Annotated in this window: 61 protein-coding genes (2 of these 61 only partly in view); 39 read left to right on the top strand and 22 right to left on the bottom strand. The window is 68.0% G+C overall.

All coding sequences use genetic code 11. The features are described 5' to 3' along the window. Window positions 1-311: the start of a DNA replication and repair protein RecF gene (gene recF, locus R2910_04260; GenBank protein ID MEZ4412181.1), read on the bottom strand. The gene continues 772 nt to the left of window position 1, outside the view; only the first 311 of its 1083 coding nucleotides appear in the window; the start codon lies at window positions 309-311; its stop codon lies off the left edge, out of view. A 5-nt stretch (window positions 312-316) separates the two neighbouring features. Beyond that, window positions 317-1099: an enoyl-CoA hydratase-related protein gene (locus R2910_04255; protein ID MEZ4412180.1), complete on the bottom strand. Its 783-nt coding sequence runs from the start codon at window positions 1097-1099 to the stop codon at window positions 317-319. Window positions 1100-1219: 120 nt separating this feature from the next. Here R2910_04255 and R2910_04250 point away from each other — a divergent pair, with 120 nt between their 5' ends. From R2910_04250 to R2910_04240, 3 genes are all read left to right on the top strand, one after another. Beyond that, entirely contained in the window at window positions 1220-2137 is a 918-nt protein-coding gene (locus tag R2910_04250; protein MEZ4412179.1) for a DMT family transporter, read from the top strand. Window positions 2138-2174: 37 nt separating this feature from the next. After that, on the top strand, window positions 2175-3656 hold the full coding sequence (locus R2910_04245; GenBank protein MEZ4412178.1) for a glycerol kinase: 1482 nt from the start codon (window positions 2175-2177) through the stop codon (window positions 3654-3656). Between the two features lie 74 nt (window positions 3657-3730). Then, a complete protein-coding gene (locus R2910_04240) occupies window positions 3731-4171 on the top strand; it encodes a DoxX family protein (GenBank protein ID MEZ4412177.1) in 441 nt (146 codons plus the stop codon). An 80-nt stretch (window positions 4172-4251) separates the two neighbouring features. On the opposite strand, the gene R2910_04235 is transcribed toward R2910_04240, so the two are convergent. Together R2910_04235 and R2910_04230 are read right to left on the bottom strand one after the other, a co-directional pair. After that, window positions 4252-4692: an Hsp20/alpha crystallin family protein gene (locus tag R2910_04235; GenBank protein MEZ4412176.1), complete on the bottom strand. Its 441-nt coding sequence runs from the start codon at window positions 4690-4692 to the stop codon at window positions 4252-4254. A 92-nt stretch (window positions 4693-4784) separates the two neighbouring features. After that, entirely contained in the window at window positions 4785-5696 is a 912-nt protein-coding gene (locus tag R2910_04230; protein ID MEZ4412175.1) for a prenyltransferase, read from the bottom strand. A 75-nt stretch (window positions 5697-5771) separates the two neighbouring features. On the opposite strand from R2910_04230, the gene R2910_04225 reads away from it, so the two are divergent. After that, window positions 5772-6224 (top strand): Hsp20/alpha crystallin family protein, encoded by a 453-nt coding sequence (locus R2910_04225; GenBank protein MEZ4412174.1) that lies wholly within the window; start codon window positions 5772-5774, stop codon window positions 6222-6224. A 98-nt stretch (window positions 6225-6322) separates the two neighbouring features. On the opposite strand, the gene R2910_04220 is transcribed toward R2910_04225, so the two are convergent. Genes R2910_04220 through R2910_04205 form a run of 4 tightly spaced genes read right to left on the bottom strand, consistent with a single transcriptional unit; the run spans window position 6323 to window position 12926 of the window. Then, window positions 6323-7762 carry a cytochrome c3 family protein gene (locus R2910_04220; protein ID MEZ4412173.1) on the bottom strand — a complete coding sequence of 480 codons (1440 nt, stop codon included), beginning with the start codon at window positions 7760-7762 and terminating at the stop codon, window positions 6323-6325. Window position 7763: 1 nt separating this feature from the next. Continuing rightward, entirely contained in the window at window positions 7764-9254 is a 1491-nt protein-coding gene (locus tag R2910_04215) for a hypothetical protein (GenBank protein ID MEZ4412172.1), read from the bottom strand. Continuing rightward, window positions 9251-11248 (bottom strand): cytochrome c3 family protein, encoded by a 1998-nt coding sequence (locus R2910_04210; protein MEZ4412171.1) that lies wholly within the window; start codon window positions 11246-11248, stop codon window positions 9251-9253. Before R2910_04210 ends, R2910_04215 begins: the two co-directional genes overlap by 4 nt. 4 nt (window positions 11249-11252) lie before the next feature. Then, on the bottom strand, window positions 11253-12926 hold the full coding sequence (locus R2910_04205; protein ID MEZ4412170.1) for a cytochrome c3 family protein: 1674 nt from the start codon (window positions 12924-12926) through the stop codon (window positions 11253-11255). A gap of 385 nt (window positions 12927-13311) precedes the next feature. Here R2910_04205 and R2910_04200 point away from each other — a divergent pair, with 385 nt between their 5' ends. The 16 genes from R2910_04200 to R2910_04125 all read left to right on the top strand — a co-directional run bounded on the left by R2910_04200 (window position 13312) and on the right by R2910_04125 (window position 30350). After that, window positions 13312-14448, top strand: a complete 1137-nt coding sequence (locus R2910_04200) for a hydrogenase small subunit (protein MEZ4412169.1) — start codon at window positions 13312-13314, stop codon at window positions 14446-14448. Continuing rightward, entirely contained in the window at window positions 14435-16150 is a 1716-nt protein-coding gene (locus R2910_04195) for a nickel-dependent hydrogenase large subunit (GenBank protein MEZ4412168.1), read from the top strand. The genes R2910_04200 and R2910_04195 overlap by 14 nt, the downstream gene beginning before the upstream one ends. Then, complete coding sequence (cybH, locus tag R2910_04190; GenBank protein MEZ4412167.1) at window positions 16147-16914, top strand: Ni/Fe-hydrogenase, b-type cytochrome subunit; 768 nt, start codon at window positions 16147-16149, stop codon at window positions 16912-16914. Before R2910_04195 ends, cybH begins: the two co-directional genes overlap by 4 nt. Beyond that, window positions 16901-17410, top strand: coding sequence for a HyaD/HybD family hydrogenase maturation endopeptidase (locus R2910_04185; GenBank protein ID MEZ4412166.1), 510 nt, complete (start codon window positions 16901-16903; stop codon window positions 17408-17410). The genes cybH and R2910_04185 overlap by 14 nt, the downstream gene beginning before the upstream one ends. Further along, window positions 17403-17663 (top strand): hydrogenase/urease maturation nickel metallochaperone HypA, encoded by a 261-nt coding sequence (locus R2910_04180; protein ID MEZ4412165.1) that lies wholly within the window; start codon window positions 17403-17405, stop codon window positions 17661-17663. Before R2910_04185 ends, R2910_04180 begins: the two co-directional genes overlap by 8 nt. Next, entirely contained in the window at window positions 17644-18315 is a 672-nt protein-coding gene (gene hypB / locus R2910_04175) for a hydrogenase nickel incorporation protein HypB (protein MEZ4412164.1), read from the top strand. The genes R2910_04180 and hypB overlap by 20 nt, the downstream gene beginning before the upstream one ends. Next, window positions 18267-20597 carry a carbamoyltransferase HypF gene (hypF, locus tag R2910_04170; protein MEZ4412163.1) on the top strand — a complete coding sequence of 777 codons (2331 nt, stop codon included), beginning with the start codon at window positions 18267-18269 and terminating at the stop codon, window positions 20595-20597. Before hypB ends, hypF begins: the two co-directional genes overlap by 49 nt. Before the next feature lie 26 nt (window positions 20598-20623). Continuing rightward, entirely contained in the window at window positions 20624-20878 is a 255-nt protein-coding gene (locus tag R2910_04165) for a HypC/HybG/HupF family hydrogenase formation chaperone (protein ID MEZ4412162.1), read from the top strand. Next, a complete protein-coding gene (hypD, locus tag R2910_04160) occupies window positions 20875-21984 on the top strand; it encodes a hydrogenase formation protein HypD (protein MEZ4412161.1) in 1110 nt (369 codons plus the stop codon). Before R2910_04165 ends, hypD begins: the two co-directional genes overlap by 4 nt. Window position 21985: 1 nt before the next feature. Continuing rightward, complete coding sequence (hypE, locus tag R2910_04155; GenBank protein MEZ4412160.1) at window positions 21986-23044, top strand: hydrogenase expression/formation protein HypE; 1059 nt, start codon at window positions 21986-21988, stop codon at window positions 23042-23044. A gap of 91 nt (window positions 23045-23135) precedes the next feature. After that, window positions 23136-23939, top strand: coding sequence for a zinc ribbon domain-containing protein (locus tag R2910_04150; GenBank protein ID MEZ4412159.1), 804 nt, complete (start codon window positions 23136-23138; stop codon window positions 23937-23939). Window positions 23940-24057: 118 nt separating this feature from the next. Continuing rightward, complete coding sequence (locus R2910_04145) at window positions 24058-24477, top strand: cytochrome c maturation protein CcmE (protein MEZ4412158.1); 420 nt, start codon at window positions 24058-24060, stop codon at window positions 24475-24477. 30 nt (window positions 24478-24507) lie between these two features. Beyond that, entirely contained in the window at window positions 24508-26514 is a 2007-nt protein-coding gene (locus tag R2910_04140) for a heme lyase CcmF/NrfE family subunit (protein MEZ4412157.1), read from the top strand. Between the two features lie 13 nt (window positions 26515-26527). Next, on the top strand, window positions 26528-27133 hold the full coding sequence (locus R2910_04135; protein MEZ4412156.1) for a cytochrome c-type biogenesis protein CcmH: 606 nt from the start codon (window positions 26528-26530) through the stop codon (window positions 27131-27133). Beyond that, window positions 27133-27645, top strand: coding sequence for a zinc ribbon domain-containing protein (locus R2910_04130; GenBank protein ID MEZ4412155.1), 513 nt, complete (start codon window positions 27133-27135; stop codon window positions 27643-27645). The genes R2910_04135 and R2910_04130 overlap by 1 nt, the downstream gene beginning before the upstream one ends. 161 nt (window positions 27646-27806) lie before the next feature. After that, complete coding sequence (locus R2910_04125; GenBank protein MEZ4412154.1) at window positions 27807-30350, top strand: zinc-dependent metalloprotease; 2544 nt, start codon at window positions 27807-27809, stop codon at window positions 30348-30350. 1 nt (window position 30351) lies between these two features. On the opposite strand, the gene R2910_04120 is transcribed toward R2910_04125, so the two are convergent. The 7 genes from R2910_04120 to R2910_04090 form a co-directional block, all read right to left on the bottom strand. Further along, window positions 30352-30978, bottom strand: coding sequence for a hypothetical protein (locus tag R2910_04120; GenBank protein ID MEZ4412153.1), 627 nt, complete (start codon window positions 30976-30978; stop codon window positions 30352-30354). Between the two features lie 49 nt (window positions 30979-31027). After that, entirely contained in the window at window positions 31028-32317 is a 1290-nt protein-coding gene (locus tag R2910_04115; GenBank protein MEZ4412152.1) for a hypothetical protein, read from the bottom strand. Between the two features lie 84 nt (window positions 32318-32401). Beyond that, on the bottom strand, window positions 32402-34120 hold the full coding sequence (locus R2910_04110; protein MEZ4412151.1) for a hypothetical protein: 1719 nt from the start codon (window positions 34118-34120) through the stop codon (window positions 32402-32404). Beyond that, on the bottom strand, window positions 34113-34871 hold the full coding sequence (locus R2910_04105; protein ID MEZ4412150.1) for an ABC transporter ATP-binding protein: 759 nt from the start codon (window positions 34869-34871) through the stop codon (window positions 34113-34115). The genes R2910_04110 and R2910_04105 overlap by 8 nt, the downstream gene beginning before the upstream one ends. Then, window positions 34868-36340 (bottom strand): transglutaminase-like domain-containing protein, encoded by a 1473-nt coding sequence (locus R2910_04100; protein MEZ4412149.1) that lies wholly within the window; start codon window positions 36338-36340, stop codon window positions 34868-34870. Before R2910_04100 ends, R2910_04105 begins: the two co-directional genes overlap by 4 nt. 26 nt (window positions 36341-36366) lie before the next feature. Next, window positions 36367-36870, bottom strand: a complete 504-nt coding sequence (locus R2910_04095; GenBank protein ID MEZ4412148.1) for a macro domain-containing protein — start codon at window positions 36868-36870, stop codon at window positions 36367-36369. Further along, a complete protein-coding gene (locus tag R2910_04090; GenBank protein ID MEZ4412147.1) occupies window positions 36867-37667 on the bottom strand; it encodes a tetratricopeptide repeat protein in 801 nt (266 codons plus the stop codon). The genes R2910_04095 and R2910_04090 overlap by 4 nt, the downstream gene beginning before the upstream one ends. A 137-nt stretch (window positions 37668-37804) precedes the next feature. Here R2910_04090 and uvrA point away from each other — a divergent pair, with 137 nt between their 5' ends. The 19 genes from uvrA (at window position 37805) to R2910_03995 (ending at window position 49618) form a co-directional block, all read left to right on the top strand. Continuing rightward, window positions 37805-40681, top strand: coding sequence for an excinuclease ABC subunit UvrA (gene uvrA / locus R2910_04085; GenBank protein MEZ4412146.1), 2877 nt, complete (start codon window positions 37805-37807; stop codon window positions 40679-40681). A 70-nt stretch (window positions 40682-40751) separates the two neighbouring features. Continuing rightward, the gene (locus tag R2910_04080; protein MEZ4412145.1) at window positions 40752-40967 is read left to right on the top strand and encodes a hypothetical protein; all 216 of its coding nucleotides are present in this window, start codon (window positions 40752-40754) and stop codon (window positions 40965-40967) included. 3 nt (window positions 40968-40970) lie between these two features. After that, a complete protein-coding gene (gene sdaAB, locus R2910_04075) occupies window positions 40971-41639 on the top strand; it encodes an L-serine ammonia-lyase, iron-sulfur-dependent subunit beta (GenBank protein ID MEZ4412144.1) in 669 nt (222 codons plus the stop codon). Then, a complete protein-coding gene (gene sdaAA, locus R2910_04070; protein MEZ4412143.1) occupies window positions 41639-42523 on the top strand; it encodes an L-serine ammonia-lyase, iron-sulfur-dependent, subunit alpha in 885 nt (294 codons plus the stop codon). Before sdaAB ends, sdaAA begins: the two co-directional genes overlap by 1 nt. A gap of 81 nt (window positions 42524-42604) precedes the next feature. After that, window positions 42605-42856 (top strand): hypothetical protein, encoded by a 252-nt coding sequence (locus R2910_04065; protein ID MEZ4412142.1) that lies wholly within the window; start codon window positions 42605-42607, stop codon window positions 42854-42856. 11 nt (window positions 42857-42867) lie between these two features. Beyond that, window positions 42868-43128, top strand: coding sequence for a hypothetical protein (locus R2910_04060; protein MEZ4412141.1), 261 nt, complete (start codon window positions 42868-42870; stop codon window positions 43126-43128). Further along, on the top strand, window positions 43125-43502 hold the full coding sequence (locus R2910_04055; protein ID MEZ4412140.1) for a hypothetical protein: 378 nt from the start codon (window positions 43125-43127) through the stop codon (window positions 43500-43502). The genes R2910_04060 and R2910_04055 overlap by 4 nt, the downstream gene beginning before the upstream one ends. Further along, entirely contained in the window at window positions 43499-43861 is a 363-nt protein-coding gene (locus tag R2910_04050; GenBank protein MEZ4412139.1) for a hypothetical protein, read from the top strand. Before R2910_04055 ends, R2910_04050 begins: the two co-directional genes overlap by 4 nt. Before the next feature lie 12 nt (window positions 43862-43873). Continuing rightward, the gene (locus R2910_04045; protein ID MEZ4412138.1) at window positions 43874-44161 is read left to right on the top strand and encodes a hypothetical protein; all 288 of its coding nucleotides are present in this window, start codon (window positions 43874-43876) and stop codon (window positions 44159-44161) included. A gap of 2 nt (window positions 44162-44163) precedes the next feature. Then, complete coding sequence (locus R2910_04040) at window positions 44164-44451, top strand: hypothetical protein (GenBank protein ID MEZ4412137.1); 288 nt, start codon at window positions 44164-44166, stop codon at window positions 44449-44451. Continuing rightward, a complete protein-coding gene (locus R2910_04035; GenBank protein ID MEZ4412136.1) occupies window positions 44448-44819 on the top strand; it encodes a hypothetical protein in 372 nt (123 codons plus the stop codon). The genes R2910_04040 and R2910_04035 overlap by 4 nt, the downstream gene beginning before the upstream one ends. After that, entirely contained in the window at window positions 44816-45181 is a 366-nt protein-coding gene (locus R2910_04030; GenBank protein ID MEZ4412135.1) for a hypothetical protein, read from the top strand. The genes R2910_04035 and R2910_04030 overlap by 4 nt, the downstream gene beginning before the upstream one ends. After that, on the top strand, window positions 45178-45534 hold the full coding sequence (locus R2910_04025) for a hypothetical protein (protein MEZ4412134.1): 357 nt from the start codon (window positions 45178-45180) through the stop codon (window positions 45532-45534). Before R2910_04030 ends, R2910_04025 begins: the two co-directional genes overlap by 4 nt. Window positions 45535-45885: 351 nt before the next feature. After that, window positions 45886-46233 (top strand): hypothetical protein, encoded by a 348-nt coding sequence (locus R2910_04020; protein MEZ4412133.1) that lies wholly within the window; start codon window positions 45886-45888, stop codon window positions 46231-46233. Window positions 46234-46285: 52 nt separating this feature from the next. Beyond that, window positions 46286-46681 (top strand): YbjN domain-containing protein, encoded by a 396-nt coding sequence (locus tag R2910_04015; GenBank protein ID MEZ4412132.1) that lies wholly within the window; start codon window positions 46286-46288, stop codon window positions 46679-46681. Between the two features lie 6 nt (window positions 46682-46687). Beyond that, window positions 46688-47461 (top strand): PspA/IM30 family protein, encoded by a 774-nt coding sequence (locus R2910_04010; GenBank protein MEZ4412131.1) that lies wholly within the window; start codon window positions 46688-46690, stop codon window positions 47459-47461. Window positions 47462-47572: 111 nt separating this feature from the next. Beyond that, window positions 47573-48634 carry a DUF1611 domain-containing protein gene (locus R2910_04005; GenBank protein MEZ4412130.1) on the top strand — a complete coding sequence of 354 codons (1062 nt, stop codon included), beginning with the start codon at window positions 47573-47575 and terminating at the stop codon, window positions 48632-48634. A 13-nt stretch (window positions 48635-48647) separates the two neighbouring features. After that, a complete protein-coding gene (locus R2910_04000; GenBank protein MEZ4412129.1) occupies window positions 48648-49130 on the top strand; it encodes a hypothetical protein in 483 nt (160 codons plus the stop codon). A gap of 8 nt (window positions 49131-49138) precedes the next feature. Next, on the top strand, window positions 49139-49618 hold the full coding sequence (locus tag R2910_03995) for a hypothetical protein (protein ID MEZ4412128.1): 480 nt from the start codon (window positions 49139-49141) through the stop codon (window positions 49616-49618). Here R2910_03995 and ccoS read toward each other — a convergent pair. The 7 genes in view from ccoS to R2910_03960 are tightly spaced (at most 16 nt apart) and all read right to left on the bottom strand, a layout consistent with a single transcriptional unit that may run on beyond the window. Then, a complete protein-coding gene (ccoS, locus tag R2910_03990; protein MEZ4412127.1) occupies window positions 49590-49772 on the bottom strand; it encodes a cbb3-type cytochrome oxidase assembly protein CcoS in 183 nt (60 codons plus the stop codon). The two genes, R2910_03995 and ccoS, sit on opposite strands and share 29 nt — an antisense overlap. After that, window positions 49769-52189: a heavy metal translocating P-type ATPase gene (locus tag R2910_03985; protein MEZ4412126.1), complete on the bottom strand. Its 2421-nt coding sequence runs from the start codon at window positions 52187-52189 to the stop codon at window positions 49769-49771. The genes ccoS and R2910_03985 overlap by 4 nt, the downstream gene beginning before the upstream one ends. Further along, complete coding sequence (locus R2910_03980) at window positions 52176-52880, bottom strand: sulfite exporter TauE/SafE family protein (GenBank protein ID MEZ4412125.1); 705 nt, start codon at window positions 52878-52880, stop codon at window positions 52176-52178. Before R2910_03980 ends, R2910_03985 begins: the two co-directional genes overlap by 14 nt. Further along, window positions 52877-53362, bottom strand: coding sequence for a FixH family protein (locus tag R2910_03975; protein ID MEZ4412124.1), 486 nt, complete (start codon window positions 53360-53362; stop codon window positions 52877-52879). The genes R2910_03980 and R2910_03975 overlap by 4 nt, the downstream gene beginning before the upstream one ends. Beyond that, complete coding sequence (gene ccoG, locus R2910_03970) at window positions 53359-54810, bottom strand: cytochrome c oxidase accessory protein CcoG (GenBank protein ID MEZ4412123.1); 1452 nt, start codon at window positions 54808-54810, stop codon at window positions 53359-53361. The genes R2910_03975 and ccoG overlap by 4 nt, the downstream gene beginning before the upstream one ends. Before the next feature lie 16 nt (window positions 54811-54826). Next, complete coding sequence (locus R2910_03965) at window positions 54827-55411, bottom strand: cbb3-type cytochrome c oxidase N-terminal domain-containing protein (protein MEZ4412122.1); 585 nt, start codon at window positions 55409-55411, stop codon at window positions 54827-54829. Beyond that, window positions 55408-55419, bottom strand: partial view of a cbb3-type cytochrome c oxidase subunit 3 gene (locus R2910_03960; GenBank protein MEZ4412121.1) — the final stretch only. Its footprint extends 192 nt past the window's final position; the window shows 12 of its 204 coding nt (coding positions 193-204); the start codon falls outside the window, past its right edge; it ends in the stop codon at window positions 55408-55410. The genes R2910_03965 and R2910_03960 overlap by 4 nt, the downstream gene beginning before the upstream one ends.

Here is a 55419-nt window from a genome sequence, read left to right as displayed (position 1 = left end):
GCCACCGGCGCGCCATCCAGCAGGATGCGCTTCCTCCGGTTGCCGACGGTGTAGGTCACCTCGGTCGAGCGACTGCGCTCCCCGTCATGGAATGCGGCCTCGATCCGAAACCCCGGACCGCCAAATCCGGAAACTTCCGCGTCCGTTGCCCCGCGCAGGGCCCGGAAGAGCACCGGGTATCCGATCGCCTCCAGGAAGTTCGTCTTTCCCTGGGCGTTGGGGCCAAGGAGCACCACCCCCTCCGGTGGGAGGGGGTGGTCAAGATCGCGGAGGTTCCGAAACCCCCGCAGGATGATGCGGTCGAGATGCACGTCGCTCAGCTGCCGCGGAACGACGCCGCACGCTTCTCAAGGAAGGCGCTCATGCCCTCGCGCATGTCGTCGGTCGAGGAAAGCAGTCCGAAATGGTTGGCTTCCAGCAGGAGCGCCTCGTCGAGGCTCATTTCCAGGCCGGCGTCCACCGCCTCGATGCAGAGACGGACCGCGAGTGGCCCATTGGCCAGGATGCCTCGCAGCAGTTGCTCCGATTCGGCCATCAGCTTGTCGGCGGGGACGACGCGGTTCACGAGACCCATCTGCAGCGCCTCCTCGGCGCCAACCATCCGCGCGGTCAGCAGGAGATCCAGGGCGCGTCCCTTGCCCACCAGCCGCGGGAGCCGCACCGTCCCGCCGTAGCCCGGACCGATCCCGAGCTTCACCTCCGGCTGCCCGAACTTGGCGTTCTCACTGGCCACTCGGAGGTGGCAGGCCATCGCCAGCTCACACCCGCCGCCCAGCGCGAAGCCGTTGACCGCGGCCACCACCGGCTTGCCGCACCGTTCCAGCCGGCGGAACACCGCCTGGCCGCGCATCGCGCGCGCCTTGCCGGTGATCTGGTTCTGCGTCGACAGCTCGCCGATGTCGGCGCCGGCTACGAACGCCTTGGGCCCGGCACCGGTCAGGATGACACCCCGGACGGCGTCGTCTCCCTCGATCTGTGCCACCGCCCGGTCCAGCTCGGCGATCACGGCGTCGTTGAGGGCATTCAGCTTGTCGGGGCGATTGACGGTCAGGAAGGCGATCCCGTCGCGCACGTCGAGGAGGAGCGTTTCGTAGGGCATGAGTGGGGTCGGGTTGGGGGCGGTGGCCAACGGTACGGAACGAGAGCATTTTAATGCCATGACGCCCCGCGTGCCTGTCCGAACGGAGTTCCGAAGGTCCGACCGTGACCCGGCCTGCGCGTGAGTGACGCCCGCCAGGCAGCCCGCGCCGAAGTGGCGATGCTGCTCGTGGTCCTCATCTGGGGCGCCAACTTCTCCTTCATGAAGATGGCGCTCGGTGAGATGTCGGGGATGAGCTTTGCCGGGCTGCGCTTTTCCCTGGCCGCGGTGATCCTGCTCGCCGTGCTCTACTGGCGGGAGGGGTCGATCGCGTTGCCCCGAGAGGCGTGGTGGACCCTTGTCTGGATGGGGCTGCTCAGCAACACTCTGTACCAGGTGTTCTTCATGTACGGGCTGACCCACACCTCGGTGGCAAACGCCTCGCTGATCATCGCCACCACGCCACTGATCGTGGCGCTCCTCGGCGCCGTCACCGGCATCGAAGCGCTCCGGCGCCCGGTCATGGCCGGCGGTGTACTGGGGTTTGCGGGCGTGGCGTTGATCCTGGCGGGCAAGGGGGTGGAGCTCGGTGTTGGTCGCCTTGGCGGGGATCTCGCGATTTTCGGGGCGACGCTCTGCTGGGCCTTCTTCACACTCGGCGTCAGGGCAATGCGCATCCGGATCTCGACGCTCCGCCTGACTGCCTGGACGATGGCGACCGGCGCCCCTGGGCTGCTCCTGCTGGGCGGCCCGGGCCTCCTCGATCTCGACTGGCGAGGCTTGAGCCTCCGCGCCTGGACCGGCGTCTGGTACGCGACCCTTCTGGCCATCGTGGTGGCTTACCTGCTGTGGAACAATGCGGTCCGGGTGGTCGGCAGCGGCCGGACTGCCATCTTCAATTCGATGATCCCGCTGATTGCGATGCTGGTGGCCTGGCCGCTCCTGGGCGAGCACCCCCGGCCCATCCAGATCGGCGGCGCTGCCTTGATCGTCAGTGGAGTCCTCCTTTCTCGCCGGGCTGGCCCGGCGCCTCGGATTGCACCAGCCCCGACGCGCTGACCCACGTCCCTGTTTCCCCGCTTCCCCGCCATCTCCCATGCCCTCTATCCTCGCCATCGACGCCGGCACCACGGGAACCACGGCCCTTGTCATCCACCAGGATGGTTCTGTCCTCGGCCGCGGGTACCGCGAGCTGCCACAGCACTTCCCGCAACCAGGGTGGGTCGAGCACGAGCCTCGCGACCTCTGGGAGGGCGCCCTGGAGGCCGGACGGGAGGCCATCGCGCAGTCACGCGAACGGCCCATCGGTCTCGGCATCACCAACCAGCGGGAGACGATCCTGCTGTGGGACCGCAAGACGCTTGAGCCGATCGGGCGGGCCATCGTCTGGCAGGACCGCCGCACCGCACCACGCTGCGCCGAGCTGCGCGCCCTCGGGCTCGCGGAGATGCTGCGGGAGCGAACCGGCCTGGTGCCCGATCCCTATTTCTCCGCCACCAAGCTGGAGTCGATGCTCAAGGATGGTGATGTCCGGCGCCGTGCAGAGCGGGGGGAGCTGGCCGCGGGGACGGTGGACAGCTGGCTCGTGGCGCGGCTCACCGGCGGGGCGAAGCACGTCACCGACCACACCAACGCCTCGCGCACCATGCTCTATGGCCTCGAATCGCGGGGCTGGGATCCCGAACTCCTCGCACTGTTCACGGTGCCGCCGGCGCTGTTGCCCACCATCGTCCCCTCGGGAGGCATCTCCGGGGAGTCCCTCCCTCAGCACTTCGGCTATGCCATGCCGATCGCCGGCATCGCGGGCGACCAGCAGTCGGCCCTTTTCGGCCAAGGGTGCGTCACGGCAGGCACCGCCAAGAACACCTATGGCACCGGAACGTTTCTCCTGATGCACGCCGGGGGAGAGCGTCCCCACTCGTCCCACGGCCTGCTGACCACCGCCGCCTGCGGTCCCCGCGGGGAGCCGGCCTACGCCCTGGAGGGGAGCGTCTTCATTGCCGGCGCCGCCGTCCAGTGGCTGCGGGACGGCCTCGGCCTGGTGGCCCGAGCGGACGAATCGGAGGCGCTCGCCCGGAGCGTGGCGGACACTGGGGGCGTCCACTTCGTCCCCGCGTTCGTGGGACTCGGCTCGCCGCACTGGGAGCCGGAGGCGCGGGGAACGGTCACCGGACTCTCGCGGGGGACGACCCGGGCGCACCTGGTCCGGGCGGCCCTCGAGGCGATGGCGTTCAGCAGTGCTGAACTAGTGGAACTGATGCGGAGCGACACCCATCTCGCGCCGGGCCCCCTCCGGGTGGACGGCGGGGCCAGCGCCAACGGCTGGCTGATGCAGTTCCTGGCCGACGTGCTTGGCGCCCCTGTCGAGCGGCCGGACATGATAGAGACGACGGCGCTCGGCGCGGCGGGGCTCGCGGGGATTGCGCTCGGGGTGTGGCGAGACACCGCGCAATTCCTTGAGGGGAGAGAGTTTACGGTGTTTTCGCCGACATCATCCGATGCGGAGCGGATGTCGAGGCGGGCGGGGTGGGAGCGGGCGGTGCATGCGGCCCTTGCATGGGCAAGGTATGAGGTGTAACATTAGATGTTATCACACTAATGTGAAGGTGGCACCGGTGCCGCTTTCGACCTCGACCGAGACTGGAGGAACCGATGCAGAACGCTCGCGCTTCCTGGGCGCCCGTACCACTTCGCCTGATGCTCGCCATTGGCTTCCTCTTTCACGGGCTCCCGAAGCTCACCGCGGCCGGGCATGCGGGATTCGCCGGGATGCTTGCCGGTATTGGCGTGCCGCTGCCTGGCCTCGCCGCCTGGGGAGTGGGTGTCGTCGAGGTCGTCGGCGCGCTCGCGATTCTGCTTGGGATGTACGTGACCCTCGCGTCCGGGCTGCTGATCGTGAACATGGCCGTCGCCGCGCTCACGGTGCACCTCGCGAACGGCTTCAACTTCATCAACATCACGGGGATGGGTGAGCAGGGCCCGGTCTTTGGGATGCCCGGCGTCGAGGTGAACCTCCTCTATATCGCCGCCCTCCTTTCCCTCCTGCTTTCCGGACCGGGCGCGCTGCGCGTCGGTCGTCGGCGCGAGTCCTGACCCTCGCCGGCGGGCGCTGAAATCAGAACGGCCCCGGGCACTGTGCCCGGGGCCGTTCGTCCATCGAGGCGCCGACCATCCTACTTGATGGTGATCTTGCTCCGCACTTCCGGTGCGGCCTTCGGCAGCGTCACATGCAGCATGCCGTCGGTGTAGTGCGCCTCGATCTTCCCCTCCACCACAGCCGCGGGCAGGCGGATGGTCCGGACAAACTTGCCGGTCTCCCGCTCCCTGTACAGGAAGTTCTCGCCGGGAACTTCCTTGGCGGCCTCGCGATGGCCGGTGATGGTCAGGACTTCACCGGTCAGTTTCACGTCCAGGTTTTCCTTTGGCATCCCTGGGACTTCGAGCCGGACCACGAACGCCTTGTCGTTCTCGGCGAGGTCCAGTGTCGGTACCCAGTTGTTCTCGAATCCCCTGGTCGTGAGTTCGGGGAAGAGCGGCCCCGTGAGGAAGGGATCGAACAGCCGATCGATCTTCTCCACGTTGCCGAGGATCGGGTTGAGCTTGGCGATTTTCATACTGCCCCCTGGTGGATGGTACGACCACAAGATAGGAACAAGGGGGTGAAGTGATGGTGAACGGCCGGCGAAACTTTCTTATCCTGTCGTGATCACGTGCCGAGCAGCATCCCGATCGAGGCGCCGAGGGAATAGAGCAGGAACGCCTGCAGCGTCATGACCTGCGCCGGCACGATGGCCGCGGTGTCCTCCGGGGTTGCCAGCAGCGCCCGCGCGGCGGGGATGTAGCGCAGCGCGCCGATGCCGCCGAGCCAGACCGTCGCCGGGAGGCCCGCCGTGGGCAGGAGGGCCGTTGCGACGGCGGCACCCACCCCGAGCCAGACGAACCCCCAGGCGGCGGCTCGCCGGCCCAGACGGACCACGAGGGTCCGCTTGCCGGACAGCGCGTCGGCGGAGTAGTCGGGGAACTCGTTGATCCAGAGGAAGGCGGCGATGAGGATGCCAAGGGGCAGGGACAGCAGGACGATCCCGGTCGGCATGGTCCCGCGCTGGACCAGATAGGTACCGGCGCAGACCAGCGGGCCGTAGCTGATGGCCACCGCCAGTTCGCCGAGGCCGCGGTAGCTGAGTCGAAATGGGGGCGCGTGATAGAAGAACGCCAGCGCCACACCGGCCAACCCGAACCAGAGGACGCGGACGTCCCTCCAGCCGACAATGGTCAATCCCACGATCGCGGCGAGGAGATACCCCCCGATGGCGATGCCCCAGGTCTGTCCTCGCGTGAGCAACGCATCCACGAGCACGCGCTTGCCGCCTGAGAACGGGCTTCGGTCCTCCTCCCGCACCTTCAGGTCGGTGCCGGAGTCCCAGTCGAAGACCTCACCAGACGCGTTCTTTGCCACCTCGACGGCAAAAACGCCGAGCACCGTCATCAGGAGCCAGCCCGCCTCGATCGGCCCGGCAGCGGCCGCGGAGGACGCCCCGAGCAGTATTCCGGCGGCCGAGGCGAGCGAGATTTTCGGGTCGGCGAGCCGCCAGAACCCCTGCGCGAATTTCGTGGCCATCGTTTCAACCCCGCTTCACGCCGGCTTCAGCGCCTGGGTGGTATGGTGGTGGCACGGTCTCTATCAGGAGGAAGCATGAGAATCATGAAGGCCGCGCCCGTCATGGCCAAGGTGCGCAACGATATCGACCAGGTGTTCGATCGGCTCTTTCACAACACCTTCTCCCCTGAGGCCCTGCTGCGGACCCCGGCTGCGGACACGGTGGCCTGGCTGCCTCCCTTCGATCTGCTCGAGACCGAGGCGGCGTACGTCGTCCGGTTGGACATTCCCGGCGTCCATCGGGAAAATCTCGACATCACGCTGGCCGGCACACTCCTGACGCTGAGCGGTCGTCGCGAACTTCCCGTGGCGGAGCCGGCCGAGCGCTGCCTGCACGCCGAGCGGGAATGGGGCGAATTTCACCGGATGGTCCGGCTGCCAGCTGCCGTCGTAACCGAGCAAATCACCGCCACCTATCAGGACGGGGTGCTGCTGGTTCACCTGCCGAAGGTGCCATCGGCCGTGACCAACAAGATACTGATCCAGTAGCTCCCGGCACCGCGGAGCCGACCCGCGCAGACGGACCAACGGCCCAGGGCAGCCATGCCTTGGGCCGTTCTCTTGCTTCCCCGCTCGTCCGCTTCCGCCTACTTCGCGCTGGGTACCCTGAGTCCGTGGCAGACCGTGCACATCTGCGGGTTCTTCGAGCGGAGCTTCTCGCCGTCGAACCCGGGCCCGTGCGGATTGAATCCCCGTCCATAGAGCGCCGAGTGGCAGGTCAGGCAGTCCTTCTCGACATGGCACGAGGTGCAGGTCTCGAGGCTCTGGCGGGCCGCCTGGCCGTGGTTCAGGAGGAAGCCGGGGAAGACGTCGTGGTACCCCGCCTGCAGCGGGCCCTTCGGGCTGCCGAGCCCGGATTGCACGTGACAAGTCTGGCAGAAGGCGCCGGGGTTGTGGCAGTCGCTGCAGTTCGTCTCCCGCGAATAGGCCGCCGCCGGATGACGCTCGAGGAAGGTCTGCGGGTGGTATTGCGGCGTGCGTTCCGGCGTCCCGCGGTGACAGTCGAGGCACTGGGGACGCGCGTGACACCCCTCGCACGACTGCGGGTTGGAGCTGGCCGGGGTCGCGTGGATCGTGCTGAAGTCCGCCATGTGGCTGGCAGGCCGGCTCCGCTCCACCTGGGCGCCCGCGCCGCGTCCCGGCCCGCTCGCGTAGAGCGTGCCGACGGCCCGCGGCGGGGTGATGTGGCAGGTGAGGCAGCTCTCCTGCGTGTGGCAGGTCTGGCAGGCCGCCGTGCTCTTGCGGGCCGACTTGCCGTGGGTCAGGACGAAGTTGTCCTGCGCATGCGTCGCGGGCGCTTCGAGCTTGACCTGGATGGCCAGCGACCGGGAATCCATGGACAGCGCCTGGATGGTCGGAGTCTCCGGGGCGTTCACGTGGCAGGTGGAGCAGAACTCCTGCGCGTGACAGGTGGCGCAGCTCGGTGCCACGAGGTAGGTCTTCGGGCCCGTGCCGGCCTCGGCCTGGGCACCATGCCCGTCGGCGCTCATGAACCCAGGGGCCTCGTGCGACGGGGGCGCCGGGAATGCCTTCACCTGCGCCATGGTCAGCGTGGTCGCCTGTGCGAGCGGGAGGTGGCAGGTGGCGCACGCGGTGTCCGGCGCGGCCAGGTGCGCCGTCTTGACACCGTGGCAGGCCAGGCACTGGGGCACGACCGCCGGCCTGACGGTCATCCAAGAGGCCCCCTCCCGCGTATGGCAGGCCTGGCAGCTCAGGGTGGAATCCTGTCCCGCCTTCGCGAGCACTTCCTTCCGGTGCTCCGCGTGCGTGAACCGCAGGTTGGTCCCCGCCGGCGGCAGCGGCTGCCAGTCCACCCGTCGCTCGACGGTGCCGTCGTGACAGTTGGCGCATGACTGCGCCGAGGGCAAGAGCGGACGGGAGTCGTCGAGGGCGCCGGCGTGACATCCGGTGCAGGTCGGAAAGACCTTGGCGTGCTGCGCGTGGTTGAACTGATCACCTTGCTGCGCGGCAGCGGGGGCCGCGGCCACAGCGAGTGCCAGCACGAGGGGTGCGAGTATGCGACGCATCTCAGTACCCCGCCGGTCGGTTGGTGATGGCCTTGGGGAGCGGCAACCGGTCCGCCGAGCTGAAGGTCATGATGACCTTGGCCCCGAACCGGATCTGGTCCCACTCGAATGACGCCGCGTCCGGCCGCTCACGGTTTTCGTCGTACCGCGCCATGGTGAACGCCACGCTCACGTTGTCCCGCGCCACGACGGAGGCCTGCATCCCGTACACCAGGACCACGGACTGGTCCCAGCGGTACTCGAGGGGCCGGGAGAGGGAGTTGCCGTAGACCATGATCGAGTACTTGCCGTTCGGCGAGAAGGTGACGTTGCCGTCCCAGCCGCTGGAGGCGGCCCCGGTTCCTCGCTCATTTTCATAGCCGAGCTGCGCCTGCCAGGCGTTCGAGAACTGGTAGGTGCCGCCGACGGAGAACCGCCACCCGGAATCGACGATGGAGACCAGGGGGGTCAGCACGTCGGCATTCTCGAACCGGTACGTCTCGCCGCGGATGCGCATCTGGAGCCGCTTCGTGGCCTGGTAGGACACCGACCCGTAGATGGCGTTGTACGGGACCGGGCTGAACGCTCCCCAGACCGTCCACAGCTCAAAGAAGGGCGCGTACCGCCGGTAGCCGGCCACGACCCCCACCTTCGGCGTGGCGTACCGGAGGGCGGCGTCCGCGCTGCCCCAGAGTCCGCTCGCCATGTCATAGATGGCCCCGCCGACGACGCTGTAGTGCCCGTAGAGCCGCAGCGTCGCCGAGGCGGCCACGCGCTCCGACCCAAAGTACTTCGTGGTCTGGTCCACTTCCCGCCTATACTCGGCGCTCACCTCGGCATGGGGGGAGTTCCACGTGCCGATCAGCCCCGCCACCACCGGGCTCTCTGCGGGCAGGTAGTCCTCCTGGGGATTCACCTCGCTCGAGGTGATGAAGAGGTTGGAGCCCTGGGCCAGGCCCCGTCCCAGGTACCCGGAGAGCGCCAGGCCGGCGCTCGCCAGCCGCCCCGTCAGTTGCCCGCCATCGAATCCGTAGGCCCCGAGGCGTCCGGACACCAGCTTCCGTCCCGCCACGATGGTCCAGGCAGGCGCCGCGTACTCCGCATAGCCCTCGATGAGCTGGAGATTCGGCGACGTGCCGGGCCAGGAGGCGGCGGTGTTGAAGTCGGTGGTGGCGTAGCCATTTACTTGGATCCTGAGGCCCGGAAGTCCGAGTCCCCACATGGTGAGCGCCGCCTGGGCGACGGCCGGGGCGGTGGTGTTGATGGGGCCCGGGATCCAGTAGTTGCAGTAGAGATTGCCGGTGGCGCAGGAGACGGCGTAGCCGTTGGGCGTCTCCAGGCTCCCGTTGCCCGTCGTCACGACGCTGTCTCTCGGGATGCTGTCGGCGGTATAGCCGCGGAAGCTGACGCCCTGGATGCCGCCCGAGAGCCGCAGGTTATAGCCCTGTGCCGCGGCGGCAGCCGGGAGGACGATCACCAGCGAAAGCACCGTCGCCATCTTCCGGAACTTCATGCGCCCCTCCCCCCCATCAGTCGCGACCGCCATTGCGCCGGCGTCGCGTCCAGATGGCACGTCGTGCACTCCTTCGCCGGGAAGTGATCGGCCTGCTGCGGCTGGTGGCAGGTCAGGCAGAACGGCCGGGAAGGGGTCAGCAGCGCGATGCGCGCCGGCGTGTGGCAGGCGTCGCACCCTTCGTGCGCTGTGGCCGGCGGCGTGTGGGGTGTCTCGAGGTCGCCACCCGCGTGACAGGCCGCGCAGTCCTTCGCCTCGGTGTGGTGCTGGTCGTGGCAGGAGATGCACCCCTTGACCGGCGCCCCGGGGGCGAGCGTCACAGGCGTGGTGTGGCATTCGTTGCACGCCACGTCTGGGTGGTCGGAATGCTCAAACGCCACGTCCCGCGGCCGAGGGGCGTGTTCCGGCACCGTGATCGTGACGCGAACGGTCTCGGGGCCCTGATTGGCGGGGGTGTGGCAGGCCACGCAGTCGCGCTTGGCGGCGGCGGTATGGTGGCAGATCTGGCATCCGCGTGGCGCGGTAAAATTCAGCGTCGACGTCGGATTCGACGTGGTGTGGCAGGTGATGCAGGGCAGGTCCTTGTGATTCGCGTGCTCGAAGCTGTCGGCAGGGGCCGGAGAGACCAACGCCGCCGGAGAGTCGTCATCCGGCGGCGCGTCGCCCTTTCCGTGGGGGCTGGTCGGGTCTGGCTGCGCCGAACTCGACCGGAGCGCCTTGGTGGTGTCGAAGGGCAGGGGAGGTTTCTTCACCCCCGGCCCGGTGGCCGACCCGCGTACCCGTTCATGACAGGAGGCACAGGCGCTGGCGTCCACCCGCGCGGCATGCGGCGTGTGGCAGGTCTCGCAGTTCTCGATTCCCTTGCGATGCGCCGCGCCGGTATGGAACTCGACCTTGCGCCAGTCGCCATGGCAGGCCGCCGATGCGCAACTCTTGAGGGCGTCGGCCGGCTTGACGTTGGTGTGCGGGTTGTGGCACATCCCGCACTTCCCATTGTGTGGGTCGTGCGTGGGGTCGAAGTCCTTGAGCCGCTGCTGCATCTCGTGGCAGCTGAAGCACTGGTTGTCGCCGGGGACCAGGGTCCCGGAGGCGGAATCGACCGTCGCCAGCCGGGGCACCGCCGCGGTGAACTCGTGGCAGACGGCGCAATGCAGGCCCACCGCGTCGGTCATCTTGCCGAGCCTGATGGTGACGTCCTCGGTCAGGTGACAGCCCTGCTGGGCGCAGGTGGAATCCACCGGAACAAACCGGTGGGCCGAGCGGGCGTGACAGGTCAGGCACTCGACCTTCTTGTCCTTGAGTGAATCGGACTCGAAGTGCACCCGGTGCCCGGCGGTGGTGACGATTTCCTGCCAGGTTTCCTTCGCCGCCCCCTGCTCGTGGCAACTCTTGCAGACGGTCGGAGGCACCTTCGCGTGGGGCGGCACCTTGTCGGGGCGGTCCACCATCCACAGGACCAACTCCTGGGCCTGGGCGATCTTGTCGGGCAGGTGACAGTCGTGACACTCGAGGGTGTCGTGCTTGCCCTGGAGCTGATTGACGATGAGATAGGTGCCCGTGTCGGGCCGGACGAACGGCTGGCCGTAGGGGATGAAGATGTGGCAGCCCCGACAGAAGTCGTTGTCGTGCTCCATGTAGTGGTTGACCTTGTAGCCGACACCGCCGGCCACGAGGAGGAACACGCCCGCGACCGACGCCATCAAAAGCTTGGTGCCGCGGCTCCTGGTAGTGAGCCAGGTCCAGATGTCCTTGCGGTGCTTCCAGAGGAACCAGACCGCCACGACGCCAACGACGGCGCCAATGACGATCCCGGAAATCATGACCCAGCCCGGCCGCTGGAAAATCCACTGAACGACGTTGACGACCGGATCCGGCAGCGGCGTGGGGACCAGCCCGCTGTCGGCCTGGGCGGCCTGCAAAGAATCGACCATGGCCCCCGGCGTGGTGCCGGGAGCCATGGTCGGATAGAGCGAGTGCAGAGTCTGGGCGATCACGCGCTTAACGTGCGGCGCTCAGCTTGGTTTGTCCAGCCACGTAACTGACCCCAGGGCGGCTAAGCGCCTTGTTGATCGTCGCCTGGACCGCGGGACTTGGCGGGCCCGGGAGGAACGCGGCGTATACCTCTTGCACCTCGTTGATGCTCGCGCTCAGCAGGGCCTGGTAGTAGAAGGGATTGTGCACGCCGTACGAACCGTCCTTGTGGCCGTACAGGTTGTCGGCCAGCATCATGGCGTTGAAGAGCGCGCCCTCGGCCGGCGAGACGATGTTGTCGTTGGGATCGAAGGCCTGGACCCCGTCCACCGTCGGGTTGCCTGCCGTGAAGAGCAGGTACACCAGGTCGCCGGCGTCGGCCGGGTCCATGTACGGCTCGCCACCCGAGTTGAGCGTCGGGTTGAGGTCGTTCCACAGCTGGTTGGCCAGCCCCGCGATGAGTGTCGAATCGCTCACGAGGGCCGAGGCGGCGACGTCCGCGCTGGCGTGGCAGCCGGCGTTGAGGCAGCCGGTCCAGTTGCGGTTGCTCGCCGGCAGGTGGTCACAGCTGTTGTCGGCGGTCGGCTGCCCGGTGCCGTCGAGGCAGGGGTCCGGCGAGAAGAGGTGCCCGACCGACTGCAGGACGAATTCGCCGGTGGCCGCGTCGGTCACCGTGAACGAGTTCACGTGACAGCCGGCGCAGAGCCGCGGATTGTTGGCTGACGCGTGCGTCGTGTAGGCGTTGTTCGTGTCGTACGCAAATCCCCGCGGGATGTACCCGGCGCCGGAGCCGAGGACGATCGGGCCCTGGGCTGCATGCGAGCCGCGCTTCGTGACGGTGGCGGTCGAGTTGGAGAAGTTGCCCGAGGGCGTGGTGCCGCGGTTGTGGCAGCTCATGCAGAGGTTGACGGTCACGTCCGGCACGTCGATCGGCGCGCGGAGCTGGCCCTGGTAGGGGCTGCCGTGCGGATCGTGGCAGACGGCGCAGGTGGCCGGCGGGAGAGTCGTTTCCTGCCCGACGGAGTCCTTCTCCACGTAATGGCTCGGGCTGCCGTTGAAGCGGGCGAGCGCCGCGCGGCCCTCGTGACAGCCGGCGCCGCACCCGGTGCCGCCACCCGCCGGATAGGCGTTGGCTGCAGAGTCGGCGTGGGCGGTCTGCGACCACTGCTCCACGAACGGCTCGTGCGCGCCGCTGTGGCACCCGCCGCAGCTCATGACCGTGTCCTTCAGGCCGGCCCGCGCGAACGGATGGTTGTCCGGGTTCGGGTCCGAGACGTGGGTGTAGCCCGGGCCGTGGCAGCTTTCGCACTGCACATCGTGATAGGCCGGGCTCTCGACCGCGTTCCAGCCGCCGGGCTGTCCGGACGCGGCGCCGCTGTTGCCGGCGTCGCTGACCGTGTGGCAGCCATAGCAGTAGGACGCCGCATGGCCGGAGTTCACCAAGGCATCGTAGGCGTCGGCGTGGGCGGTGGTGACCCACTGGCCCTGGTAGCCGGAGTGGCAGTTGCCGCAGGTCGTCTGCTTGGTGGCGGCGGTATAGTAGCCCATGTAGCCGTTGACCGAGTCCGGCGGCGGATTGAACTGCGGCCGTTCGACGGTTTCGTAGACGGTGTTCGTCTCGGTGCAGCCAACGACGAATACGAGGGCCAGTGCGCCGAAGAGTGCGGCGAACGAGCGGGAACCGAAAGCGCGAGGCATCATAGTAATGACCCTTGAGTGAGTGAGGACGATGGCAATTTTTCCTCATCCGTGCTTTCGCGCAATGGGTCTCCGTGGCAATACGGGGGTATCGTTACAAAGTTTATGATTCCTTCACTAACTCTTTGGGAAATCTTGGGTTCCGGCCCACTCGTATCGTGAATTCCGCGGGTGTCCTGAAGATTGTTGAACCGCTCGGCAGAAGCGCACGCGGGACTGGCCCTGGCATCCGCTGTCCACCTCCGTAGGATTACTGAAGTCATCTTCAGAAACTCTTCAGATCCGATTTATCTGGTGACTCGGATGTTGATGCAGTTGGATTCCCCCCGACGGCGGGCTCCTCCCGCCGCCGGTCCATCCCGCACCAAGTGGACCGGAGGTTCAGACGATGTTCTTTCCGACGCAGTTTCCGTGGGCGCAGGATCAAACCCTCGGCGAGCATCTCGAGTCGAGTGGCGTCTCCCGCCGCGACTTCCTCGAGTTCTGCGGCCAGATGGCCGTGCTCCTCGGCCTGACCGAAATGGCGGCCCCGCGCGTGGCCGCCGCGCTGGAAGGCGTCAAGCGGCCCGTGGTCATCTGGATTCAGCTGCAGGAGTGCACCGGCTGCGTCGAGAGCGTGCTCCGAAGCGCGGACCCCTCGATCGGCGAGCTGATCCTGAACATCGTCTCCCTGGACTACTCCCACACTCTCATGGCCGCGTCCGGCACGGCGGCAGAGGATGCGCTGAAGGCCTCGATGAAGGCCAACATGGGGGAGTACCTGCTCGTGGTGACCGGCTCCGTGCCGCTCGCCGAGGACGGTATATATACGACATTGGGCGGCCGCACCGCCAAGGACGTGCTCATCGAGGCTGCCGCGGGGGCCAAGGCGGTGATCGGCGTCGGTGCGTGCGCCCACTGGGGCAGCGTCCAGGCCGCCAAGCCGAACCCCACGGGTGCGGTGGGCATTGCCGAGATCATCAAGGACAAGCCGGTGGTCCATCTGACCGGCTGCCCTCCCATCGCCGAGACGGTCACGGCGACCCTGGTCCACTACCTGACTTTCGGCGGGCTCCCGGAGCTTGATTCCGATGGCCGCCCGCTCTTCGCGTACGGCGCGCGGATTCATGACCAGTGCCCCCGCCGCGCCAACTTTGACGCCGGCCAGTATGTGGAGGTGTTCGACGACGATGCGGCCCGCAAGGGGTGGTGCCTCTACAAGGTCGGGTGCAAGGGACCGGCGACGTTCAGCCCCTGCCCGATTTTCCAATGGAACATGAAGACCAGCTGGCCCATCGGCGCGGGGCATCCCTGCATCGGCTGCACCGAGCGCGGCTTCTGGGACACCATGACCCCGTTCTACAACCGGCTGCCCAACGTGGCCGGGATCGGGATCGAGCAGACCGCCGATACAATTGGCGCGGCCCTGGCGGTCGGGACCATTGCCGGGGTGGCCGCCCACGCCACCGCCACAACCGTTCACCAGATTCGCTCGCGCAAGAAAGCGGCGGCGGCGGAAGAGGGAGGTCACGATGGCCAAGATTAAAGTGGTCGTAGACCCCATCACCCGGATTGAAGGGCACCTCCGGATCGAGTGCCAGGCGGAAAACCAGATGATCTCCACCGCGTGGGCATCGTCCACGCAGTTCCGCGGCATCGAAACGATCATGACCGGGCGCGACCCGCGCGATGCCTGGGCCTTCACCCAGCGGATCTGCGGCGTCTGCACCGTGGTGCACGCCGTCGCCTCCTGTCGCGCGGTGGAAGACGCCCTGGGCATCACGATCCCGCCGAACGCGACCCTGATCCGGAACCTGGTCCACGGGATGCAGACCATCCAGGACCACGTGATCCACTTCTACCACCTGCACGCGCTCGACTGGGTGGACATCATCAGCTCGCTCAGCGCCGATCCGGCCAAGACCGCGGCCATCGCCAAGAGCATCTCCCCCTGGCCCAACAACTCCGCCACGTACTTCGCGGAGGTGCAGAACCGGATCAAGACCTTTGCCGCCGGGGGACAGCTCGGGATCTTCACCAACGGGTACTGGGGCCACCCGGCCTACAAGCTCCCGCCGGAGGTCAATCTCCTCGCGGTGGCGCACTACCTCGAGGCGCTCGACTGGCAGAAGGACGTCATTCGCCTGCACACGATCTTCGGCGGCAAGAACCCGCACCCGAACTTCCTCGTCGGCGGGATGGCGAGCGCCATCAACCTCAACGACACGGCCACCATCAACGCAGCGCGCCTCTCCGACGTGCAGGCGATGATCACCCGCGCCAAGCGGTTCGTGGACGAGGTGTACTGGCCCGACGTGCAGGCCATTGCCGGATTCTACAAGGACTGGGGCGCCATCGGCGGCGGGACCGGCAACTACCTGACGGTCGGTGAATACGCCTCGGTGGACACCAATGACCTGGATTCGCTCTACTTCCCCCGCGGCATCGTGATGAACCGCGACCTCTCCAAGGTGTATCCGTACGACCATACCCTGGTGAAGGAAGGGATCACCAGCTCCTGGTACGAGTATGCCGGCGGCGACGCCGCGTCCCTGCACCCGTGGGAAGGGGAGACGGTACCGAAGTACACCGGGCCGCCGACCCCCTGGACCTACCTGCAGGGGGAGAAGAAGTACACCTGGATGAAGTCCCCCCGGTATGACGGGCGCGCCATGGAGGTCGGCCCCCTGGCCCGGATGGTGGTGGGATACGCGGCCGGGCAGAAGGATATCAAGGAGATCACCAACGAGCTGCTCAACCGGCTCGATGTGCCCCCCGCCGCCCTCTTCTCGACGCTCGGGCGCGTGGGCGCCCGCTGCATGGAGACCGTGCTGTTGGCCAACCAGATGCAGAACTGGTACGGACAGTTGGTCAGTCGTATCAAGAACGGCGACACCCGCACCTTCAACGGTGACAAGTGGGATCCCGAGACCTGGCCGAAGACGGCCCAGGGATACGGCTACCTGGACGCCTCGCGCGGCGCCCTGGGCCACTGGGTGCAGATCGAGGACGGCAAGATTTCGCGGTACCAGTGCGTGGTGCCGAGCACCTGGAACTGCTCGCCGCGCGATGAACAGGGGGTGCCGGGTCCCTACGAGGCGGCGCTGATGGACCACCATCCACTCCTGCGCCCGGAGCAGCCGCTCGAGATCCTGCGCACGATCCACTCGTTTGACCCCTGCATGGCCTGCGGCGTGCATGTCCTCGACGCCGATGGTCATCCCGTGGTGGAGGTCAAGGTCCAATGACGTCCTCCACTCCGCGGCACGGCCCCGCGCCGCCGCCGATGGCCGATTCGTCCCTCTTCCCGCTCGGCGCGCGGTTTGCGCCCCCCAGCGGCAACTACCGCTGGGTGGCACCCTGGGGAGCTCCACTGCGCGCGATGCACTGGATCGCTGCGCTGGCCATCGTGGTGCTCATTGTGACCGGGCTCTACATCGGTCGGCCCTACTTCCTGACGACCGGTGGGCCCCCGCAGTACCTGATGGGCTACATCCGACTGGCGCACTTCATCGCCGCCGGCGTCCTCGTCATGACCGGGCTCGTCCGCGTGTACTGGCTCTTCGCAGGCAACCAGTTCGAGCGGCTCCCCGCGCTCTTCCCGATCCGAAAGCGGGATTGGGTCAACTTGTGGACGCAGGTCAAGTACTACCTGATGATCGGGAAGGGCGATGAAGTCCACTATATCGGGCACAATCCGCTCCAGCAGCTGAGTTACACTTTCACCTACGTCGTCGCTGTCGTGGTGGCCCTGACCGGGTTCGCGATGTTCGGGCAGGCCAACCCTGGCGGGTTCTGGTACTCGGTGACGCAGCCGATGACGACCGCCATCGGCGGCATCCAGATCGTCCGGCTGATTCACCATCTGTGCGTGTGGTGGTTCATCATCTTCCCGATCATCCACATCTACCTGGTGCTCCGGAAGGAGATCACCGAACATGGCGGCGGCCTGTCCGGGATCGTCAGCGGTGGGCACTACATCGATGCCGACGTCGACTATGTGGACGAATAGCCACCGGCCGGTCCTCGTCCTGGGCCTCGGCAACCCGATCATGGGAGACGACGGCGTCGGCATCATCGCGCTCGAGCAATTCCGTGACCGGTTTGAGGTGGGGGACGGCGTCGAGTTGATGGACGGTGGCACCTGGGGCATGAACCTCCTTCCATACATTGAGTCCGCCGGCAAGCTTCTGCTCGTGGACGCCATCCGTGCCGGCCTTGAGCCCGGCGCCGATGTCTTTCTCGACGGCCCGGACCTGCCGAAGATTCTGGGGCAGAAGCTCTCGGCGCACCAGGTCGACATCGTGGACGTGCTCACGCTGGCACAGGTGCGGGGCACGCTGCCGGCGATGACGGTGGCGCTCGGTGTCGAACCGGAGATGATCGAGATGCGGCGGGACATGACGCCGGCGGTCGAGCGGGGCACCCACCGCCTTCCGGGGCGGATGGCCGGGCAATTGAGGGAATGGGGTATCCGCGTCTCGCCGCGGACGCCGGCCCATGCATGAAATGAGCGTCGCGGTGGAGGTCTGCCGGCTGGCGGAGGAGCGCCTTTCCCCGGTGGAACTCCCGCAGCTCATCACCGTCGGACTTGATGTCGGGGACGACTCCGGCCTCGAGCCCGACAATCTTCTGTTCTGCCTCGAGGCGCTCCTTGCGTCGCCGCCATTCCACAAGGCGCGTCCGGAAATGACCCGCTGCGCGGGCGATGTGCTCCGCGTCACCTACCTGGAGCTCGACGATGACCGTCAGGACGATTGAACTCCGCGAGCCGGTCATGGCTCGCAACAACGAGATCGCCGAGACGGTGCGGGCGCGGCTCGCCGCGGCCGGCGTGCCGGCGCTCAACTTTGTCTCGTCCCCCGGCTCGGGAAAGACGCTGCTGCTCGAGCGCACCCTCGCCGCGCTTGGCGAGGAACTCCGGATGGCCGTGGTCACCGGCGACGTCCAGACCCAGAACGACGCGGACCGCCTGGCCCGGCACACGAGCCGCCTGGTGCAGGCGGTGGTCACCGGCGGAGCCTGTCACCTCGACGCAAAGCAGGTCGATACCGCGCTGGAGGCCATCGACCTCGCCGCCACCGACTTGCTCTTCGTGGAAAACGTCGGCAACCTCGTGTGTCCAGCCAGCTGGGACCTTGGGGAGGACGCCAAGGTGGTGCTCTTCTCGGTTACCGAAGGAGAGGACAAGCCGCTCAAGTATCCCAAGGTGTTCCGGCAGGCCAAGTACGCGGTCCTGACGAAGATCGACCTGCTTCCCCACGTTCCATTCAATGTCGAGCAGGCGCTCGGCTTCGCGCGGGAGGTCAACCCGGAGCTGGAGTTCTTCCGGACCTCCGCCCAGACTGGTGAGGGGCTCGACACGTGGTTCAACTTTCTCCGGCAGCTGGCGCGGCGTCCCATATCGGTCTGAACGATCGGGAGGGGCGTGCCGTCCGGGTCACGGGCGTTGTACAGGGGGTGGGTTTCCGCCCCTTTGTGCATCGGCTGGCCGTGCGTCATCACCTCGATGGCTGGGTCCTCAATGCCGCGGGGGAAGTCCGGATCGAGGTCGAAGGCGCCCCCCGCGCCCTGGCAGAGTTCCTGGCCGCGCTTGAACTCGAGGCGCCGCCCCTCGCGCAGATTGAGCGCGTCGCGGTCCTGCCGCGCGTCGTGACGGGACTCTCCGGTTTTTCCATCGAGGCCAGCGAGGACGAACCCAACCGCCGGCAGCCGGTCTCGCCCGACGTGGCGGTCTGCGCCGCGTGCGAGACCGAGCTCCGGGATCCCGCCGACCGCCGGTACGGATATCCGTTTGTCACCTGCACCGATTGTGGCCCGCGCTTCACGGTCATCGAGTCGATGCCCTACGACCGGGCGCGGACCAGCATGGCGGCCTTCGCGCAGTGCGAGGCCTGCCAGCGGGAATACGAATCACCCGGAGACCGGCGGTACCATTCGGAAACGAACAGCTGCCCCGCGTGCGGGCCGCGCCTCTGGTACACCCTGCTCGATGGGGTACCCCAGACCATCGGCTCGGATGAAGCGCTCTCCGCCGCGGCGCTGACGCTTTTCAAAGGCGGAGTGGTGGCGCTCCGGGGGGTCGGCGGCTTCCAGCTTGCCGTGGATGCCACCAATCCGTCGGCGGTGGCCGAGCTTCGGCTGCGCAAACGCCGGGAGGCCAAGCCGCTGGCCGTGATGGTCCGGACCGTGGAGGAGGCGGGAACCATCGGCATGGTTGGGCGGGATGAGGCGATGCTGCTCCGCTCGCCCATGCGCCCCATCGTCCTCCTTGCCCGGGGAGAGCGGGATCCGCTGGCAGACGGGATTGCGCCAGGACTCGCGTGGGTGGGCGTCATGCTCCCGGCGACGCCGCTGCACGACCTCCTCCTTGACCGGGTGCGGCGTCCCCTGGTCATGACGAGCGGGAATGTCAGCGAGGAGCCCATCGCCATCGGCAACGAGGAGGCGCTGGCCCGGCTGGAGGGGATCGCCGACGGTTTCCTCCTCCACGACCGCGAGATCGTCGCCCGCTACGACGACTCGGTGGTGCGGCCAACGGAACTCGGCCCGGTCCTGATGCGGCGCGCGCGCGGGTACGCGCCCCTCCCGCTCGACCTGCCCATCGGGAGCCCGGTGCCGTTCCTGGCGGTCGGACCGCACCTCAAGAACACCTTCACGCTGGTCCACGGATCGCGCGCCTACGTGAGCCAGCATATCGGCGATCTCGAGAACCTGGAGACGCTGGAGCACTTCAACGCGGCGCTGGCCCGGTTCAAGACGCTGTTCCGCATTGAGCCGGAGGCCGTCGTTCATGACTTGCACCCGGGGTACTTCTCGACCCGCGTGGCGCGGGAATCGGGGCTCCGGGTGCTGGAGCCGGTGCAGCACCACCACGCCCACGCGGCGGCCGTCATGGCGGAGCATGGACGCACCGACCCGGTGCTCGCGCTCGCGTTCGACGGGGTAGGTTACGGGTCGGATGGCGGCGTCTGGGGCGGCGAAGTGCTGCAGGCCGACCTCGTCGGGTTCCGCCGGGTCGGCCACCTGCGGCCGGCCCCGCTCCCCGGCGGGGATCTCGCCGCCCGGAACCCCTGGCGTGCCGCCCTCGGCTACCTAATGCTCGACCAGCAGCTGGGGCCTGCGTTCACGCTTGCGCTGGACGGGATTCAGGAGGCGGAACGCGCCATCGCGGAGCTGCAGGCGACCCGCGGCGTCAACGCGCCCTGGGCCTCGTCGATGGGTCGTCTCTTCGATGCGGCCGCCGCGGTGCTCGGCCTTCGCCTCAAGGCGGACTACGAGGGGCAGGCCGCGATGGAACTCGAGTCCCTCGCGGGGCGGCGGGTTGCCTCCGAAATTCGGGTGGGGCTGGAGCGGTCCGAGGAGGGAGCCTGGGTCATCGATCCGCTGCACCTGCTGGCGGTGATCGGCTCGCGGCGCCAGCGCGGGGACAATATCGCCGACCTGGCGGCGGATTTTCATGCGAGCGTCGCGTGGGCAGCCGCCGAGGTAATCCGCCGGGTGTCGGAAGAAAGTGGCATCCGCGCCGTGACCCTTGGCGGAGGCACCTTCCAGAACGCGCGACTCCTGACGTCGATGGTGGGACGGTTGCAGGGATTCGGCATGACCGTGCTCTGGCCGCGACACCTCAGCCCCAACGATGGTGCCATCAGCTTTGGACAAGCCGCGGTCGCCGCCGCTCGGCTGGCGCGTTGACCGACTGAACCTGAAGGAGGCGTTCCATGTGTCTCGGCATTCCTGGACAGATCGTGGACATCCGCGGCGATCGCGGACTGCCGATGGGCACCGTGGACTTCGGCGGGGTCCGCCGCGAGGTCTGCCTGGCCTACGTGGCCGACGAGGTGAAGGCGGGGGACTACGTGGTGGTCCACGTCGGCTTCGCGATCTCGAAGGTGGACGAGGAGGAGGCCCTGCGCACGTACGAGATGCTCCGTGAGATGAGCCTGCTCGAGGGGGAGCTCGGGGCAGCGCCATGAGATTCCTCAACGAATATCGGGATCCGGCCCTGGCGCGGGCGCTCGTCCGCCAGATCCTCGACACCGCCAGCCGGCGGTGGGTCCTGATGGAAGTGTGCGGTGGCCAGACCCACACCATCGTCAAGCAGGGCCTCGACGAAATCCTGTCCCCCGCCGTCGAGATGATCCACGGCCCGGGCTGCCCGGTCTGCGTCACGTCGCTGGAGCAGATCGACAAGGCGCTGACGCTCGCCGCGCGGCCCGATGTGCTCTTCACCTCCTTCGGCGACATGCTCCGCGTGCCCGGCAGCGAGTGCGACCTCCAGCAGGTCCGCGCCCGGGGCGGGGACGTGCGGGTGGTGTACTCGCCCCTCGACGCGCTCGAGCTGGCCATCAAACATCCCGACAAGCAGGTGGTGTTCTTCGCGGTGGGCTTCGAGACGACCGCGCCCGCCAACGCCATGGCGGTGTTCCGCGCGAAGGAACTCGGGGTGCCCAACTTCAGCGTGCTGGTCTCGCACGTGACGGTGCCGCCGGCGATGGTCGCGATTCTTGATTCCCCGGACAACCGGGTCCAGGGGTTCCTCGCGGCCGGCCACGTCTGCAGCGTGATGGGATGGAAAGAGTACGAGCCGATCGCCGAGCGGTACAAAGTACCGATCGTGGTCACCGGCTTCGAGCCGGTCGACATCCTCGAGGGGATTGCGCTCGCGGTGCGCCAGCTCGAGGAAGGGCGGCACGAGGTCGAGAATCAGTATGTGCGCGCCGTTCGCCGCATCGGGACGCCGCCGGCGCAGGATCTCATCCGGCAGGTGTTCGAGCTGGCCGACCGGAAGTGGCGGGGGGTCGGCACCATTCCGATGAGCGGGCTCGTCCTTCGGCCCGAGTTCTCGGACTTCGACGCCGAGCTGCGCTTCGGGCTGGAGGATATCGCGGTGGACGAGCCGGCAGAGTGCCGGGCCGGCGAGGTGCTTCGTGGCACGCTGAAGCCGTATGAGTGCCCCGCGTTCGGGACGATGTGCACCCCGGAGCGTCCCCTCGGGGCGCCGATGGTCTCCTCGGAAGGGGCCTGCGCCGCCTACTACAATTTCGGCCGTCATCGGGCGGCCGTGGCCCCGGAGGCGTGACATGACGATCACCATCGGCGGCGGTCCCACCTGTCCGGTGCCCATCGTGGCAACCGACCGCGTCCAGCTGGGCCATGGCTCCGGCGGCAAGCTGAGCGCGGCGCTCCTCAAGGAGCGGTTCCTGCCGCACCTCGGGAACCCGGTGCTCGAGCAACTCGGCGACGCAGCCGTCCTCCCGGTGAACGGGCAGGAGGTGGCTATCTCGACCGACACCTTCGTGGTGAGCCCGGTCGAGTTTCCCGGTGGCAATATCGGTTCGCTGTCGGTGCACGGGACCTTGAATGACCTCGCCATGGTCGGGGCGACGCCGGTGTGCCTGACCGTCGGCTTCGTGCTGGAGGAGGGGCTCGACCTGACCCTGCTGGACCGAGTCCTGGCGTCGATGGCGGCAGCGGCCGGCGCCGCGGGGGTCCCGGTGGTGTCGGGAGACACCAAGGTCGTGGAGCGAGGGAAGGCGGACAAGCTCTACATCAACACGACCGGTATCGGGACGTTACACCCCTCTTTCCGCCCCGGCCCCGACCGGGCGCAAGCCGGGGACGCCGTTCTCGTCAGCGGACCGATCGGCTCGCATGGTACGGCAATCATGGCAGCACGCGAGGGGATCGCCTTCGAGGCCGCCATTGAGAGCGACGCGGCCACCCTCCTCCCGCTGGTGGCGTTGTTGAGGGAGTCGGTCGGGGCGTCGGTCCATGTCCTTCGCGACCCGACCAGGGGCGGCCTCGCGAGCGCCCTGAACGAGATCGCGTCCGCCTCCAGTGTGGGCGTGGTGCTCGAGGACGGCGCGCTCCCCGTCCCTGGTCCGGTCGCCTCGGTCTGCGATCTCCTCGGACTGGATGTCATGTACGTCGCGAATGAAGGCGTCCTCGTGGCGTTCGTTGCGGCGGACGCCGCGGAGACGGCCCTGGCGGCTCTCCGGAGTCACCCCCTCGGCGCGCAGGCAGTCATTGCCGGGACGGCGGTCGCCGAGCACCCCGGCATGGTTGTCCTGCGGACCGGCCTCGGAGGCACCCGAATCGTCGATATGTTGCCTGGAGACCAGCTCCCTCGCATCTGCTGACCCCCTCAGTAGTATTCCGGTCCCGCTCTTGCGGCGGTCTGGCTAGATTTGTCCGGATCGTCATCCACCCTCATACCCTGGATTCTGTCTGATGGCCTCCAAGACCACGCGTTGCCCCTCGTGCGGCGCCGACGCCGAAGGGAAGTTTTGTCGTCACTGTGGCGCGAGCCTCGGCCCGCGTACCTGCGGGTCCTGCCACGCGCCGCTGGCGGCTGGCGCCAAATTCTGCACCCAGTGTGGCACGCCAAGCGGGGGTGGAGCACCTGCGGGGCAGGGTGCGTCGGCCGCGGCGCCGGGTGACCGGAAGGCGTGGGGGGTGGCGGCGGCGGTCTGTGCCGTGCTCCTCGTCGCGGTGCTCGCCCTGGTGGTACGCGGCAGCGGCGGCGCCCCGGAAGCAGCCGGTGCGGTCGGCGCCGGCGGGGCCGTGGCCCCGTTCGCGGGAGGCTCCGGGGACGGCACGCCGCCCGACCTGAGCACGATGACGCCGCGCGAGCAGTTCGATCGGCTCTACAACAGGATCATGCGGGCCGCCGAGTCGGGCGACCAGCAGACGGTGACGCAGTTCACGCCGATGGCGCTGGTGGCGTATGAGCGGCTCGAGATCATCGACGCTGACGCCCGGTTCCACCTGGCCACCCTGAAGTTGCACAGCGGCGACGTGGCCGGGGCGAGCGCCATCGCCGATACCCTCCTGATGAAGGACCCGGGGCACCTCTTCGGGTATGTGATCCAGGGCACGGTAGCCCGGTGGAACAAGGACGATGCTGCGCTGAAGAAGGCGTACAAGGACTTCCTGTCACATTACGATGCAGAAATGAAGAAGGGCCGTCCCGAGTACGGCGACCATGAGCGGATGATGACCGACTTCCAGCAGGCGGCCACCGCGGGGCAGTGAAGCTAAAGTCGGCGTGAAGAGTTCCTTAATCGACCGTTCGGGGGGTTGCTCCCGGGCGGCCGGCTGTTGATTCTTGATGAGTCTGGTCGGAATCCAACCATATGCAGGGAGCGGGACCATGAAGCCTGGCCACAAGTTCCTCTTCGGCGCGGTGCTGATCGTCGGTAGCGTCGGCCTCTTGATGTTCCAGGGGGTAAAGGAGACGGGCGTCTATTTCCTCACCCCGACGGAGCTGGCCTCGAAGGCCTCCGCGGATCCCACCTTTCACAACGTCGGCGTCAAGATGGGCGCCCGCGTCGTGCCGGGGTCGGTCGTGCGGGACGCCGCCACCCAGACGGTGGACTTCAAGGTGACCGACGGCGCGCAGGTCTACCCGGTGACCTACCGCGGCCTGGTTCCCGACACCTTCACCGACGCCAGCGACATCGAGGTTGTGGTCGAAGGTCGGCTTGGCGCCGATGGCGTGTTCCACGCCACCGATGTGCTGGCCAAGTGCGGATCGCGCTACGAGGCCACTCCTGAAGCTCCCGCAGCCTGACGCGCAATGACACTCCTTGGGCAGTTTTCGTTGTGGGTCGCACTACTGATCGGTGTGTTCGGCGCGGTGCTCTCGTTCTCGGGCAAATGGCAGGACCGTCCCGACCTTGAGCGGACCGTCATCCGGTCGTCCTACGCCCTCGCGGCCGCACTCCTGGTGGCCTCGCTGTCGCTCTGGAAGGGACTCTTCGCCCACGACTTCAACATCGAGTACGTGGCGTCGTACACCTCCAGGAATCTCCCGACGTACTACATCGTGTCGGCCTTCTGGGCCGGGCAGAAGGGCTCGCTGCTCTTCTGGGCGGTGGTGCTGGCCTGCTTCTCGGCAGTGGCCCAGTGGATCACCTCGCGCCGCTATGCCGATCTGCTACCGTACGTGGCGGGTGTCACGAACATCGTGGTGGCGTTCTTCGTCACCGTGATGCTCTTTGCGGCCAATCCCTTCGCCCGCCTGGCGTTCATCCCTGAGGACGGCCGCGGGCTCAATCCGCAGCTCCAGAATATCGGCATGGTCATGCATCCGCCGATGCTCTACCTCGGCTACATCAGCGTCACCATTCCCTTCGCGTTCGCCATTGCCGCCCTGCTCCGGCGCCGGCTCGACAGCGGCTGGATCGTGGCCATCCGGAAGTGGACCCTGGTCTCGTGGGTCTTCCTTTCAATCGGCATCGTGCTGGGCATGTGGTGGGCGTACGTGGAGCTCGGCTGGGGCGGCTACTGGGCGTGGGACCCGGTCGAGAACGCCAGCTTCCTGCCCTGGCTGACCATGACGGCGTTCCTGCACTCCGTCATGATTCAGGAGAAGCGGGGGATGCTCAAGCGATGGAACCTCTCGCTCATCGTCGCGACCTTCCTGCTGAGCATCTTCGGCACGTTCATTACGCGGTCCGGCGTCATCGCCAGCGTGCACAGCTTCACGCAGTCCAACGTCGGCTACTTCTTCCTGGCCTTCCTGCTCGTGGCGGGCGTGCTCAGCTTCACGATGCTGTATACGCGGTGGGACGAGTTGGAGCCTGACGCGAAGCTGGAATCCATGCTGAGCCGAGAAGCCGCCTTCCTCTTCAACAACCTGGCGCTGGTCGGCATCGCGTTCTCGGTGCTCTGGGGAACGCTCTTCCCGATCCTCTCCGAGGCGGTGCGGGGCAGCAAGATCACGGTGGGCCCCCCCTTCTTCAACCGGGTGAACGTGCCCCTCGGCCTCTTCCTGCTGGCGCTGACCGGAATCGGGCCGCTCATCGCCTGGCGCAAGGCGACCGCCCGCAACCTGCAGCGGCAGTTCGTGCTTCCCGTCTCCTTCGGGCTCCTCGTGACGCTGGCCCTCGTCATCGACGGGATGCGGGACCTCTACCCGATCATGACCATCGGGCTCGGCGCCTTCGTGCTTGGGACGGTGGTGCAGGAGTTCTATCGCGGCATCCGGGCCCGCCGCCGCATGCACGGCGAGTCGATCCCGGGGGCGTTCTTCAACCTGATCGCCCGGAACCGCCGCCGGTACGGTGGCTACATCGTGCACGTCGGCATCCTGCTGATGTTTATCGCCTTTACCGGGATGGCCTTCCGGGTTGACCAGGAAGCCACACTGAAGCCGGGTGAGTCGATCGAGATGCGGAGCCCGTACGGCGGCACGTACAAGCTGACCCACCTTGGGGTGTCGCAGTACAACGCCCTGAATCGCGTGGTGTCGGCGGCGACGGTCCAGGTCGACTACAACGGCAAGTCACTCGGTGTCATGAAGTCCGAGAAGCGCCAGCACGTGGACAGCTTCGGCCGGCCGACGTTCGAGCCGTCCACGGAAGTCGGCATCCGGAGCGACCTGAAGGAAGACCTCTATATCGTGTATGCCGGCTCGGTCAACGGGACGGAGGAAGCGGTCTACCGCTTCACGATCAATCCACTGGTCTGGTGGGTCTGGTTTGCGGGGATGGTGCTGGTCGTCGGCGGCATCCTGACCATGTGGCCCGGCGGCGGCGGTATCGCCGAGACGCGGCGCACCCAGGCCGGCTATGAGGCCACGCTGGTCGGCGCGGAGAACGCCTGAGATGAGCAATACGATGACTGAGCGCCGCGCCTTCCTGCGACAGTTTGCCCTTGGTGGGCTGGCATTGGCCGGGGCCGGGACACTGCGTGCGCAGGACCCGGCGCAGGGGACCTCGGGTGGCGCGGACGCCGGGCGGCTCTACAATCCCAACGCGGTGCAGCAGCGCGCTCCGACGGTCGGCGCCGACAACGACGCCCAGATCATGGAGCTCGAGAAGACCCTCAAGTGCCAGTGCGGCTGCAACCTCGACATCTACACCTGCCGGACCACCGACTTTACCTGCACGACGTCTCCGGCGCTGCATCGCGAGATCGTCGCGCTCTGGAATGACAACCGGACGGCGGACCAGATCCGCGAGGCGTTCGTCAGTGAGTACGGCGAACAGGCGCTGATGGCTCCCAAGGTGGAAGGGTTCAACCTGGCCGGGTACTTCGTCCCCGGCATCCTGATGCTGGCCGGCATTGCCATCCTTTCGATGTGGATCCTGCGGCGTCAGCGGCAGGTCGCGGCTGTGCCTTCCCTGGCGGCCACGGAGGCCATCGATATTGCCGCGGTGGCGGGCGCCACGCCCGAGGAGCTTGAGCGACTCCGGCGCGCGCTCGATGAGGTCAAAGACTGATGTGGGTTGAAATCGCGGCCGCGGCCCTGGTTGGCCTCTCCCTGCTCTGGCTGGTCTTCGAACCGCTCTTCACCGCGCACGGAGCACGGCCCGCGGACATCATCAACGTCGACGCCCTCGAGGACCTGGAAGACACGCGCAGCGGTGTGGCGCTCGCAGCGCTGAAGGAGATCGAGTTCGACCGGGAGACCGGAAAGCTGAGCGACAACGACTACGATTTTCTGAAGCAGAAGTACACAGTGGAGGCCCTCTCGGCGTTCCGCGCTGAGGATCAGGGCTCCCCCGCCGCCGACATCGAGGCCCAAGTCGCCGCCCGGGTGGCCACGCTGCGCGACGACGGCCGCACCGCGGTCGCGTGCGGCGCGTGTGGCGCGCATGCCGGGCCAGGCTCCCGGTTCTGTCCCGAATGCGGCAAGCCCCTCGGGGGGCCGGCCGCCTGCCCCAAGTGCGGGACCGACCTCCCCAGCGGGAGCCGCTTCTGCGCGGCCTGCGGCGGCCGGGTCGCGGCCTGAAACCCCTCGTTCCCCCTATCCGTCACGCAATAGAGATGTAGGATTGTCCGGGGTGCCCCGCAGGTGGGGCGCCCCGGTCGCGTTGGCCATCCTGTTTGCCTCCCTCCGTCATTGAATCGGAGTCGCTCATGCCTGGTCGAGGAATCGTTCGAGCCCTTCTTGTGTCCCTGAGCGTGGTGACGGTGGCGTGCGCCTCCAACAAGGGTGCTGTCACCAGCCCAAGCCCGGCGAACGCCAAGAGCGCCGGCAAACCGGCGGCCACCAAGAGCTTCGCCGAACTGACCAAGAGCTCCGCAAAGTACGCCGGCCTCTTCACCATCTACCAGGACACCGTGACCGGCGCCCTCCAGATGGCTGTCAAGAAGGACCAGATCGGGAAGGAATTCATCTATTGGTCGGTGACCGACGAGGGGGCCCTTCCGGCCGGCAGCTTTCGGGGCGCCTTCGGCCCGAACGAGATCTTTGCCGTCCGGAAGAACTTCAACAAGATCGAGTTCGTCACCCAGAACACCAACTTCTACTTCAACCCCGCCAGCCCGCTCAGCCGGGCCGCTGACGCAAACATCAGCCCGGGGCTGCTCGCCTCCATCGAGATTGCCGCCACGGATACGGCCACGGGGGAGTACCTGATCAAGGCCGACGACCTGTTCCTGACCGAGACCCTGCGGCAGGTCAAGCCGAGCCCGAGGCCCGGCGCCCCTCCCGGCGCCACCTTCACGCTCGGCAACCTGAGCAAGGAGAAGACGCACGTCGTCTCGGTCAAGTCGTATCCGCTCAACACTGACGTCGTGGTGGAGTATGTCTACGTGAACCCGGCGCCGACCAACAGCGGTGGCCCGGCAATCACGGATCCGCGCAATGTCAGCCTGACGATCCAGCACACCTTCATCGAGATGCCGGTCAACGACTTCCAGTCGCGGTACGCCGACCCCCGGGTGGGCTACTTCACCGACCAGGTGACGGACCTGACGTCCACGAGCATCACCCCCTGGCGTGACCCGGTGCACCGGTGGAACCTGGTGAAGAAGGATCCGTCGGCCGCGATGTCCGACCCGGTCGAGCCGATCACCTGGTGGATCGAGAACACGACCCCGGTGGAGCTGCGGCCGGCCATCCGCGAGGGCGTCCTGGCCTGGAACAAGGCCTTCGAGACCGCCGGCTTTACCAACGCGGTGGTGGTGAAGGAACAGCCCGATACCGCCACGTGGGAGGCGGGCGACCTGCGGTACAACGTCCTGCGCTGGACAGCCTCCCCGAACCCGCCGTTCGGCGGCTACGGGCCCAGCTTCGTGAACCCGCGCACCGGCCAGATCCTTGGGGCCGACATCATGCTGGAGTTCATCGTCGTGACCAACCGGATGCAGCAGGCGGAGTTGTTCGAGTACGCCGGGCAGGCGCTGACCCTGCCGACGGATGACGCCGACCAGCACAGCTGCAGCGCGCAGACCTACCTGCAGCAGCAGGCCGCCTTCGGGGCTGCGGCGCTCCAGGCGCTCGGGGCGACCGACGCGGAAATGGACGCGTACGTCCACGACGCCGTCGTGAGCCTGGTGCTCCACGAGGTGGGGCACACCATGGGGCTGAACCACAACATGAAGGCCAGCCAGATGCTCTCGCCGGCGCAGCTGCAGGACTCCGCGCTGGTGGTGGCCCGTGGGGTGTCGGGATCGGTCATGGACTATCACGCCGTCAACGTGCCGCCGCCGGGCGGCAAGCGTGCGCCGGTCTTCGACACGAAGACAGGACCCTATGACGACTGGGCCATTGAATTCGGCTACCGCCCGGCCCTGTCCGACCCGGCCGCGGAAGCCGCCCGGACGACGGCCCTCCTCAATCGCTCCACCGAGCCGCAACTGGCATTCGGGAACGATGCCGACGACATGCGGTCCCCGGCCAGGGGCATCGACCCGCGTGTCATGGTGGGCGATTTGAGCAATGACGCCCTCACCTGGGCCGAAGGCCGGATGGCGCTGATCGATACGCTGCTGCTGGGGCTGGACCAACGGTACCCGCAACGCGGTGAGAACTACGCCACATTGCGCGCCGCTTACCTCCGGGCGACCGGGGAGAAGGGGAACGCCGCCGTGGTGACCTCGCGGTATATCGGCGGGGTCTACGTGAGCCGCGGTGTGGACGGGCAGCCGGATGCCGGCCTGCCGTTCACGCCGGTGCCGCTGGCGGAGCAGCAGCGCGCGATGCGCCTGCTGCGGACGGAGTTCTTCGCGCCGGACGCCTGGAACGCGTCCCCGGAGCTGCTGGCGGAGCTGCAGCAGCCCCGGCGGGGGTTCAGCGGTCCCGGTGAGCCGACCATCCATGCGCGGGTGCTCACCATGCAGAAAAACGTGCTGTCGTTCCTGCTGGCTCCGGAGACCCAGGCCCGACTGACCGACTCGCGTCTCTACGGGAACCAGTACCCTGCGGCCGGGATGATGTCGGACCTGACCGACGCGGTCTTCGCGGCGGACGCCCGGGGGAACGTCAATACCTTCCGGCAAAACCTCCAGCTGGAGTATGTCGACCAGGTCGCCGCCATGATCAAGGGCGCCTCGGCCAAGAAGTACGACCACGTGTCACAGTCGGCGGCCATCGCGAGCCTGAAGAAGATCCAGGCCCTGGCGGCCAGCCCGACCGGGGATGCCGAGACCCGGGCGCACCGCCAGCATCTGTCGCTGGCGGTGAGCCAGGCGCTCGACCCGAAGTCGTGAACTAGAAGGCGTACTGCATCCCGAGACCGGCCGCGGTCGCCCAGAGGGTCGTGGCCTCAAAGGAGTCCGGTACCTCGCTCGTGTTGAAGGGGGATCCGGAGAGGGATCCTCCCAGGGTGGCGAGCAGGTGCCAGCTCGGGGTGACGGGAGCCGTGAGTTGGAGCGTGGCCGTTCCGCCGATGCGAGTCCGGGAGTCGGAGTCTGTCAGGGACCAGATGCCGAGGACCGGGCCGGCGGAGAGGTTGATGGCGGCACCCGCCTTGCCCAAACGCGCCAGCGGCACCGTCACGAGGGCCGCCACGCCGATCTGGCTCACGTCGAGTGTGTTCTCAATGAGCGTGACCTGTGCGTCGCTGACCTGGACATGTGACGAGACGTAGGAGAGGCCGAGTCCGAGCCGGACCTTGCCGACCGCACGGTCGGCGGTGAGCCCCCACGTCACTTTGGGCGTCAGACTCCAGTGGCCCTCAGTTGTGCTGGTGTCATCCAACCCGCCGCTGAACCATGTCTGGGCGGCAGTGGCCGTGACGCGCCAGGTCTCCTCCTGCCCAGTGAGCGTGGCGGCAGGGATTGCCAGCAGGACGATCATTCCGCGCAGCAGCGACTTCCAATTCCCACGTCGACCCATACGCGCTCCTGGGGTGGGGCGGGGGAGGTTCCTCCCCCGCCGTCAGTGGTCACTTCATTTCGAGATTCAGCCAGCCGTTGATCCTCGAACTTCCTTCCAGCACCGCCCAGTGACCCACCGAGCTCGTGCGACCGATCACCGAATCTGCGACGGCGATCCCGATCAGGTCGTCGTTCGTCTTGATGAAGCTGGCGAGTGAGCTGATGAGCCTGGCCCCGTTCTTGGCCGCGACGATGATTCGGGTGACGCCGTTGATGCTGACGACCTTGATGTCCTTCACGCCGATGTACGACTGGTAGGCGTTCTTCAGCGCCGTGAAGAGGTCGGCGATCCGGTCCTGGCCCATCTTGATTTCACACGCAGTATCGTCGTCCTCCAGCGCCATGATCAAGTAGGAGCGCCCGGGGTAGGCCTGCTCCAGTGCATCCATCTGGGATTGGCTGAACACCTTGGCGGATCCGCTCCAGCTGGTGGAGTTCATGTCCCAGTAGTACCCGGGCGGGGCATGTTCGCCCACGCACTGGTACGACACCATGGAGCTGGTGTCTCCCGCACTCGCCGGCCCCAGCACATGGAGCTCAAACTCGGGACTCCCTTTCAACCAGCCTTCAAACGTGCCCGAGAATTGGGCCCGGGTCAGGTAGAGTGACGGGCTCGGTGGGGCCCCGCCCGGCCCGCTCCCCCCTCCGCTGCTCCCCCCACCTCCCTGTCCGTTTCCGTCGCCGCCACAATCGTCTATGCCGCAAACGGCCCCCTCCGGCCGACCAGGGTGGTCGAAATCCGTTTCCTGCGGCACCAGGGCCAGCACCGGCGTTGTGGGGGGCGTCAGCGGGTCGAGGAGGATTCGCTCGCCCCGGATTGTGAATGCGACCGGCACGTCATGGTCTTTGAGCGCGGTCGCGACCAGCAGGTCGGGCCCGCCGTCCCAGCGCTGCAGGTGACCCGGCACCGGGAAATACAGCTCCGACGCGAGGCCCGCCGAGACGTCCTGGATGATGGCCGCCTGCGGCTGCCCATCGGCGGCGGCCATTGCGGAGGAGACCCGATGGTCGTCGCGGTCGAGCAGCCGCTGGAATTGCAGCTTGTGCTCAATGATCGGGGATTCCCGGAGTTGGGCGAAGAGGTACCCCCGTAGCGCCGGGTCGGCGAGGGCAAGCGCCAGCTGCCGAGCCTGTCGCTCCAGTCGGCGCGCCTCCGGCGATGGGTTTGGGCCGGGCGTGATGGCGTCCGGGCCGGAGACGGCCGCGGGATTGTCTCCCGGGGCGGATGGTTCGCGGTCGGCGCAACCGGCCGCCGCCGCCAGCAGCACGAGCGCTGCCAGCCTGAGCTTGGCGTGCATGAGACCTCCTTGGGAAGGGTGACGGCGCGCCCAAGGTAGGTCTCGGTCAGTCGGAGGTCGGTACCGCGAAGTTGCGGGCTGGGGCTAGAGTTCGAGCTCCTGGAGCCGGCGCAGTCCGATACGGAGCGGGAGGATCGTGGATGCGGCGCAGAGCGCGGCCACCGCGAGCATGCTGACCACCATCTCGGTGCTCCAGCCCGGGTCGTCGCCAATGGCGATTGCGCGGAGGTAGCTCGACACCGGGAGGGCCTCGATGATGATGACCAGGGCCAGGAGGCTCAGGCTCGACATCATGAACACCAGCCCGCCAAAGCTGGTGGGGATCTGCGCCGCATTCTCGGTCCCGAACTGCGGGAAGAGGGCCCCGAGGCCGAGCGCCAAGGCGCTCGCGGCCAGGGTGTACATGGTGATGGTCAGGACGCTCATCAGCATGATGAACGGGCTGGCATGGAGGAGGGCGTTGGTCACGAGCGTCAGGGTGAGGGCCACCACCATCAGCGGCAGGGTCCCGATGAAATACTTGCTCCAGAACATCGCGCGGAGGTCCAGCGGACTCGACTTCAGCAGCCAGAGCTCGCGCCCCTCGAGGCTGATCGCCGGAAAGATGAACCGGGCCGCAATGGCCGCGAGGACGAAGCCCGCGAGCCCCTGGTTGAGGAACACGACGAGCGTGACGAAGAAGATCGGCACCTGCTCGCCCGAGAAAAGTTGCAGCGTCTGGATGTTGAACACGTAGACGGCGAGCAGCACGGCCAGCAGGATGAGCTGGCTCCATTGGGTGGTGTCCCTGAAGAAGAGCCGGAGGTCCTTGAGAATGAACTCCCGGCGCGCCGGACCCGCTGTCCGCAGGAGGGGGAGCAACAGCCGCTCCCACAGCCCGCCGCGCACGAAGGAGTCCTTCCCTTCCTGCGCCTTGCTGTACGCCGCGAGGTAGAGCCGCTGGTGCAGGCCGGCGCCGACGACGCCAAGCACCCCGGCCGTCGTCCAGAGCAGGAGGATTGGCAGGGGATCCCCGATCCGCAGCAGCCAGTTCATCACCATGTCCGCCGCCCATTCGCTGGGCAGGAACGGGTTGGTCGGCCCCTGCAGCATCGAGAAGTAGTCGAGCAGGTTGCGGAACCCTTCGGGACGCGCCAGTTGCTCCGGCCGGATGAGCCGCAGCAGGAGCACCACGCCACCGACCGCGCCCACGGCCACCAGGGTGAGGAGGTCACGTGTCTTCCTGGCGGGGAAGATGTTGACCAGGAGCAGGGTGAGCAGTGTCCCCAGCACGGCGGGCATGACCAGGTACGGGATCAGCGCCGAGACGACGATCAGCGGATAGAGCGGTCCCCCGTCGAAGACCATCCCGTAGGCAGTGAAGATCGGCACCGCGACCAGCGCCACCATCCATGACGAGTGGACGGTCGTCTCCGCCAGCTTGACGATGTAGACCCGGAGCCAGTCCACCGGCGCGGAGACCATGATGTCGAGGTCCGATGCCAGGAAGAAGGTGGAGAGGGCCGTGATGATGTTGGACAGGAGGAGCACGCCGAGGAACGCGAGCAGGAGCACCGCCAGCAGCTTCGTGGCCACCAGCGTGCCGATCTCAGGCACGCCCTGGAAGTACTTGAGGACCCGGTAGGACACGCCGAAGACGGCGGACCAGAACCCGAAGCCGACCAGCAGGAGCAGGAGCAGGCGCACGCCGGCACCCGATCGCTCCTGCCGGATCCGGGCCAGGGCGGTGCGCCACTTCGGCGAGAGGAGAACCCAGAGCCCGGGCTGCCGCAACGGTCCCGCGGCCGCGACGGGCTCAGTCATCGAACATCCCGCTCAGCGACTGGGGGACTTCGCCGTCTGTCAGCTTGAGGAAGAGCCGCTCCAGGGTCATGCCCTCCGACGCCGTCTCCCGGCGGAGGTCGTCCATGGTCCCGGAGGCGGCGAGCTTGCCGTGCTGGATGATGGCGATCCGGTCGCACATCGCTTCCGCCACCTCCAGGGTGTGCGTGCTCATCAGGACCGTCCCGCCCTTGTCGACAAAGGCGCGCAACAGGTCCTTCAGCGTCCGCGCACTCTTCGGGTCGAGCCCGACCATCGGCTCGTCGACGACCACGACCTCGGGTCGGTGCACGAGCGCGCTCGAGATGAGCAGCTTCTGGCGCATGCCGTGACTGTACGACTCCGTCAATTCATCCTTCCACGGCGCGAGTTCGAACAACTCGAGCAGCTCGTCCATGCGCTTCTCGACGCTGGGTCCGTCCTGTCCGAAGAGCGCCGCCACGAACCGGAGAAACTCAGCGCCGGTCAGTTTCTCGTAGACGTACGGCCGATCGGGAATGAACCCCAGCTTGGCCTTGGCCTCCTCGGGGTGCCGGTGGATGTCCGCGCCCCCGATCGTGACCGAGCCGCCGGTCGGCTGCAGGATGCCGGCGATCATGCGAAGCGTTGTCGTCTTCCCGGCCCCATTCGGCCCCAGGAAGCCGAACAACTCTCCTTTTGGCACCTCCAGCGTGAGGCGGTCCACCGCAGTGAAGCGGCCGTAGTTCTTGGAAAGATCGCGCAGCTGGATCATGGTGTCGTCGCGGTCGTGGTGAGGACGGGGCGCACGGCCCCGAGCATCGGAACGAGAGTCGACGGGCGCGCCGTCGCGTTGATCAGGAGGCGGAAGTGTCCTCCGTCTGCCGGGAACTGCCCGAGCGTCGGGTCCACCGGCACCCACCCGTCGAGCCACACTTCCGCCCAGGCCCGGTAGCGCAGCCGTCCACCGGTCGACTGGAGCCCGGCCACCGGCCGGGCGGCGAACCCCAGCGACCGGGCCATCGCCACGAACAGGGTGGCCCGGTCTGAACTGTCGCCTCGGCGGCGGAGCAGGACCGCCTCGGGGTCTCCGAATGATGGCAGCCCCGGCACGATGGTGGAGCCGATCCAGGCGGCCAGCTTGCTGGCCGCCCGGGCCGGCGCCGCGGTGTCGGCGCCGACGATGCGGCGGGCGTCCAGCCGCACGCGGGTGGAGGACCCGTCCCCACGATAGGCGGCGGCGACAGAGTCGGGCAAGGGCCGGCTGGAGGCGGTGACGGTGCCTCCAGGGTGAGTCACCAGCATGCCTCGCTCAACCGTCTGCCAGCGCGTCGCAAGCATCGGTGCCACGCCTTGCAGGTCCACCGCCCCGAGCGTGAGCCGGGACGGCCCCTCCGCGCCCGCCCCCGGCGCCGGGAGTTCAAGCGGGGGCGCCTGCACGTTGCGCGGCCGCCGCCTGACGTAGCCGGAATTGACGATCTCAAAGGGGCCGCGATGCTCGGAGAGGCCGAGCGGGGTCTCACGCGCGATGACGGCGCCGTTCCGGTCGATCCACGCCCGGATCGGCAATCCGTATTCCATCCAATCGACCCGGACGGTTGGAATCGTGTCGAGCCCTGCGGGCAGCCACTCTCCGGAGAGGGAGTCGATCGCGGCGCTGTCGGGGAGTACGAAGGTGCTTTCGGCCACCACCCGGACGTCCCGCCTGCCGACCGTCAGTTCCACCGGGTCGAAGACGGGGATCGTGGCGGCGACACCGGCCTTCAGGCTCCCCCTGGCAGCGAGGCCGATGGACACGGCATCGGGCAGCAGCGTTCCGGCCGGCAGGTCCACGACCACCGTGTCCTGGCGGGTCTGCCCACGGCCGCTGATGACCACGGAGAGGCGGCCATCGCTGCCGACGCTGCCCACCAGCGTTTGCTGTCCAACCTCACCGCTGACCGTCGACGTGAACGCGACGAGGTTCAGGCTCTGATCGTAGAGCGCCTCCGTGGTGGTCAGCAACCGCCGGGGGACAAGGGGAAGCGGCACGTCGATGTCGATGCGGGACGTCACCCGAATGCCGTTCGGCAGGGTGTCGGTGGTCACGGACCGGAAGCCGACCTGTTCTGTGCCGGCCCGAAGCGCGTAGAACGTGGTGGTAGGCGGCAGGCTGATCTGCTCGGCCGACGCGAAATCGCCATCTTCCGCGGGGCGGTACTCGCGCAGGACCAGCCAGCCCAGCGAGGCCAGCCAGGCAAGCACGAGACCCAGTGCGAGGTATTTGCGTTTCAGCGGTCCACCCCGCGAACGGCGGCCTCGACAATCTCACGCTCTTCGTTGCGATCGACGATGATCTGCAACGACGTGGGCGGGCGCCCGCTGCGGGAGTGCGCTGCGAATGTCTGGGCCATCAGCGCGGCGGCTTCGGCCAGCCCCAGCTGCCCGGCTCCGGCGCCGATCGGCGGGCTCGCCACCCGCTCGAGGCCCCAGACCGAGGCCCGCTGCCACGCCGATGTCAGCGCCCGGCGCACCGAGTCGGTCGAAACATTCCCATGCTCGCCGCGGATCACGGTGTGAATGACGAATTGCGCCGAGAGGTCACCGGCGCCGGTGACCACGGCGGAGCCGACCTCCATGGCCGACTGGAGGCGTCGCTCCTCGGCGAAGGCAGGCCCTGCGAGCTGGTCCAGGCGACTGGACACCGACGCCACCGGGTCGAGTGTGTCGCTCGCCGGACGCAGGACGGCGTCGACGTCGAGGAACGCGAGGTCGTCCACCACCACCTCGATCACCGCGGCACCGCCTCGCGCGCGCGTCGATACATCTCACCGGCCTCCTCAGGCCGGCCCAGACGGTCGAGGACACGGCCCATCAACTGCAGCGGCTTGGGATTGCCCGCGTCGAGGGCCGCGGCGCGCTCCAGCGCGGCGAGTGCATTGAGGTCGTCGCCAATCTGATGGAGCGACTCGCCGAGGTAGTAGACGGCCTCGGCGCGCTCAGGGGCCAGCTCCGCGGCGCGCCGGAGGTGCTCAACGGCCTCGCTGGCCAGTCCCTTTCGCCAGAGGGCGAACCCCAGCTCGAAGTGGACGCCGGCGTCCTTCGGGGCCAGCCGGAGCGCGCGCTGAAGATCGGCCTCGGCCTCCGGGTGCCGCTTGATCCGGGCCAGAAACGCCCCACGGGCCACCAAGGCCTCGGGGTGCTCGGCATGCAGGCGCACCGCCTCACTCAGGTGGAGATAGGCCTGCTCTTCCTGCCCATGGCGCTCGTGGAGGCGGGCCAGGTCCACCCGTCCGTCAAGATGCGTGGGGTCGAGCGCGAGCAGCTCAGTGAACAATGCCTCCGATTCCGCCCGCCGACCCTTGGCCGCAGCCTCCCGGGCCAGCCGGAGCAGGCGCTCCGACGGGGTTTCAGCGGCTTCCGCGTGTGGATCGATTCCGACCGAAAGGGGAATCTCCCCGGCAAACGGACGGAGGGGGAAGTGCGCGTCCGTCCCCTTGGGGGTCTGGTCCCCCTCAAGGCTGTCAGGCGCGAAGAGGTCTCCCAGCGCCTGCTGGCGACCGCTGCTTCTGCTGTGCTTCGAACGGCGCATGGGGATGGGGGCCAGGGGGATGGGTGACGGACAGGTACAGGGGAAAACTGTCGGGAGAGGGGGGAAAAGGGAACGGCTGCCCCCCCGGGCTCTGCATTCCCGGAGTTGAATCATGGCGCCTCTCCGGGGTATCCTCCATGGCTATGGCAGAAGAATATCTCGTCGTCCGGGGCGCCCGCGAGCACAACCTCAAGGGCATCTCCGTCACGATTCCCCGGAATCGCCTTACCGTCATCACGGGGCTCTCCGGTTCCGGCAAATCCTCGCTGGCCTTCGACACCATCTATGCCGAGGGTCAGCGCCGCTACGTCGAGTCCCTCTCGGCGTACGCAAGGCAGTTCCTCGGCCTGATGGAAAAGCCCGACGTCGACGTGATCGAGGGGCTTTCTCCCGCCATTTCCATCGAGCAGAAGTCCACCGGCCACAATCCTCGCTCGACCGTGGGGACCGTGACGGAGGTCTACGACTACCTCCGGTTGCTGTGGGCGCGGGCCGGCGTCCCCCACTGCCCGAACGACGGCAGCCCGGTCGAGCGGCAAAGCGCCAGCCAGATCACTGACGCCGTGCTGGCCTGGCCGGAGGACACCCGGATCGAGGTGCTCGCGCCGCTGGTGCGGGGTCGGAAAGGCGAATTCAAGGACCTCTTCGAGGACATCCAGAAGCGGGGCTTCGTCCGGGCGCGGGTGGACGGGACGACCTACGACCTGTCCGAGATTCCGAAGCTGAATCGGCGACAGAACCACGACGTGGCGGTGGTGGTCGATCGCCTGGTGGTGCGCGCGTCGGACCGGGGGCGCCTGAACGACTCGATCGAGACGGCCCTGAAGGTGGCGGACGGGGTCGTGGAAGTCGTCAAGCATGGTGGGGAGTCGGGGAAGCGGGGCAGTGCAACGGAGTCGGTCACCTTCTCGGAACGCTTCGCCTGTGGCACCTGCGGCCTGTCGATGCCCGAGCTGGAGCCGAGGCAGTTCTCGTTCAATTCGCCGTTCGGGGTGTGCGCGGAGTGCCACGGACTCGGGACGAGGCGGACGGTCACGGAGGAACTGATCCTGGGCGACGCGCGGATCTCGATCCTCGAGGGCGTGATCCTGCCGTGGGGGGAGCCGACCGGGTACCTGCGCAAGGTGGTCCTGCCCACCCTCGCCAAGGCGCTCAAGTTCGACCTCGCCGCCCCGTGGAGCGAGCACAGTGAGGCCGCCCGCCACGGGCTCCTCCACGGCATTCCCGGAAAGAAGTTCAAGTTCCAGGTGGATGGCCGCGGCTCCAAAGGCGACTACGAGAGCGAATGGGAGGGCGTGCTGCTCAACGTGGAGCGGCGCTACCGGGAGACGAGCAGCGATGCTGCCCGGACCTCGCTCGAGGAGTACATGGTCGAGCGGCCCTGCCCGGCGTGCGGCGGGCGCCGCCTCAAGCCGGAGAGCCTCGCCGTGCTGGTGAATGGCAAGAGCATCGGCGAGGTCGTGGACCTCTCGGTCGAGCGGGCGGTGCAGTTCTTCGAGAGCCTGCCAATCCGCGCGAAGGGCCGCCCCGGGCTCGACCCCGATATCGCGGGGCCGATCCTGAAGGAAGTGACCGACCGGCTCCGCTTCCTCCGCGATGTCGGCCTCGAATATCTCACGCTTGGGCGCGGTGCAGGCTCGCTCTCCGGTGGCGAGGCCCAGCGCATCCGGCTGGCCACCCAGATCGGGTCGCGTCTGGTCGGCGTGCTCTACATTCTCGACGAGCCGAGCATCGGGCTCCATCAGCGGGACAACGAGCGGCTGCTGGGCACGCTCCGCGGACTGCGCGATCTCGGGAACACCGTCATCGTGGTGGAGCACGACGAGGAGACCATCCGGGCCGCCGACCACGTCATCGACCTCGGGCCCCGCGCCGGCCGGTTCGGGGGCGAGGTGATGGCCGAAGGCACCGTCGACCAAGTGCTGGCGCACCCCACCTCCCTGACGGCCCGATACCTCCGGCATGAACTCCGGATTCCGGTCCCCGCGGTTCGCCGCGAAGCCGTCCCAGGCAAGCGCCTCCGTGTCGTCGGGGCGCGCGCCAACAACCTGCGCAACCTGACGGTCGACATTCCCCTCGGGCTGTTTGTCGCGGTGACCGGTGTGTCGGGGTCGGGGAAGTCAAGCCTCGTGACCGACATTCTCTACCGTGCGATGGCCCGGCACTTCTATCGCGCGCGTGTCGTCCCAGGCGAGCACGACCGGATCGAGGGCTTCGACCAAATCGACAAGGTCATCGAGATCGACCAGAGCCCGATCGGGCGTACACCGCGGTCGAATCCCGCTACCTATACCGGCCTGTTCACTCCGATCCGCGAGCTCTTCACCCAGTTGCCGGAGGCGAAGATCCGTGGCTACGGGCCGGGGCGCTTCTCCTTCAACGTGAAGGGGGGCCGCTGCGAGTCGTGCCAGGGCGACGGGCTGGTGAAGATCGAGATGCACTTTCTGCCCGATGTGTATGTCCCCTGCGAGGTCTGCAAGGGGAAGCGCTACAACCGGGAGACGCTGGAGGTCCGCTACCGCGGCCGCAGCATCGCCGAGGTGCTCGACCTGACCGTGGCCGAGGGGCTCGACTTCTTCCAGAGCCAGCGCCGCATCGCCGACAAGCTCGAGCTGCTGAACGACGTGGGGCTGGGGTACATCCACCTCGGACAGGCGGCCACGACGCTCTCCGGCGGCGAGGCGCAGCGGGTCAAGCTCGCCACCGAGCTCGCCAAGCGGGATACGGGGCGCACCCTCTATATCCTCGACGAGCCGACCACGGGGCTCCACTTCGAGGATGTGCGCCTGCTGCTGGAGGTCCTCCACCGGCTCGTGGACAAGGGCAACAGCGTCGTGGTCATCGAGCACAACCTCGATGTCCTGAAGACCGCCGACTGGATCGTCGATCTTGGCCCGGAGGGTGGCGACCGGGGAGGGACGGTGGTCGCCGAGGGGACGCCGGAGGCGGTGGCCCGGGTCAAGGCGAGCCAGACCGGCCCGTTCCTCGAGCGGGTGCTGCGCGAGGCGCGCTGACCTCCGGCCTCGCTGGCGGCGGCTTGGTGGCGCCCGTACATTCACGGAAGACTCTGACCAGGAGGCGAAGATGACCTTTGACGAAATCGTCAGCCTGTTGGGGTATGCGGGAGACCACGATCAGCCGGTGCGGGTCGTCCTCTCGGACACGAGCGAGGTGTCGGGCGTGCCGACCTCGCTCGACGCACACGTCGCGGCCCACGAGGTCTATCTGCGACCTCTCGGGATCGAGGACACGGAGATCGCGTTGTCCCTCGGCGACATCCAGCAGGTGGAACTGCTCTGACGGATGATCTCCCTTCTCGATATCATCGGACCAGTGATGGTCGGGCCCTCGTCGTCCCACACGGCGGGGGCCTGCCGCATCGGCCTCTTTGCGCGGGCGCTGCTGGGCGGTCCCCCCGAGAGCGCCCTCATCGAGTTGCACGGCTCCTTCGCGCGCACGGGCCAGGGGCATGGCACCGATCGCGCGCTCGTGGGGGGCCTGCTCGGTTTTCGTCCCGACGACGAACGGCTCCGCGACAGCCTCGAACTGGCCGCCGCCGCGGGCATGGCCGTCACCTTTCAGACCACCAAGCTGCGCGGAAACCATCATCCGAACACCGCCCGTCTCACGCTCCGGCGTGGTGACCGCCAGGTCACGCTGGTCGGGTCGTCCATCGGCGCCGGCCGCATCGTGATCACCAGCATCGATGACTACCCTGTGGAAATCACCGGCACCCTGCCCGCGCTCGTCGTCGTTGCCAGCGACCAGCCTGGCGCCGTCGCGGCCATCACGACCACATTGGCGGCGCAGGGCGGCAATATCGCGACGATCAAGGTCTCCCGGCGCGAAAAGGGTGGGCATGCGATTCACATCTACGAGCTGGACGAGGCGGTAGGCGCCGAGGCGCTGGCGGCGCTGCTCGCCCTGCCGCGGGTGCAGAGCGTCCGGGCCATCGGACGGGTGGACGGCTGATGGACTCCCTCAACGACGCGGTGGTGCAGGCAGAGGCGGCGGGCGTCTCGCTGGGTGAGTTCGCGCTCCGGCGCGAGGTGGCGCACGGACTGCGCAGCCGGGCCGAGCTCGAGGGAGGGCTGGCGCGTGCGCTTGAGGTGATGCGGGGCGCCGTGGCGCGCGGCCTCCCCGGCGACCTCAGGAGCGTCAGCGGGCTGGTCGGCGGCGACGCCGCGAAGCTGGACCGGCTGACCGGCCCGCTCTCCGGGACCCTCTTCACAGAGGTCATTGCAGGCGCGCTGGCAGTGCAGGAGGTCAACGCGGCGATGGGTGTCATCGTGGCCGCGCCCACCGCGGGCGGCGCGGGGGTACTGCCCGGCGTGCTGCTCGGGCTGGCCGGGCGCGGGGTCGCGACGGATGAGCAGCTGGTGCGCGGGCTGGCGACCGCCGGCCTGATCGGCGCGGTGGTGGCGGTGCGCGCCTCGCTCAGCGGGGCCGAGGGCGGCTGTCAGGCGGAGACCGGCGCCGCCGCCGCCATGGCCGCCGGGGCCGGCGTCGAAGTGCTCGGCGGCTCGCCGACGGTGGCGGCCCACGCCGTCGCCCTCGCGATGCAGGGCACACTTGGCCTGGTCTGCGACCCGCTGGGCGGGCTCGTCGAAATTCCCTGCGTCTTTCGCAACGCGACTGGTGCGGCGATCGCACTGGCGGCCATCGAGATGGCGCTGGCGGGTATCGAGTTCCCCATCCCGGCGGACGAGGTGATCGACACCATGGGCGAGATTGGCCGCTCGATGGATGTGCGGTATCGTGAGACAGCGGGAGGGGGGCTGGCTGCGACCCCGACGGGGAGACGGCTTGCGAAGGAGCGCCTGGTTCAGATAAAGCATTCTGGGAGAACAGCTTAGATCGTCGGCGCTCCATTCAATGAAACAAATTGAAACGTCTTGCCGTACTTCCAATATTCACCCCTGAAGAAGGCAGCCGACATGGAAGGTGTACTCGCGATCATCTTCATCTTTGGGGGCGGAACCCTCTTCCTCCTCTCTGTCAGCCCGATCGGAAAGGCATACGCCGAGCGGATCCGGGCCAGGACCCATGAGTTGGCCCCACCCGACCCTCAGGTGCTGGGCGAGATTGACGACTTGAGGGTCCAGGTGGCGGAACTTCACGAACGGGTGGACTTTGCCGAACGGCTCCTCGCCGAGCGCCATGAACCGTCGCAACTTCCACCGAACTAGGGGACAACTCCGTGCCGCACGAAGAATTCGTCGTCATGATGATGTTGCTCGGGTCCGGTATTGCGCTGGTCTTCTTCTTTGCGGTGCCCCTCCGGAAGGCTTGGCTCCGGAAGATCGAGGGTGGGGTGACACACCAGGACCACCAGGTGCTTGATGAGGTTGACGGGCTGCGGGAGCGGGTTGGAGAGTTGGAGGAGCGGCTGGATTTCGCGGAACGCCTGATCGCGCAACAGAGGGACACCGCCGGGCTGCCGCCGGGAGGATCACGATGATTGGCCTGCTGCCGGCGCTGGTCCAGGCGGAAGTCGTCCAGAACCTGCCCCCGTGGGTCACCATGGACCCGCGGGCGTTCACGCTGACGGCGGCGGCTCTCTTCGCCTCCGTCGCACTGGTCATGTATCCGCTGGTGCGGGCACTGGCGCGCCGCATCGAAGGCCGGCGGGCGGCACTCGACCCGGCGCTTGCGGCGGAAATTCGCGATCTGCAGGCGCGGGTGAATGATGTCGAGGACCTGCGCGCGCGCCTTGCGGAGCTCGAGGAGGAGCGGGTGGCGGTGCACGAGCTCGAGGAACGGCTGGAGTTCACCGAACGGTTGCTGTCCAGGCAGCGGGACGATGCGCAGCTGCCCCCAGGAGGTTCCCGATGATCGGTGCGTTGTCGTTGCTGGCACAGGGAGAGGTGGTGGTGGCCCCGATTCCCCCGTTGCCGCCCATCCCCGGGTTGCCGCCGTGGGCTTTTCTGGGCACCCCGGCCGTCGTGCTCATCACAGTGGCGTTCTTTGCAGCGACCGTGCTGATCAGCTTTCCCCTCATCCGCGCCATTGCGCGGCGGATCGAAGGCAAGCATCGGCAGGACCCGGCCATCCTGGCCGAGATCGATGATCTGCGAGCCCGCGTGGCCGACCTCGAACAGCGGCAGGGGATCGTCCACGAACTGGAAGACCGGCTCGACTTCACGGAGCGCCTCCTCGCGCAGCAGCGCGAGCAGGCGCGGCTCCCTCACTAGGCGGCCGACCCCATGAACCCGAACGACGTCGCCCCGGCACTCGTTGGCATTGTCTTCTTCATCTCGGCCGCCGCGGTATTCGTGCTGCGCGGCCCGCTGGGGAAGGCGCTGGCGCGCCGCATCGAGGGCACCAGTGGGCAGACGCTGCCGGACGTCGAGCAACTGCAGGGGCGGGTCGCGGAGCTTGAGCAACAGGTGGACCGGCTCCACGAACTGGAAGAGCGGCTGGACTTCGCCGAGCGCCTGCTTGCGCAGCAGCGCGAGGCGCCCCGGCTCCCCGTGCCAGGCGATCGGGGCTGACGGTGACCTATCAGGGGATCGCGTTCTGGATCGCCATCGGCGTCATCAACATCGCCTTCTGGTCGGCAATGACGCCGGTGTTCAAGGCTTGGGCGGATCGCATCCGCGGCCCGGAGGCCATCAATGCGGACGTCCTCGCGCGCCTCGAGGCGCTCGAGGCCGAGCGGCCGGTGACCGGGGAGACCGACCTGGTCTACCGGCGGATGGCCGAGCTGGAAGAGCGACTGGAGTTTGCGGAGCGGCTCCTTGCCCAGGGACGGGAACCCGCACGGATCGAGGAGCGCCGATGAGCCGCATTCGCGAGATATTCGGTCTTGACGGCAAGGACATCACCATCCACGTCGGTCTCACGGTCGTCGTCGCGGTCGTCGCGGGCGGCGCCGGCGGGGAGTTCAACTACGACGGCGACGCGGTGGCGATGATCATTCTCGCGGCCTCCACGGCGGTGCTCGGGCTGCGGATGTACCTGGGACGGATGAATCGCCCCGCGACGCCGGCTCCGCGCGGCCAGGAGGCGCTGCAGGAACTGGACGACCGTCTCTATGAACTGGAACAGGAGCGGGCGCGGCTCCTCGAGCTTGAGGAGCGGGTGGATTTCACCGAGCGGATGCTGGTGAGTGAACGCGAGAAGCGCACACGCCTCGAGGAGGGGAAGTGAGCTGGATCCGCCGCGTGGTCGGTTTGGATGGGGTGGATATCGTGATCCAGGCCGGCGTGACCATGCTTCTGATGATCATGGCCGGGACGCAGCCGGGCCCCAACCCGGAGGCGCTGGTGGCGGGGGTGGGCGCAGTTTCGCTGGTGATTCTCGGTATCCGGCGGCATCTGGGACTGAAGCGAGGCCCGCAGCGCGCCATCGGCGAGACCACCGGCGAGGTGATCATCGACCGGTTGGCCGAGCTCGATGCGAAACTGGGCGAGGTCGATGCCTTGAACTACCGGGTGCATGAGCTGGAGGAGCGGCTGGATTTCGCGGAGCGACTGCTGGCGCAGGCCCGGGAACCGGAGCGGTTGGCATGACGACGCCGAACACCAAGATGTACACCGTTGGCTCCCTCGTGGGCGCGGCGACCCTGGGCGCGTTCATCGCAGTGGCGGCGACGGTGGGCGACAACTACCTCTTCGGCCCATGGGCGCTGCTTGCGTTCGGTGGTGTGGTCGGAGCGATTGGCTGGCGCGGCCTGGCCGGCAAGACGCTGGCGGAACGGATGGCCGACGCCTCGATCGGCCCCGCGGAGGCACCGGCGGACTTGCTCGATCGCGTGGACGATATGCGGCATCGGATCGTGGAGCTTGAGGAACGCCTCGACTTCACCGAGCGCCTGCTGGCCCAGGCGCGAGAGGAGTCCAAGCGCCTGGAGGTGCCCCGGTGAGCTGGATCAAGCGGACGTTCGGGATCGTCGGGGTCGACGTGGTGGACGTCCAGGTGGGCGTCACCGTATCGGTGATCGCCGTCGGCGCCCAGTACACAGCCACGGCGTGGCGATCGGGCTCATCGGAATTATCACCGCCGCGTCGCTCGCTCGGCGTCCGGCGGGCGCCGCGCCTTCGGGAACGGGCGGAGACGAGGCTGGGTGAGGCCTCGAGTGAACGAGTCGCCGGCGGAGATCGAGGCACGACTGGCGGAACTGGAACAAGGCGCAATATCGACTCCATGAACTTGAGGAGCGCCTCGACTTCGCGGAGCGACTCCTCGCGCAGGCCCGTGAACCGGAGCGACTGACATGAGGGAAACCAACGGCCCGCTGTACGCCGCCATCACGATCGTCAGCGTCGCCCTGCTGGGCACGTTCATCGCACTGTCGGTCGTCATCGGCGAGGACTTCGCGATTCCGGCGCTCATCACCGGGGGTGTGGTCGGAGCCGTGGTGCTGAAGGGCCCGGTGGGCAAGGCGCTCGCGGCGCGCATCCACCAGGGAACGTTGACCCAGGCGGAGCCCCATCCGGAAGTCCTCGAGGAGTTGTACGACATGCGCGGCCGGATGGTGGAGTTGGAGGAGCGCCTGGACTTCACGGAGCGGCTCCTTGCCCGGCAACGCGCCGAGGAGTCCTCGCACCTTCCCCCCGGTTGAGGGGCGTTTGGCGGCGTGACAGCCGCGGTTAGATTCTTGCAGAGGGGGTGTCATGGTCACACGGGATGACGTCCAGTCCTTCCTCGACCGGATGGAAGCGGCCGGGGGGACTGTCGAAGAGCTGGGCGATGGGCTGTGGAAGGTACGGACGTCGGAGGAGTCGGAGGTGGTGGTCAGCTTCTCCCCGCCCGTCCTGATCCTTCGCGTGCGGGTCATGGAGTTGCCGGCCGAGCCGTCCCGGCGCGCCGAGCTCTACCGGCAGCTGCTGGAATACAACGCCACCGACCTGGTGCATGGATCCTACGGGGTGGAGGGTGATCACGTCGTCCTGACGGACACCCTCGAGCTGGAAAATCTGGATTTCAGCGAGTTCGAGGCCAGCTTCGATTCGCTCACGCTGGCGCTGGCGACCCACTTGGGCGCCCTGGCGCCGTATCGCGAAAGGTGATGCCTGATGGGGATCTTTGATCGCTTGTCCACCATGCTCCGGTCGAACATCAACGACCTGATCAGCCGGGCCGAAAACCCGGAGAAGATGCTCAACCAGCTCATCACCGACATGAAGAGCAACCTGGCCAAGGCCAAGCAGGAAGTGGCCGGCGCCATTGCCGATGAGAAGAAGTTGCATGCCGACGCCGAAACCATGCGGAAGCAGGCCGAGGACTGGGAGCGGCGTGCCATGCTGGCGGTGCAGGAGGGTCGCGACGACCTCGCCAAGCAGGCGCTCATGCGGTACAACGAGCACCTGCAGGGCGCCCAGCAGCTGCACGAAACCTGGGTCAAGCACAAGGCGGAGACGGAGTCGCTCAAGGGTTCGCTGCGCCAGCTGAACGACAAGATTGAAGAGGCCAAGCGCAAGAAGAACATCCTCGTGGCGCGGGCGCGCCGTTCCGAGGCGCAGCAGCGCATCCAGGCCACGATGTCGGGGATGTCCGACAAGAGCGCCTTCGAGTCGTTCGAGCGCATGACCGAGAAGATCGAGGATCAGGAACGGAAGGCGCTTGCGTCAGCCGAGCTGCAGGAAGAGTTTGGCGGCGACAACCTGATGAAGCAGTTTGAGGCGCTGGAGTACCACGGCAGTTCGGATCAACAGCTCCTCGAACTCAAGGCCAAGATGGGCCTCATCGGGGGCGGCGCCAAGGAGACGCGGCAGATCGGGAAGGGCGACGACGAGGTCCATGAGGCCGAGGTGCTGGAAATCGAGAAGGACGACAACACCCAGAGCTGAGGAGCCGTCGGTTCGGCCGGTGAGGGGCGTGCAAGGGGGTTCCCCTTCCACGCCCCTCGTTGCATCGGTAGCTTTGTTCATCTTCCACCCCGGCTGCGAGCACCCATTCCGATGAGCGCCCCCCGCTTCCTGATCCTGGCCGACCGAGACTTCGGCCCCCTCACCTCGAAGACCGCCAACTCGATCATCCGGTATTTGCCCGACCGGACGGTGGCCGTGCTGGACAGCCAGCTCGTCGGCAAGACGGCGCAGGATATCCTCGGCTACGGCGGTGCCATTCCGGTGGTCGGCACCATGCGCGAGGGCCTGGCGTTCAAACCCGACGCGGTGCTGATCGGAATCGCCCCGGTGGGCGGGCGGCTGCCCGAACAGTGGCGCACCTGGCTGGCCGAGGCACTGGACGCCGGGTGCGACATCTGGAGCGGGCTGCACAGCTTCCTGGCCGACGACCCGATGCTGGTCGAGCGGGCCCGGGCCAGCGGCGCCAGGCTCCTCGACCTGCGCAAGCCTCCGGCCGATATTCCCGTCTCAAGCGGCCTCGCCAAGGACGTGGACGCCCTCGTGGTGCTGACGGTCGGCACCGACTGCAACGTCGGCAAGATGACGGCCCAGCTCCAGCTGGTGAAGGAGCTCAAGGCGCGCGGCCAGCGGACCACCTTCGTGGCCACCGGACAGACCGGGATCATGATCGAGGGATGGGGCATCTCCGTCGATGCGGTGGTATCGGACTTCACCGGGGGCGCCGCCGAGCAACTCGTGCTGCAGGGGAGCAAGGATGCCGACATCGTGCTGGTGGAGGGGCAGGGGAGCATCAATCACCCCGGCTACAGCGGCGTCACGCTGAGCCTGCTTCACGGCTCCTGCCCCGATGCGCTGATCCTCTGCCACCAGGCAAGTCGGAAGCATGTGGGCGACTACCGGGCGGGGGCGTGGGTCAAGATCCCGCCGCTCACCGACTACATCCGCTGGTATGAGGACATCGGGTCCGCGGTGCACCCGACCAAGGTGATCGGCATCAGCCTCAACACCTACGACCTCGACGACGTCTCGGCAAAGGCGGCCATCGCGAAGGCGGCCAGGGAGACGGGATTGCCTTGCACCGACCCGGTGCGGTTCGATTCGGCGCCGTTGATCGACGCCATCCTGGCGGCGCGGAGCACGCTCACCAAATAGCCGCGAGAGCCCTATGATCCAGACGCGCTGGTGGTTGGCACTCCTCGTCCTGGTCACGATGGTTCACCTCCCAGGCTCGGCCTCCGCGCAGGATGCCGCCGTCAAGCGCGACAGCGCCGTGGCCAGGCTCAACACCGGCCAGCAGATCCGGATCAGCGGCGAGGCGATGAGCCGGCTCGTCGGCAAGGCGGGGGTCGCGTTGAATGACACCCTCGACTTCGCACAGGACGACGCCGTCCGTCGGATTCCAATTCAGGCCATCGACACGCTGTGGGTGCAGGGCCGGGCGACCTCGACCGGCATGGTCATCGGCGGCGTCACCGGGCTCGTGATTGGGATTCTCGCCGCGGCCGTTGCGCCAGGACTCTGTGAGTACGACTGTGACACCTCCGGCGGGGAGGTTGTCGGAGTGATGGTGGTTGGTGCCGTGGCCGGCGGTGGCCTCGGCGCCCTGATTGGGGCCGCCTTTCCCAAGTGGAAGCGGAAGTACCCGTGAGGGGTTACGTGGCAGCCCTCGCCCTGAGTTGTCTCGCGGCACCGACGCCGATCGCCGCCCAGGGGATCGGCCTGGCGCAATTGCAGGGTGGCGTGGCGTTCACGAACGGGGCGCTTGAGAACGACGTCCTGGCTGGCGGCCGAGCCGCGCTCGGCTTTCGCAGCGGGCATTTCGTGTTCGGCCCGGAGGTCGGGTACTACGGTCTCGGCGCGGAGACCCACCTCACGACGCTCGGTGCCTTTGTGCGGTATGGAGCCCGGACCAGCACGGGGTGGTATGGCATCGCGGGACTCGGGTATCAGGGCCCGGGCACCTCGGGCGGTGGCGAGAGCCTCTTCGGCGCCGGGGTCGGTGCCGGGTGGTCAGGCGGGCATGCGGGACGCAGCGGCCCCTCGGCCGAAGCGCGGTACCTGTTCAGCCTGCAGGACATCGGCAGTGAAATGTTTGCGGGATTGCTCCTCACCGTTGGGTGGGAGTTCCGCTGGTAGGGGAGGGTGGCTGGGCGTCGTCGTCGTGCAGCGCGCGCATCGCCGGCGTCTCGAGGTCGTCGAACTGTCCCTTCCTCGCCGCCCACGCATATGCCGCGATCGCGCCGGCGAGGAGCAGCATCGCGATGGGCAGCACCACATAGAGAACGCTCACCCGTCCCCCTCGAAAGTGCGGCTCCGCCAGGAGGCCAGGACCACGGTGATCGAACTGGCCGGCATCAGGAAGGCCGCCATCAGCGGATTGATCCATCCCCCCATCGCCAATCCCGCCCCGACAATGTTGTAGACAATCGACAACGCCACGTTGCGCTGGATGACGCGCAGGGCGCGCTCCGATCCTTCCATCAGCCGGTCGAGCGCGTCCAGCCCGGGGCGCGAGAGGTAGACGTCGGCCACCGCCAGTGACGCCTCGGCGCCGCCGCGGACGGCCACCCCGACGGTGGCCCGCGCCATGGCCGCGGCATCGTTGACGCCGTCCCCCACCATGACCACCGGGCCGGCCGCCGCGGCCCCTTCGATTTCCTGCAGCTTTCCCTCTGGCGTCACCTCGCCCCGCCAGCCTCCGGCGGCGATGCCGAGGCGGCCCGCCACCGACTCCACGACGTCGGAGGCGTCGCCGGAGAGCAACCGGACCACCCAGCCGCGGTGGCGCAGTCGGTCGACGACGGCCGAGGCATCGGGGCGCAGTGGATCGCCAAAGGCCGCCACGGCCACCACGGTTCCATCCACCGCCACCCAGACAGGGGTATCGGCGGGCGTCAGGTCCGCCGCCGGAGGGGCGCCGGTCGCGTGCGCGCGCACGAATGGCGGCGACCCGACAATGACATCGTGCCCGGCCACATGCCCTTCGATGCCGCCGCCCAGCGTCTGCCGCACGCCGGTCGCGATGGGGGCGGGGAGGTCCGGCCACGCCGCCAGGAAGCCCGTGGCGACCGGGTGACTGGAGTGCCGTTCCAGTGCCGCGACGAGCGGCTTGACGGCGTCGTCGCCGGTCCAGCAGGTGAGCCGGAACTTCCCCTCCGTGACGGTGCCGGTCTTGTCGAGGTACAGCGTGCCGGGCCGGGCCAGCGCCTCGAGCGCATCACCACCCCGGATCAGGATCCCTTGCCGGGCGGCCCGACCGATCGCGACGGTCACGGCCAGCGGCGTGGCCAGGGCCAGCGCGCAGGGGCAGGTCACGATGAGCAGGGCGATGGCGTAGTCGAGCGCCGCATCCGGGGAGACGCCGTGCCAGTACCACCAGGTGCCGACGGCGAGCAGCAGGACCGTTGCGACGAACCACCCGGCGATGCGATCGGCCAACAGGACGATGCGCGCGCGTCGGCCGGCCCCCGCCGCCACCTCGCGCACCAGGCGACCGACACGGCTCTCCTCGCCGGCCTGCGTGACCTCCATGCGAAGCGCCGCCGCCAGGTTCACGGTGCCGGCCCACGCCTTGGTTCCCGGCTCGGCACGCACCGGGCGTGACTCGCCGGTCAGCAGCGAGAGATCCACCTGCGACGCCCCCTCTGTGACCGTGCCGTCGGCGGGGAAGGTCTCTCCCGCGCGCACTTCGACGATCACCCCCGGCAGCAACGCCTCCGCGGGCACCTCCCTGACGGCGTCGCCGTCGATCAGCCGAGCCACCGACGGGGTCAGGCCGTGCAGCAGGCTCGTCGCGTCGGTGGCAGCCCGCTGCGCGCGCTGCTGCAGGAATCGCCCCACCAGGAGCAGGAACACCAGTGTCGCAACGCCATCGAAGTAGATCGGCCCGGTATCGGTGATGGTGTTGGCCACGCCGCGCGCGAACCCCGCGCCGAGCGCGATGGCGATCGGCAGGTCCATGTGGAGGCGCCTGGTCCGGAAGGATGCGAGCGCCCCCTGGAAGAAGACCCGGCCGGGCCAGATCAGCACGGGCGCCGTCAACAGCAGGCTCAGCCACCGGAAGTACTGCACAAACGCGGGTTCCATTCCGGCAAACCATCCGCTGTAGAGCGCCACCGCCAGCATCATCACGTTGCCCGCGAGCGCGCCGGCGACGCCGATCCGGAGCAGCGCGGTCCGGTCCTCGAGGCGACGCAACTCCTCCACTCGCTGGGCCCGGAATGGGTGGGGCCGGTACCCGAGGGTGTCGAGGAACCCGGCGATTTCGCTGAGCGAGGTGTTCGCCGGGTTCCAGGCGATGCGCGCGAGCGCGCGCCCCACCTCGAGCTCGGCCCGGATCACGCCGGGGACAAGGAGCGGGACTCGTTCCACGAGCCAGACGCAGGAGGCGCAGTGCACGCCGTCGAGGTAGAGCTCGGTGTCGACGGTGCCGTCGGCACGGGCGCGCACGTAGAGATGCTGGAAGGTGGGGTGGTCGAACTCATCGAAGCTGCGGCCGCTTGGCGCCACGGGGGCGAGTCGTTTGTCGGGCAGGTCATAGTATCGATCGAGTCCGCCATCGTGGATGATGGCGTACGCGGTGGCGCATCCGCCGCAGCAGAACGACGGCTGATCGTCGGTACGAACCAGCGCCGCCGGCACCGGAAGGCTGCAGTGCACGCAGGCGGTGCGGTGCGGCGCCTCGGTTGGGGCGCTAGTGGTGCTCATGTGCCGCGGGTGGGTGTGCGGCGGCGTGCGGAGCCTGGAGCTTGCCGGCGACGGTCAGCACGCCGAGCACGAGGAGCAGCGCCGCGGTCACGACCGGGAGACGAGCGCGGAGCGGCCCCGCGGCCCGTTGCGCCAGCGCGCCGACGCCCGCCAGGACGGGAACGGTCCCGGCCCAGAATGCCGCCATCACGACGGCGCCGCCCAGTGCCGACCCGGTGCTCGCCGCCGTGGCCACGAACACGTACAGCCAGCCACAGGGGAGGAGGGCGGTGAGGAGGCCGATGGTGAGCGCGCGAACGGTGGGTGGTTTGCCGGCCAGCCGGGCAATCGCGGCGCTGAACAGCTTCCGGAATCCGGCGGGGGCCGCGGTGGCACCCCGCCCGAATCCCGCGGCGGCCGCGAGACCGGCGAGGCCCCAGAGAATGAGCAGTGTCCCCGCGGCCACCGCGGCCGGGCGGTGGAATCCTGCCAGCCGGCCGGCCAGGTCGAATCCGGCGCCCGCCGTGCCGGCGGCGAGGCCCAGCAGCGAATACGACAGGAGGCGCCCGAGGTGATAGACGGCATGGGTCAGCCGGCTGGGCCGTGCGTCCTGCTGGCCGCTGAAGAAGCAGACGAAGCCGCCGCACATGGCGGCGCAATGCGGACTGCCGAGCAAGCTTGCGCCGAGGACGGAAAGCACCAGGGCGTTCATGGCGCGTGCGGGGTTCCGTTGTCCACCGTGACGCGTTCGACGAAGACGTCGTCGCCGCGCGTGGCGGCGAGGTCGACGCGCCAGAGCCCCTGCGTGGCGGAGGGCACCCTGGCGGCGTAGAGCCCCGGGCCCGAGGGCAGAAGCCGCACCTGGAACACGTTGGCACCATGCGCATTGTGACTGAGCGCGGCGCGAACGTCGGCGGAGTCAAGCGGGGTGCCATTGCGGGCGGCCAGCGTCACGGAGAGCGTTGCCTGCCCGGCGTCCGGCGGCGCGAGGCGCACGTCGGCGGCCCAGCCGAGCGCGTCGCTCCGCTGTCCGCGCGCCACGGTGGAATCCCAGTCGATTGCGCGCTGATAGTAGTCGGGTTCTACCGCGAAGGAACTGTCGTGGTTGGCGGTCCAGTAGATGGCGACGTTCGCCGCGACGGTGATGGCGAGCACGGCCACGAGGGCGGCGGGCCAGAGCTTGGCGCTGTTCACGGGGTGGCGTTCTCCGCAGGCGCGATGGCGACCGGAGCATGGTCGTCGTCGTGCTCCCGTTCCGGGCCGACCAGCTCAAAGGGGATCTCCACGGTGAAGTCGGCGCCGTCGGTGACGCGAATCGTGGAGGGCACGCGGTCGTCCTCGAAGCGCTCCTCAGGAACGACCACGAAGATGCTGGTCTCCACCGTCTTGTCGCCGGGCACCGCGACCGGGTTTTGCGGCGCAATGAGCGAGGCGCCTGCCACCCCGGACACCTCAAGGCGGTAGGTGCGTTCCGCGGCGTCGCGGTTGGTGATCTTCACCCGGATCTGGTTGACGACGCTGCCGTTCGGCTGCCGGGTGAACGGCGCACCGGCGCCGCGGAGGAGCGTGACGTCGGTGTCCGCCTTGGTGCTGAGGTTGAAGCCGAGCAGCCCCACCGCCACGGCGAGCGCAAGCGGATAGAGCACCACGCGGGGGCGCAGGAACCGGCTCGGCAGGCCCTCGACGGTGTTCTGCGAGGTGTAGTGGATGAGGCCGCGTGGCTTGCCGACCTTGTCCATGATGGCGTCGCAGGCGTCGGCGCACTGGGTGCAGTGGATGCACTCCATCTGCAGCCCGTCGCGGATGTCGATGCCGGTCGGACAGGTGAGGACGCAGGCGCCGCAGTCGATGCAGTCCCCGGCGCCCTCCGGACGGCCCTTGACCTTGAGGGTGCGCGGCTCGCCCCGCCTCGGTTCGTAGCCGACGATGAGCGACTGGCGGTCGAGCAGGACCGACTGCAGGCGGCCGTAGGGGCAGGCGACCAGGCAGGTCTGCTCGCGGAAGTAGGCGAAGTCAAAGAAGATCAGCGCCGTGGTCCCCGCCATGATCAGGAAGGAGGTCGGGTGCTGAAGGGGCGACTGGCGCACCCACACGACGAGCTGGTCGATGCCGACGAAGTAGGCGAGGAAGGTGTGGGCAAGGAAGAGGGCCAGGACCAGGTACACGCCGTTCTTGGCGACCCGCCGGAGATGCACGCCGCCCGCCTTGTCGAATCCGATGGAGCCGCTCCGGCCCCCCTCAAAGAGCCGCTCGATCGGGCGGAACAGGAACTCCATGTACACCGTCTGCGGACAGGCCCAGCCGCACCACACCCGGCCGAAGAGCGCCGTGAGCAGGAAGATGGAGATGGCGATGCTCATCAGCAGCAGCATGAAGAGCAGCGTGTCGGTGGGCAGGAAGGTGTAGCCGAGCAGCGTGAACTGCCGGTGCGGCACGTCGAGGAGGACGAGCGGCTTGCCGTTCATCCGCAGGTACGGGATCAGGAAGAACACCACCATCAGGCCGTAGGCCACCACGCGCCGGATCCGCCAGAAGCTCCCGGGCGAGAGTTTCGGGCGAATCCAGCGGCGGGATCCATCTTCGTTGAGAGTCGCCAGCACCCGCCCGGGGGCGGTGGGGTGGGACGCGTTCGTGGTGCTCATCTGGTTCAGCTGCTCCTCAACTCCCGCTGGGCGGGGGGGCGTCGGCGGCGGTCCCCTCCGGCGCTTTTGGCGACGCCGGGGTGGTGCCCTGCAGGGAAATGACGTAGGCCACCACGGCGGTGACCTCGTCCGGCTTCAGGCTCTGGCCCCAGGCCGGCATGCCCTTGGCGAGGACGCCGTCGTGCACGGTCGTGTAGATCTGTTCCGGGGCGCCGCCGTGGATCCAGAAATTGTCGGTCAGGTTGGGCCCGATGATGCCGCCGCCGTCCGCGGCGTGACAGGCGACGCAGTAGGCGCCGAAGACCGTCTTGCCGGTGGCGAGCGTCGAGGGGTCCTTGCTCATGGCCAGCAGCTGCTCGGCGCCGGCGGCGCTGTGCGGCACCGGCGGGAACTCGGCGGCGGCCGCCGCCACCGAGGCGTTGTAGTCCGCGATGCGCCCCTTGCCCACGCCGATGCCAGGCACGTTGAACCAGTAGAGCGCGGCCCAGACGATCGAGCCCCAGAAGATGTAGAGCCACCAGCGCGGCATCGGGTTGTCGTATTCCTGGATGCCATCGTAGTCGTGCTCCAGCAGCCGGTCTTCATCGTGCGAGGCGCTCATGACGCATC

This window comes from Gemmatimonadales bacterium, from assembly GCA_041390145.1.
Classification (GTDB): Bacteria; Gemmatimonadota; Gemmatimonadetes; order Gemmatimonadales; family GWC2-71-9; genus SPDF01.
The sequence above is the reverse complement of the archived record's forward strand: the minus strand, read 5'-3'. Positions and strand labels throughout refer to the sequence as shown.

Coding starts and splice junctions, on each gene's coding strand:
- R2910_04115 (MEZ4412152.1), bottom strand. CDS start 32,317: ATGCACGCCAAGCTCAGGCTGGCAGCGCTCGTGCTGCTGGCGGCGGCG.
- R2910_04105 (MEZ4412150.1), bottom strand. CDS start 34,871: ATGATCCAGCTGCGCGATCTTTCCAAGAACTACGGCCGCTTCACTGCG.
- R2910_04110 (MEZ4412151.1), bottom strand. CDS start 34,120: ATGACTGAGCCCGTCGCGGCCGCGGGACCGTTGCGGCAGCCCGGGCTC.
- R2910_04215 (MEZ4412172.1), bottom strand. CDS start 9,254: ATGAAGTTCCGGAAGATGGCGACGGTGCTTTCGCTGGTGATCGTCCTC.
- R2910_04025 (MEZ4412134.1), top strand. CDS start 45,178: ATGACGACGCCGAACACCAAGATGTACACCGTTGGCTCCCTCGTGGGC.
- R2910_04240 (MEZ4412177.1), top strand. CDS start 3,731: ATGCAGAACGCTCGCGCTTCCTGGGCGCCCGTACCACTTCGCCTGATG.
- sdaAB (MEZ4412144.1), top strand. CDS start 40,971: ATGATCTCCCTTCTCGATATCATCGGACCAGTGATGGTCGGGCCCTCG.
- R2910_03980 (MEZ4412125.1), bottom strand. CDS start 52,880: ATGAACGCCCTGGTGCTTTCCGTCCTCGGCGCAAGCTTGCTCGGCAGT.
- R2910_04135 (MEZ4412156.1), top strand. CDS start 26,528: ATGACTGAGCGCCGCGCCTTCCTGCGACAGTTTGCCCTTGGTGGGCTG.
- R2910_04225 (MEZ4412174.1), top strand. CDS start 5,772: ATGAGAATCATGAAGGCCGCGCCCGTCATGGCCAAGGTGCGCAACGAT.
- R2910_04180 (MEZ4412165.1), top strand. CDS start 17,403: ATGCATGAAATGAGCGTCGCGGTGGAGGTCTGCCGGCTGGCGGAGGAG.
- R2910_04230 (MEZ4412175.1), bottom strand. CDS start 5,696: ATGGCCACGAAATTCGCGCAGGGGTTCTGGCGGCTCGCCGACCCGAAA.
- R2910_04120 (MEZ4412153.1), bottom strand. CDS start 30,978: ATGGGTCGACGTGGGAATTGGAAGTCGCTGCTGCGCGGAATGATCGTC.
- R2910_04145 (MEZ4412158.1), top strand. CDS start 24,058: ATGAAGCCTGGCCACAAGTTCCTCTTCGGCGCGGTGCTGATCGTCGGT.
- R2910_04005 (MEZ4412130.1), top strand. CDS start 47,573: ATGAGCGCCCCCCGCTTCCTGATCCTGGCCGACCGAGACTTCGGCCCC.
- R2910_04220 (MEZ4412173.1), bottom strand. CDS start 7,762: ATGCGTCGCATACTCGCACCCCTCGTGCTGGCACTCGCTGTGGCCGCG.
- R2910_04015 (MEZ4412132.1), top strand. CDS start 46,286: ATGGTCACACGGGATGACGTCCAGTCCTTCCTCGACCGGATGGAAGCG.
- R2910_04010 (MEZ4412131.1), top strand. CDS start 46,688: ATGGGGATCTTTGATCGCTTGTCCACCATGCTCCGGTCGAACATCAAC.
- hypE (MEZ4412160.1), top strand. CDS start 21,986: ATGACGATCACCATCGGCGGCGGTCCCACCTGTCCGGTGCCCATCGTG.
- R2910_03985 (MEZ4412126.1), bottom strand. CDS start 52,189: ATGAGCACCACTAGCGCCCCAACCGAGGCGCCGCACCGCACCGCCTGC.
- uvrA (MEZ4412146.1), top strand. CDS start 37,805: ATGGCTATGGCAGAAGAATATCTCGTCGTCCGGGGCGCCCGCGAGCAC.
- R2910_04165 (MEZ4412162.1), top strand. CDS start 20,624: ATGTGTCTCGGCATTCCTGGACAGATCGTGGACATCCGCGGCGATCGC.
- R2910_04235 (MEZ4412176.1), bottom strand. CDS start 4,692: ATGAAAATCGCCAAGCTCAACCCGATCCTCGGCAACGTGGAGAAGATC.
- R2910_04245 (MEZ4412178.1), top strand. CDS start 2,175: ATGCCCTCTATCCTCGCCATCGACGCCGGCACCACGGGAACCACGGCC.
- cybH (MEZ4412167.1), top strand. CDS start 16,147: ATGACGTCCTCCACTCCGCGGCACGGCCCCGCGCCGCCGCCGATGGCC.
- R2910_03965 (MEZ4412122.1), bottom strand. CDS start 55,411: ATGAGCGCCTCGCACGATGAAGACCGGCTGCTGGAGCACGACTACGAT.
- R2910_04185 (MEZ4412166.1), top strand. CDS start 16,901: ATGTGGACGAATAGCCACCGGCCGGTCCTCGTCCTGGGCCTCGGCAAC.
- hypB (MEZ4412164.1), top strand. CDS start 17,644: ATGACCGTCAGGACGATTGAACTCCGCGAGCCGGTCATGGCTCGCAAC.
- R2910_04150 (MEZ4412159.1), top strand. CDS start 23,136: ATGGCCTCCAAGACCACGCGTTGCCCCTCGTGCGGCGCCGACGCCGAA.
- R2910_04000 (MEZ4412129.1), top strand. CDS start 48,648: ATGATCCAGACGCGCTGGTGGTTGGCACTCCTCGTCCTGGTCACGATG.
- R2910_04130 (MEZ4412155.1), top strand. CDS start 27,133: ATGTGGGTTGAAATCGCGGCCGCGGCCCTGGTTGGCCTCTCCCTGCTC.
- R2910_04195 (MEZ4412168.1), top strand. CDS start 14,435: ATGGCCAAGATTAAAGTGGTCGTAGACCCCATCACCCGGATTGAAGGG.
- R2910_04065 (MEZ4412142.1), top strand. CDS start 42,605: ATGGAAGGTGTACTCGCGATCATCTTCATCTTTGGGGGCGGAACCCTC.
- R2910_04050 (MEZ4412139.1), top strand. CDS start 43,499: ATGATCGGTGCGTTGTCGTTGCTGGCACAGGGAGAGGTGGTGGTGGCC.
- R2910_04045 (MEZ4412138.1), top strand. CDS start 43,874: ATGAACCCGAACGACGTCGCCCCGGCACTCGTTGGCATTGTCTTCTTC.
- R2910_04035 (MEZ4412136.1), top strand. CDS start 44,448: ATGAGCCGCATTCGCGAGATATTCGGTCTTGACGGCAAGGACATCACC.
- R2910_04090 (MEZ4412147.1), bottom strand. CDS start 37,667: ATGCGCCGTTCGAAGCACAGCAGAAGCAGCGGTCGCCAGCAGGCGCTG.
- R2910_04205 (MEZ4412170.1), bottom strand. CDS start 12,926: ATGATGCCTCGCGCTTTCGGTTCCCGCTCGTTCGCCGCACTCTTCGGC.
- sdaAA (MEZ4412143.1), top strand. CDS start 41,639: ATGGACTCCCTCAACGACGCGGTGGTGCAGGCAGAGGCGGCGGGCGTC.
- R2910_04200 (MEZ4412169.1), top strand. CDS start 13,312: ATGTTCTTTCCGACGCAGTTTCCGTGGGCGCAGGATCAAACCCTCGGC.
- R2910_04255 (MEZ4412180.1), bottom strand. CDS start 1,099: ATGCCCTACGAAACGCTCCTCCTCGACGTGCGCGACGGGATCGCCTTC.
- ccoG (MEZ4412123.1), bottom strand. CDS start 54,810: ATGAGCACCACGAACGCGTCCCACCCCACCGCCCCCGGGCGGGTGCTG.
- hypD (MEZ4412161.1), top strand. CDS start 20,875: ATGAGATTCCTCAACGAATATCGGGATCCGGCCCTGGCGCGGGCGCTC.
- R2910_04080 (MEZ4412145.1), top strand. CDS start 40,752: ATGACCTTTGACGAAATCGTCAGCCTGTTGGGGTATGCGGGAGACCAC.
- R2910_04055 (MEZ4412140.1), top strand. CDS start 43,125: ATGATTGGCCTGCTGCCGGCGCTGGTCCAGGCGGAAGTCGTCCAGAAC.
- R2910_04020 (MEZ4412133.1), top strand. CDS start 45,886: ATGAGGGAAACCAACGGCCCGCTGTACGCCGCCATCACGATCGTCAGC.